The organism is Mycobacterium sp. 4D054 (assembly GCF_052245755.1).
GTDB lineage: Bacteria > Actinomycetota > Actinomycetes > Mycobacteriales > Mycobacteriaceae > Mycobacterium.
In genome coordinates this window covers 1-46,484 of record NZ_JBQQCF010000043.1, presented here as the reverse complement: position 1 = coordinate 46,484, position 46,484 = coordinate 1, and the positions used below count along the sequence as shown (strand labels likewise).

The window sequence follows — 46,484 nt, the reverse complement described above, 5'->3', positions numbered from 1 at the left end:
GACCAGCGCGGGGTCCGTTCGTGGGCACGCTGATGATGCAGACGACCGCCGTCCCCGACCCGGGATTTCGACAACTTCAATGACGATCACCCCCGCCGTGGTCGTCACACAGAGGGACGGTCAACACAGCCGTGGCGTTGATCGACTCCATCATCCGCCACTTCCGCAAGCGCACCGCCCAGCACCAGCTCGAACACCGCCTGCTGCTCGAACTCGACGAAGTGTGCAACTCGTGCCCGCTGCCGGCGCTACTGAACTACGTCGGCGAGTCCGCCGGTCTGGGCGTCAACATCATGGCTACCGTGCAGGCCTCCAGCCACTTCGATGTCGTGTACGGCCCGAGATACGCCGACGCGCTGCGCGACATCTTCCCAGGCACCGTGGTGATGTACGGCGCCCACGAGCGTCAGCTGCTCGAACAGGCTTCGCACTGGCAGGGCCTGGGAACGCGGCGCACCGAGTCCTACGAGCCCAACGGCGGAAGTCGTTCGCAGTCATCACAACTGGGCTCAATCATCGACTGGCAGGAGCTGCTCCCCCAAAGCCTCGAAGAAGCCCAGCTCCTTTTGCGCGGCACCGCCGGGCGCCGAGTCCAGATCCCCGACTGGAGCGTGTTCCTCGAAATCTACGACGGAGCGATCGAGACCCGCCGCCGTCGCCAGCAGACGTCGAAGGCGTCGGCATAGGGAGCGATGAGAGTCGCACGCCGCCAGCGACTGTGCCGCCCTGTATTTTCATCGTTCAGGTGGCTGGAGGGGCAGCCTTTGTGAAGAGGGGTGTCCGCGGTGAGCTCAGGTGGTCCCAGTTCATCTCCGCGTGACGCCTCGCAGAAATTCGTTGTGAGCCTTTTGCTTGGCCTGCTCATAGCGCTGCTTACTTGGAAGCTGACGACGGAATGGGTGTGGCAACTCGACGTCGCCGCTGCCCTGTCACTGGCGTTAGCCGGATTCGGGTTGGTCTTGGCGGCCTACCAGGCGTGGGGACCGTCCATTCACCCGGCGACGTTCAGCCGCCGCGCAGCCAGCGTCAGCTGCATCATCCTTATAGCCGTGATCGCAACCGTCTGGACCTGGCCGTCGATTTTGGACCTGCTCGATCGCGGCGGCGACGAACAGGCAGGAGTCGAACCCCTTCCAGCCACGTGCATCGAGCCTCCCTACGAGGCCAACGACTGGGGACCGGACCGCCCCCTCGTACCGCTAGGCGAAAGCAGCGTTCCCGCGTTCAACAACGGTATTAGTGAGGACGGGAGGGACTACCGAATGTGGATGGTCTCCGCCCGTGACGCCATCTATCAGGACAGCCCAAAACCAAACGGTGGCTATGAACGCTCCATCGAAGTCAACCCGCAAAGCTCGTACCGAATTCGATTCATCTTCTGGAACAACACCGACGTCCCCGGCTTGCAGATCAACAATGTCCGAGCATCCCTGCGACTGCCGCAGTGTCCTTCGACGGACATTCGCTTGGTCGGCCGGGTTACGGGTGACAACGCGGTGCCCAACAGCATCTGGGGAACCGCTCGATTCCACTCTCCGCAACCCTTCAGGCTGGAGTTCGCGCCCGACGCAGGCCCCGGTCACAGGGCCGTAGTCTGCTGGCCGTCCCAAGCCGCCTGCAATCCGAACGGGCAGGGGTACATTCCGCTGGATCCCCACCAGCTGCTCGCGCCGGGAGGCTTGCCGATTCCCGGCGGCACGCTCTATCCCGGTCCCCACTCCTTCACCTTCATCATGGTCTATGTCCGCCCCGTGTTCGGCTAACGCGCTCGATCAGGACTTCGGAGTGGCGACGTAAGCCGCTAGGAGTGCGACGACCACCAGGCGTAGAGCCCTTCCAGGGTGGCGCCAGGCGTTTCGGCTCGAACAATACTGAGCAGCAGTTCGTCGTCCTCGGTCCAGACCACGACGGGCTGATTGGCCTGAAGCCCGCAGAAGACCGTGCCCCGCTCCACTGTGGGGGTGTCGTTGCGCCGCCATGGTCCCGGCGACTGAATGTTGGGCGGACAGATCCGGGGAGTGGAACGATTCACCGTGTCGGTGAAAGAGGCCTGCAGGGCGGCGGAATCTCCGCTGAGCGTGTAGGTCGACGACGTAGGGCCGCCAGGGTCGGTGTTGGGGCCACAGGCCATGGCGGCGGTCACGTCTGCGTCGGTCGGTTCAGGTGCGCAACTGCCGGGCGGATAGCCCGCCGGTATCAGCTCAGCAAGCGCCGCCGCCGCAGCGGTGGCGGACGTCGTGGCCGTGGTCGGCGGCGCCGGGGACGTCGCCTCGGTCGAATCCGATCCCGACCACCGCGCGATGAGGATCGACCACAGCACAGCGGCGACCGTCACGACCACGGCGACGATTGACCACAGGATGACGAGCGGTCGCTGCACCCGAGGCTTCCGTGGCGTTGGCGTTACGCGTATTGCTGCGTCGAAGCTTCTCGTCAGTTCAGGTCTGTTGGGCTGCAATGGATTCGACGGTGAGGCGGCCCGGGCCGCCGGCAACACGGGGCGCTGGGTGAGCGAGCCCGCTGCCGCCGCCGCGGCCGCGACGAATTCGCGCGCCGAGCTGAAACGGTCGGCCGGATTCTTGGCCAGCGCCCGCGCCATGACCACATCCAGTTGGCGCGTTGCGTCGGGTAGGTGGTCGGAAAGTCGGGGTGGAGGCTGGTGCAGGTGGGCGAGTGCGAGGGCGGTGGTTCCCTCAGCGGTGTAAAACGGCTGCTTGCCGGTCAGCAGTCGGAACAGTGTGCAGGCCAGTGAGTAAATGTCGGCTCGGCCGTCGATCGCGTCGCCGGTGATGACTTCAGGAGCGGCATAGGCCAGTGTCACCGCCAGCGTCGAGTCGTCGCTGGCATCGTCTGGGCCACCTGCTGCTCTCGCCACCCCGAAATCGCTGAGCAGTACCTGCTCGGCTTCGGGTGACCCGTGAGCGAGCAGCACGTTCCCCGGTTTGACGTCGTGATGGACGACGTTGCGCTGGTGGGCGTAGTCCAGTGCCTTGGCGACCTCACCGGCGATGCGGACAGCGCGTGCAGCGGTCATGGTCCCGGCCTGCAGCGCTGCCTCCGCATCGGTGCCGGCGACGTACTGCATCGCGATCCACAACTGGCCGTTCTCGGCTTCGCCGCGGTTATGGATCGACACGATGTTCGGGTGATCCAGCAGCGAGGCGATATCGGCTTCGCGCACGAACCGCTCACGGAAGGCCTCGTCGCCGGAGAGGTCGGCGCTGAGCACCTTGAGCGCGTCGCGCCGCGGCAAGGTCGGATTCTTCGCCACGTACACCGTTCCCGTGGCGCCGGTGGCCAGGATCTGCTCAATCCGATACCCCGCCACCAGGGAGCCCACCGCGAACATAGACACAGCATCGCCTACTGATGGGGTGGCCCGGCCGGTGAGGCGGGGCGTGTCCGGTGCTGCCTTCCCAATCATCTGTGGCCCTCAGCGCCTTCTGTGAGGCCCGAACAGTGCGTGCAAGCGTGCTCGCGCCCACCGTTTGTGCGCGTCGGAGGCCTCGCTTGACCGGTCAGGTTCGAATATCACGTGTGCTGACTGAACCAGCTCGCCGTCGCGGCCGGTGGTCAGCGATTCGGCGACGCGGTGCCCCTGGGCGGTCAGTGAATCGACGAGCTGTTCATGCAGCCGATCGGCAGCGAAGTCCCACCAGTCGTCGACTGCGGCCAAGACTCTGCTGTGTTCCGGCGAGGTGGGCCGCGCCGGTGGCGGGCTGTCTGTCTCCGGCATCCATTTGCCGATGTCTGTCAGCCAGGACTGCCACTGGTGGGTCAGCTCCACCAAGGCCTGGTCGAGGCCAGGTTGGTTCCCCACATGGTGAAGCGCCTGGACGAAGGCTGCGCCGGGTAGGCCGTCGACATCGGGTCCGGCCTGGGCGCACGTGCGGGCGAAAGCGGCCACCGCGCGGGTCACGGCGAGCTGGGCGTTGAAATCGGCGCGCAATGACTCCACCGGTGCGCCGGCGTGACGCTCGGCGGCTTCGCCGACCTCCCGGTGCAGCTGCTCACTAATGACCGTCCACTGTTGGTAGGCGTCCTCGACGGCCCTCAGCGCGGCAACTTCCGCATCGCGTGCCACGGTTACCCTTGCTCGCGGGTCTGGATTCCTGCACTGATGAGGACCTCGCGCAGAGCGTCGGTCATATCGGCCTCCACGACGGTCCGCAGCAGGTCCGAGTCAGCGGTAGCCAAGTCGATCGACGGGTCGGAAACGATCCGCGCCTTCATCCTCTCCACCGCCTCGGACACCACGTTGCGCACGTAGCGGCCGTTGCCCGCGATGTCGACGAGCATTTCCGCCGGGTTCTCGGGATTATTGGTCGAGGTTGAGGTGAGCCAGCTCGTGTACCGGTCAAAGGTGGCGGCTGCGCCGGGATGCACCAGTACCCGGAAGTTCTCGGCGAACATCGCCGCGATCTGGCCCAACTCCTCAGCGCTGTAGGAGCTGAACTCCAGTTGGGTGGGAAACCGCGACCGCAGACCGGGGTTGGCTGAGAGCAGCCGGTTCATACCGTTGGCGTAGCCGGCCAGGGCGATCATGGTGTCGTCGCGGTGGTCCTCGGCGAACTTCATGATGATGTCGAGTGCGATACGCCCGAAATCGCGCTCGTTGTCGGCTTTGTACAGGTCAGGAGCCTCATCGACGAACAAGACGCGACCCTTGGCCTTCTCCAAATACTGGCGGGTCTTGACCTCGGTTTCGCCGATGACGCCGCCAACGAGGTCCGGACGGGAGACTTCGATGAAGTCTGGAGAGTCCAGGATGCCCAGGCCGAAATACATCTCACCCATTACCCGCGCGATAGATGTCTTGGCCGTTCCCGGGGGACCGACGAGGGTCATGTGCAGCGCGTTGCGCTGCCCGACTCCCTCGCCGCGCGCGGCCATCGCCCGGTCGTAGATCTGCACGTTCTTAAGCTTGTAGACGTGGGCCTTCACCTTGCCCAGGCCGATGAAGGACTGTAGGTCCCGCTCGGCCTTCTCAAGGACGGCTTCAGCAGCCTGAGCCTGCTCGGCTTGACGCAGTTCCTCGGTGGTCGGCCCGGACTCCGGATCCCAGCGGCTGGTCCGGGCAGTGATGGCCTGCGCGGTGGTGGTCCTGGGGCCGAAGGTGGGGTCGGCCAGAGCCGAGGAGGCCTCGGGGAGAATGCGCCCGCCGACGCTGGCCCTGCCGAACTCGACGCGGGCGTCGTCCTCCCGGCCCAACAGGCGCAGCGCGAAGCCGCGGTAGAGGGCCGCCAGGGCTGCGGCGTGCGGGCTGACTTGATCGGCGGTGACGCCTTTGAGCACGACTAGGCCGGCGTCGAACTCGCCGAGACTGACGTGAGCGAGTCCGGCCATCAGGTCGGTGGCGGCGTCCACGGCCCTCAGGGTCCCGGCGACTGGCCGGTCGGCCCAGTCCAGAACGTCGGTCCAGCGCTGGGTGACGTAGTGCAAGGTGGTGCCCAGGCAGCGCCAGATGGGCGTCTGCGTGGGTTCGCGGGCGGTGTCGTAGGACTCCAGCAGCTTCTCGGCGGCGTCGTAGTCCTTCTCGCTCAGCAGCGCCGCGATGTAGGCCAGGGTGATCGTCGCCGCGGTGTAGGGGAACACCTCGATGAAGCCCGGCGAGGGCACCGAGGCCTCCAGAGCAGTGTCCTGCAGACCCAGGCGGCGCGTCTCGCGGTGCACGGTTGCGCTGGTTTCGTGTGCGTGGCGCAGTGTCTGGCTGGAGTGATCGCCGGTGGCGATGAGCCCCAGCCAGGCGTCGCACATCCCGGGGTCCATGCTGACCGCCTGGCGGAACCGCTCCCGCGCGGTGGCGGGGTCTGCTGGATTGCCGAGCAGGCCCAAGGCATCGAATCCGGCGTCGAGGAAGTCGCGCGCAGTGCTCATCGTCTATGACCCAATCTCTCGGGGTGGTCGCGGCGGTCGGGCGGCGCGAGGCGCCGCGGTGTCGTTCTGGCGGCGCTCGTCGATGTCTATTGTCCCTGCTGGGGCACCGTTGCCGCGCGGAGGTTGAGAGCCCGCATCTGCGGGCCGTCCGGGTGCGTGCGCCGTGCTGCGACTGGCCAGGGTCGGCGCCTGTGCGGGTTCACGGGCAGGCGCGGCGCCGCCTGCGGTGTCCGGGCGTGGCTGGCGCAGCGGGGCCGGTGAAGCCTCACCCCTCGCCCCCTGGGCGGCGGGGGACGCCGAGTTCCTGGTGTTCTTCGCGCTCTTGAGCACGTGCCCGGCGGTGCTTGCGACACCGGCCGCCTTGGCCGCGGCCGCGACGGGGACGGCCACCTCGGGGGCGGCGACCTTCACCGCGCTCACCGCGGCGGTCGCGGCCGCCGATTTCGCAGCAGACTTCGCCGGCGACGCGTCGTTGCCGGTTCCGGCTCCGCTACCGTTGACAACGGTGCGCGCCGTGCTCGACGATCGCGGCTTGAACCACTCCATGCCGGGTGTGCGCCGCGCTGACGAGGAGCCGGCGCCATCGTCTTGGCCGCCTGCGGTGTCGTTACCGCCGCCCCGTCCTAGACGCGCACTCGCGGATTGCGCCTTGTCGCGGTACGACCCCGCTTCGTTGCGGACGGCGCCGGCGCCGGCATGCCACGCGCCGGTGACCTGACGGCCGATGGTGCCCATGCTGTCGGCGTGGAAGGAGCGGTCGACGAACCGGAAACCCAGCCAGAGAACGCCGGCGGCCACGGCCATGATGAGCACCCGAGGAATCGCTGTCGCCGTGGACGCGCCGAAGGCGTCCGTGGTCAGCACCCAGGTAATGCCGATCGCGGAAACGGCAAGGTAGACCTCGAACACCATCAGTTGGATCACATGCATGAAAAGCTCTGTGCCGCAGTGCTTGGCGAACGCCAGCGCCCGTCCGAAACCCAGCATGCCGATGAGGAAGGACGGCCCGACCAGGATGCCGAAGTACAGCGATTTGATGCCGACCAGCATGGCCGACAGGCCGACGTAGAAGTAGAAGAAGGCCACCACGATCGCGACCAGGACCAGCAGGAGGCCAATGGTGGCGTCCGAGCCCCCGAGGCGCTGGGCATAGGCCAGAGCCTGGGGAGCGCCGCAGTTGGCCATGGCGTGCGCCGGGCCGGGACCATCAACGCCTCCCGCACTGGTGATGGCGGAGTTCCATGCCTGCCGGCATCCGCCGACGTCATCGACGACCATGCCGAAGTTGAGGACCTGCAGCGGATGGCGCACGCCCGCCGTCACGACGTTGGCCATCAGGGCATCCAGCTTGGAGTCCAGCGAGGTGCCGGACGCGAATGGTGCTCCGGTGGCGGCCTGGGCGATCTCCAGCCCGGTGCCGCGTCCTAGTGCCAGCAGACCGTGCTCGCTGTACAGGTCGCCGATGGGGTCGGAGAACACTGTGGCCAGCAATACCGTCAGGACAAGGGCGGTGCCAAGCATGGCCCAGCCCCGGCCGGGGTGGCCACGCAGGATGTGGTAGCCCGAGACGGTGACGCAGACCGTAATCGCGATGGGGGCCAGCATCATTGAGCTGACCAGCGAGGCGACCGCGTTGTACAGCGGCAGGCCGAAGGTTGCGATGGCGACGAGCCAGCCGGTGGAGAGCGCGAAGCGCAGAAACCACAGCGCAGCGGCCATGATGAAGATGAACGTCCCGGCGATCATGCCCAGCCACCATGCCGCCGTCGCGTTGTCGACCGCGCGTTCCATCGCCGCGGCCATCCACGGCATCCAGGTGCTCGGATCGATCATCGAGATGTCTTGACCGTTGTTGGTCGCGGCCTCCCGCGACGACACCATCGACAGGAAGTAGAACGCGATCGGCACACCGTCGTTGTCGCGCAGTCCGGTCCAGCCCAGCGCTGCGGAGCCGCCCGCAGCGACGGCATTCGGCGCGCACAGCAGGGCAACGAACGACAGCGTGTAGGTCAGCGTCATCGTCACGAGGGTGCGTCGTGCGCGCGGGTGGTCAGCCAACCACAGGGTCAGCGCGCCGGAGGTCATGCGAAAACCTCTTGAGGCGGGGTGCTGTCGACGTCGGCGGCCAACTGCGTGGTGGGAGCACCCAGGAAGCGGCAGCGGGCCCGCCGGCCGCGCTCATCAACGATGAACCCCTCCCCCATTCGTGAGGGGTGAACTTTGCCGAATGCTTCGTCGTCGCTGTCCTCGTCGTCGGCCGACTCGGCCGGGCTCGTGTCCTCGTAGTAGGACTGCACCACTTCGGGGTACAGCTCGGGATCGACCCCTGCCCACTCCAACGTCTTGGTCGCCAATTCCTCGTTGCGGATTGCGAACAGCCATTTTTGGGTGATGAACTTATCCCCCATCCGGGCGAAATCCCGGTAGTCCTGGGAAATCAGCCAAATGCCGGTCGCATGCTTGCGGCCCTGGCGGGTGATGCGGTGGGCGGTGCGTGCGCCCGCGGGATAGGCCATCAGCTCGGCAGCCTCCTCGAAAATCATCGTGGAGAACTGCTCACGGTGCAGAAACTGGTGACGCTGCACGGTGTCGATGATCAGGCCATAAATTGCCATCCCCGCGCGAGCACTCTTGGGCAGCTTGTCGTACAGATGCGGGTTGAGAATGTCGTCGGCATCGGGCAAACCGAGTCGGTTGGTCAGCCAGATCGTGGCCAGTGACTCTGACGGTGAGTACGGCGGCAATGTCTCGTCGAAGATGGCCCGGGCGGCTTGCTGGGTGGACCAGGCCTCCAGGCGCGCGAGCAGCATGTCGTTGTTGGCGTCGGGCTGAGCTCGCAGGTAGCCGATGAGTGAGCGCATGGAGTGAATGCCGTTGGCTTCACGCATCTGTGGGCTTACCAGCAGCGTAAACCGATTCTCCATGTCGCTGTCGGCGGGAACTCCGATCATCGGGAGGATGTGGTTGGCGGCGACGTCGCCGGCCTCCTGGAAGGCGAACATACGCAGAGGGTCGAGGCTGAACCGGGAATCGCCCAGATCGATAATTGTCGTGTGGGTGACGTTGCGGAACGCCTGCCCCCATTCCCCGTGGGTGCCCGGGTCGAACACGTCGACCTTGCCGCCGCGCAGGACTACCTCAATCCCAGAAAGCTTGGCGCGGTTGGACTTCCCCGCGCCAGGGTCTCCGATGACGATCAGTCCGGTGTTCTTGTGGCGGCGGGCACAGCCCTCCGGATCGTGCAGGATCAGGCTGCGCCGCAGGGTGTTCTGATTCTCGGCCAGCGGTGTCCCGCGGGAGTCACCCACCCGCGTCGAGATCAGCGGTGTGAACCGGCCCCACAAGTGCGCCGAGGTCGGATCGCGGAACTCGTCAAGGTGTGCGTGCTTCTCACTACCCGGATTGAAAGCCGACCACAGTTTGGACTGCGCGCCGCGCCACCGACTGACCGCAATCTCGGCCTGGTCGAGTTCGTGGCGGACCTGTTTCACCGCATCCTCGCACATCTCCAAGGTTGGAGCGCCCACGGCGATCAGAGTGGCCACGTCCAGCTCCCGCTCGCTGGGATTAGCCTTGATCTGCGCGTTGTACTCGCGCGTGTTGGCCAGCTTGATGTCGAGTTCGTCGTCCTCTTCGATCATCCGGCCACGTTGGCGCATCTGGTCTTTGATGTTCTTGGCCGCGCGCGCGTTGAGCGCTTCGGCGCGGTCGGGGCTGCGCACGGTGACGTGCTGCATCCAGTCGATGGCGGCTTCGGTGTCGACGTTATCGAGGGCATACAGATACGCCGCCTTGGTGAACCGCAGGCCGGTGTCGGGGAAGTGCGTGACCGGCAGCAGGGCCTGATAGCTCCACGGCCCGTCCGGGTGGTCCGCGTCATAGAGGCGCACGATGGGTCGCATCGTCGGCCACCAGGAGGAGCGCACAGCGTTGGCGCCCTCGTCGACGCCAGGGCGTAGGAAGTCAGCGGCGGTGAGCCGGTCTGGGCCGGCCGAGGCCGGCGGCATCGGATCGCGCAGCGTCCCGCGAAAGACGTTGTGTCGGTGCTGCCACAGGATCTGCAGTGGACTTGCCGGTCGGACGCTGAACTGTTGGGGCAGCGAGGCGACCACCTCGGCGGCCAGGCGCGCGTAGGCGGCGACCGAGGTGTCCGAATCGACGTCGCGACCGACTACCCAGTCCTTGGCCTTCGTGGCAGCTCCGGCTGCGGTGCGACCGCCTTTGCCGCTATCGACCGGGAAGGTCAGCCAGCCGCGACGTCGCTCTTCCAGGAACACCGGTGCGCCAGCGGGTGCGGCGGCGGGGTTGAAGGTGGGCTCCCACAGTCGGCAGTGCTCTACCCAGCCAGGTTGGTGGCTGTGGTTGCCAACGATGTTGCGCATCAGGCGGTTTGGATCGGTGGTGTCCAACAGTCCGGACAGTGACCACCCCGAGGGCAGTGCGCGGGCCAGATTGCGGTAGAACCGGCTGCCCCGTTCGTGGGTGCGCAGCGGTCGCAGGACCAGCGGCAGCCCGTCGATGAGGTAGTCGGCATAGACTCCGCCGCGGGTGAAGCGCAGGTTGCCGATTACGGCCAGCGGCGGATCGAAGAGATGATCGACGCGCGGATCAGCGTTGCGTGCCATGACCGCTCCTGGTCGCCGGGCGCGCTGCGCATCCGTTCTTGGGCAGAATTGACGCCAACGCGAAGCTGGCGCGCGCGGCCAGCGACGGTCGCCGCTTGGGCAGCACCATCCGCAGGATCACCGTCACGACGACAGCTGCCACGGCAGCGATGCCGAGGACGCTGAACCCGGCGCCTTCGTGGGTGCGGAACCACCACAGCGCGGGCAGCATGATCATGCCAATCGCAACGAGTTCGGCACTGCGGTACGGGCCGCCAGGCAGGCGGTTCCCGGTCGAGGACTCCCCGGCGTAGATCGGGACATCGCGGATGCCGGTGAAGACCTTCGCCGGCTCCCCGGTGGGTACCTCGTTGTTGGGCATGGTCAGCTCTCTTCGTGGTGGCTGATGAGGATGGGTTGGTTATTCGCGTCGTCGATCAGCCCGGTGGTGCCGTAGATGAGCGCGGCGATGACGAGGAAGCCAAGCAGCGACGCGGCCAGCTCAGACATTCGATGCGTCATTGTCCGTAGACGGAGACGATGCCGCGCTGTTCCAGCTCTTGGTTGCCTGACTGTTGGAAGCCGGCGACGTTGGCAATGATCAGCGACAAGATGATGCCGCCGACCACGGCGCCGATGGCCGATCCGATTCCCTGCTTGAAACCGTTGCGCAGGCCGACCGCGATGCCCAGCGCCATGGCGGCCAGACCGCCGACGACGACTACGATCGAGAAGATCTCTTGGGACATGCCCACGATCCCCTGTGCCGCCAAAACCGTTGTGTTCGATGCGATATCCATCGGTGTTCCCTTTCAGTGTGATGGTGGATGGACCGAGCTGGCGGCGGGGTGCTGCCGCAGCTACGACGGGGTATTCACCGCGTGCCCACGGCGACGGGGGTGGGCGGGGCATCAGGGTCGAGCGCCGGAACCACGTCAATGGCCGCGACCGACCAGGCGCCGCCGGTGGCGCGCAGGGTGAGCGGATACTCCAGCGGGGTGGAGGTGTAGTCGGCTGCTCGCGCGCTGACCGTCACCCAGACCCGCAGCTCGCCGCCTTCGGCCGGGGCCTCCGGGACCGGGTTTTGCGCTCGGATCGAGGTCACCGCGGCGGTGGAGTAGGCGCGCAGCGGACCTAGCCCCGAGTCCACGGTGACGAATCGTTCGATCCCGTTCGCGTCGGTGAGGTAGCACGTGACAAATCCGCTGATCACCGCTGCCAGAACGGCATCGTTGGTGATGGTCACCGGATAGTCCAGCGACACGTCGACCCCGGGTGGTGGCGGGTCGCGGCGTGCCGGTTTGGCCATCGCCCGGGGCGCAGCACCGTTGTAGACACTGACCGGGAGCTGGTAGTAGCTGCGCACCGGAGGCGCGTTGGTATAGGACTGCTCGGTCACGGACACGATGACGCCGTACGTCGCGACGCCAGGCGTCGTTTGGCCGATTAAGGTCGCAGATGCAGCCTGCGCCGAAACGATCAGCGGGGAGGTCGTAGGCAGCGACATATCGGTGCTGTCGGGGAAGCAGCGCGCCACCTCACCGGCCCGACTGCTGCTTGCTGTCAGAAGCACTGTCACGCAGTCGATTGCGTAACTCTCCACCAGGGCGGTCTCGTTGCCCACCGAGCGCGCGGTCACTGCCACCGGGGTCTCGTCTTGCGGGAACACCCACCGCCACAGCGTGGACGCTCCGCTGATGACCGAGCAGACCACGAGGATCGTCACGATGACCTTGGCGCTGCCCTGGCCGGTCGTGGTGAGCCGTCGCCGCCAGGTGTTGGTCAGCTGCATGTCAAACCGCCTTGTGTCCAATGATTTTGATGCTCGACACGGCGAAGGTGCCGTCAGCCGGATCCCGCGGAGTCGATCCACCGGGGAACACGGGGACTGGTGTCGGCGCGGCACCCTGGTTGCCGCCGAGAATGTCGCCCAGGATCGACGGGCCGGCGCTAGGTGGCGGTGCGGCCGGCGAGTTGGTTGGTGCGATCGCGGGCGGGCGGCTGGTTTCTTGGATGATCAGCGTGATCTTCGAGGCCAGCACGCCGGGGCGGATGGATTCCACGGCTTCGCCACGGACATTGCCGGTGTTCTGGTTCTTCACCGTGCGGTCGGTGTCGTTGAACTGCCACTGCACACGGGTGACCACGCGATGCTGCAGCCACGGGTCCGGCTGATCCGGGCTGACCTCGGTCTTGTTGACTGCGCCCGGCACGATGGACACCGCGGTGATGACGAAGGTGCGGCCCAGGTCGATCTCCAGGACCTGACCGTCAACCGACCGCACACAGACCCACGGAGTCGTGGAGCTGGGGTCGGCCACCGACTGCGCTGACGTCGATCCCGGTGGGCAGTCCGAAGAAGCCGTAAAGGGAAGCGGCCCATCGGTGTTCGGGGGCGGGCTGGGTGGTGCCACCTCGACCACACGGGGCGCTACCGGAGCGGATGCTGGCTTGGATGGTTCCGCGCTCGGAGAATTGGCCATAGTGACGACGAGGGTGATGATTGTGCCCAGGACGGCCGCAGCGCCGAGCGCGGCGACTACCCACGGGGTGTATCGACGCGGCGACGAGTCCTGGGGGGCAATGGCGGCGGCGTCAGAGGATGGGCTGTCTAGATCCACCACCGACCCGCCGGCGTCGAATGACCCGCCGACATCGAAGGGTGAGCCGAGCAGTACGGGCCCGTCGCCGTCGTAGTCGTAATCATCCTCGGCATAGCCCAGCGGTGATTCCTCGCCGTCGCCGTCGTCATCGAATTCTGCGGACTGTCGCTCGGACGCGAAGCCATCGGCCGGGTCGGGCTGCGGTTCCTCGTCGGCCGAGGGGGGCGCCGATCGAGAACCGTTGTCGGCGCCGAAGGTGCCATCGCGGTCATCGTCATCGTGAACAGTGACCGCCCCGATGTTCTTCAGCCACTCGTCGTTGTCGATACCGCGCGTCATGGCCGCCGGCCCCGGACGGCGCGAGACGGGCGGTTTCCTGCGCGAGCACGCCGCACGTGCGTCGCCGCTGCGTGAGTCATGGCCGGAGCGACGTCGAGGTCCTCCGTCTCGGGCGGCCCCCACCGCAGATGCAGCCCCTCTGCGGGATCGATCTCAGCGCGCGGTAGCGCCGCAGCGGTAGGAGCTGGCTGCGTGGGAACCGCGGGGTACGGCGCCCACTGCGCAGCGGGAGCGCCTCGGCTGCGCCCACGCCGGCGGAGCACATGCAGCACCAAGGCGGCGAGCGCCACCACCGCCAGGACCGGGGCTAGCTGGACAAGTATCTGGACCAGCACGGCGACGACGACGGTCAGACCGACCGCCACCCCCGCCGCCACCATCAGCACGATCTTCACGTCAAGCCTCCCTCGAATAGGCTAATGCTCAACTACGTAATCGCACCGTATGCATTAAGGGGCAAATGTGTCCACACTCATGGACGACTAATGGCGAAATATGATTCTGTTAGCGCATGGAGGCACCAGAACAGGGCATCGAGCGGCTGCACCACTTTGTCACCGAGCGGCGACGCGCACTCGGCATCAGCCGCGCGCAGATGTTCGCCCGCGGCGGGCCGTCACCCTCGACGATGAATAAAGCCCTCACCGGGGACCGGGGGTTATCTCGATCCACCCTGGAGCGCATCGACCGCGCGCTCGGATGGGCGCCGGGCTCGGCCGAGACTGTGATGAGCGGCGGTGCCCCCACTTCGCGCATCCCGGCGCCCAGTGACGCGGCATGCCCTGCGCATGAGCACGTGGTCACAGTCCTGGAAAGCATCCGGACCCAGCTGCACACCGCCGAGCAGCTCGTTGAGGATCTGCTTGGGTCCGGCCATGCCCGCTGAGGTGTTCGACGAGGAGCGCCGCGCCTGGATCGCCGCGCGCGCTGGTATCTGGATGTTCCAGAAGCGCCGCGCCGAACTGCTCGGCAAACGCATCCGTGCCCGGAGCCGCGCCAAAGTGGGTGCCCGACCCGACCCGCACGACGATCAGGTGACTCCGCCGCTGATCTTCCGCACGTCCTCCACCACGACCGGTGCCCTCGAAACCGGTGTTGTCGCCGTCCTGGCCGCGGCCGCACCGATCGGCTGGCCGGCCGGCCGGATGCTCTACAGCCTGATCATCGGACTGATCCCCGAGCGTCTGCAGGCGTATCCGATTGCGGCGCTGCTCTGGGCTGCCATCATCAGCGGCGCACCCTTGCCGCTGCTATATGACCCCAATCCCTCGCTGACCAGCACGCTACTCATTCCGTGGCTGCTCGCTCAGATCCCCGCCACCTTCGCCGCCGCCGCCGCCTACGGAGTCCTCGAAGGATGGTTAGCCATCGACGGCTCCAGCGACTGGTGGCCGCTGACGCCCGCCCAACGCGACGTCGACGACACCCTGATACTCGGCCCAGCGCCCGTGTCGATGCCCACGTTGCTCGATCCCGCCCCGTCTACGGGGACCCGTTCATCAGACGCCCTCCCCGTCCCCCGCCGAAGGCCGGCACCTGTCAACTGGACCCGGCTTGTCATCCCCGCGTCCCTCGCCGGCGCGGGCACCTGCTGGTACCTGGTCGCCGTCGCCAGCGCGCTGATGACGGTCCCGGCCGGGCTGCTGGGCGGCTAGGTACTCCCGGCTTCCGCATCAGGGGCTGACCTGTCCGTGCGTCGCCATACTCGGCTGTCCAGCACGAATACCCTGGCGGGCATGAGGTCGTGGGATTTCTGGACGGAGCGCACGGTGCGTGGCTCTGACCCGTGGGGCGGCGATGAGCGCACTGAGCGGGTGCTCGATGAGCAACTGCTGAAATCCGTCACGCAGGGTCCGCTCGCCGATCGCACCGACATCGAGGTGGCGGTGGCCCTGGCCCGCTTCGCTCACGAAGAGTTCGAGGGCTATGGCACCGGAGGTGCCGACATCACCCAGGACGAGTCGGTATTGGTCTTTCGAGCGCTCAAGGCCGTGTTGACTCGCTTGGGCATCACGACGTTCGATCCCCCGTTCAGAGACTTCACCACTTTCTACAAACACTGGCGATCCGAGGGCGCGAGCGGACCCGGCGGCTGGCAGGCCCGCCGCGACATCCTCGACAAGTACTTCGAGCCGCTTCAAACACTGCTCGACGAGCGAGAAGCAGGCTCAATAGCCTCCACCCTCGCCACCGCCATCTCGCCCCGCAAAGTCACAGGATGGCCGCGCGTCGACGAGGAGGTCTCCGAGCTGCGCCGCCACTTTGAATCGGCGTCAACACAGCAGGACTACTCCAACGTGGGAAATGACTGCGTGGCCATCCTGGAAGCGCTGTCGGCCGCCGTCTATGACCACTCAAAGCACCAGCGCGGCGACGACGCCGAGCCGCCCGTTGCGAACACGAAAATCAGACTCGAACGCTACGTCGAAGTCGAACTCGCGGGAGCGGAGAACGCGGAACTGCGCAAGCTCGCACGGGCGACCATCGAACTGGCCCAAGCGGTCAAGCACCGCCGCGCCACGGTGTCGAGGATCGAGGCCGGGATTGCCGCGGACGCAGTAATCCTCCTAGCCAACATGCTTCGCCGCATCCAGCCCTAATCTGAGTCAAGGTGGTCAGACCTTGACCTACCTATGGGCGGTGACCTTCTGGCTCGTCGAGGAGAAGTGGCTGGGCAACTTGGGTCGGCTGTTGCTGCATCTGCTGGGTGATCTGTACAGGTTCTCGGTCGAGCGCTTGAGTGATCTGTGTCGCCCGCTGCTGCATTTGCTGCATGGTCTGGATCAACTTTCTTCGCTTCGCATGCGGGTCGCTGTTGCCTTCCGACATGGCTCATTTCCTTATACTGCGTGCGCGCATCGCTGGTTTGCTCCAACACTGCGCATCCCGCGGACGGGAAGGGCAGTAGCGTGACCGGTCGCCATCATCATCAGTTCAGGAACGTCTGCTCGTTGCGGAAGGTCACCGCGTCGAGGCGAGCGGTGAAGCGCTGGGTCTCGATCCGGATTCGTCCGTTGCGCTGAGTGATTCGCACGTCGGGCTCGACCGAGCGGGGTCCCGCGCCGACGCTGATGCTGACGAGAGCGCCGGGGTAGGGATTGGCGGACCCGTTGTGCACCACCACTGTTGGGGGTCGCGGCGGCTGAGCGCGCAGATCGGTGGTGTTCCAGATCCGTGACGACGCCGCTGCCATGGCCCACCGGCGTCGCGGGTCATACACGGCGACCACTTCACCGCTGGCCGAGGCGCGGCGAATGAGCTGCCGGACAGCGAAATCGTCGTCGGAATCGATGACGATGCGGGTGGGCCCAGCCGGGTCGCGCAGCGGCATGAGTAGCAGCGCATCGTCGACCTTGCCCAGCATGACGCCCGACGAGCCGATGGCCACGGCTGCGTCGAGATCAGAGGTCAGCGTTCGCGCCGGCATTCCGTTGATCCGGTCGGATCCGGGCAGCAGCGCAGACAGCGCCCACCACTGGCGACCTGTGTAGCGGTTGAGGATGACCGCCGGCGGGGTGAGCAGCGGCTGCGCCGTGGTGAACCGCACCGTGGCCGACACGGTGATCCCCTCGCTCGAGCGGCGCAAGTGCAGTGCGAGCAGCGTGTGCTCTGAGGCGATTGCCCACATGTCGTCGAGGCGTTCAGCCGTGAGGTCATCTGAGCTGAGGTAGTAGCTGGTGACGTGGGCCCCACGGTGGGTGAGGTCCTTCCAGCCCTCGCGGAAGGTGCTCTCGATGTCTTCCTTGCTGCCGCCGTGCATGTCCAGAACCGCCTGGCGCATGTCGGCGGCCGTCATTGGTTCGGCGCGGCAACCGCTTTGGCGCAGCGCACGTGTGATGCGACGGGTGACTGCGGCGACGGCGCCAGCGGCATCGGTGCGCCACATCAGCCCGGCCGTGGTGTCTGGAGCACGGGTATCCATGCGGATCATCAGCATGGTGCTGCGCTGCCCGGCTGCGGGTCGGTCGGCCAAGAGCTGGGCGTAGAACTGGCCATAGTTGTCACTGGCTGTGCGGCGGCCCTGGGCGATGACGTCGATGTCCACACCAAGCCCAAACCGTTGCATCTGCTCCGCAATCACGCTCAGCGGCAACGTGTTCGGGGTCTCAGCTCCTTGTGGACGCAGCAGCGTGGGGATGTAGGGCCGACCCCACACGTTGACCATTGTGATCAGGGTGTGCTCGTCGACGTGCACGCCGAGGGGCTGCCCGTCGCTGTCGACGTCGACGTACTCGCCGGTTTCGACACGGTGTTCCTTGTGGCGGAGCCGCCCGACGGATCGTGTGAGCCACTGCCAGGGTGTCAGCCGCGCCACTTTCACCATCAGCAGCAGTGCGCCGAGGACCGCGCCGCCGGCTGCACCGGCCCACCAGGGCCCGCCGAAGGCGATGGCGATGGCGGTGCCGAGAACGGCGAGGATTTCGGTGGGCAGTGCCGCGCGCAGATCGGCGCGCGCGCTCCAGGTGCGTTCCTTCATCGTTGCTGCTTCCTTCGCCAGACTGTTGTCCCCCAGAGCACTGCGCCAACCAGCACCACGCCAGCCCCGATCTGGGCGGCCAGCATGCGTGCCGGTCGCGGATCCGGCGGTGGTGGGGGTGGCGGAACGTGCAAGGGCGCTTCGGTGGGTGTCGGTGCCTTGGCCGGAGCCGGCGGCACGTCCCAGGTCAGTGCAGCGAGCGGGTCGACGACGCCGTAGCCAATCACGTTGTCGCGCCCGCCCGCAGGTGCGTGCGCGGTGGCGGTGAGTCGGTGAATGACTTCGGCCGCGGGCAGTTGCGGGAACTTGGCCCGGACCAGTGCTGCCACTCCAGAGACATAGGCGGCTGAGAACGAGGAGCCGATGATGGGTTTGAACTTGTCCTCGTCGATCGAGGCGTTGATGACGTTGCCTGAGGTGGACAGGCCCACGATGTCAGAGCCCGGCGCGGCAAGGTCGACCCACGGTCCATGCAGCGACGCGGCTTGGCCCATCAGCGGTGTGCCGAAGTTGTCGGTGGCCGACACCGCCAACACGTAGTCGTCGAACCAGGCCGGTGAGGCGATGGTCAGCACTTCATCCCAGCCGGATGCGCCGGTCGGTGGTGGCGGATTCTGCGTGCATCCCTGTGTGCCCGCGTTGCCGGCGGCCGCGACGATCACTGCATCGCGGTCGACTGCTGCATAGCGAAGCGCCGCGCCAAGGACTGCTTGGTCGGTCGGTTTGGTTACCGGGATGCAGGACACCAGCGAGATGTTGATGACTCGTGCGCCGAGGTTGGCGGCATGCACGATCGCTCGCGCCAGCGTGTTGATGTCGCCGGTCCTGCGGACCTGTTCTTGGTCCTGATCGATGCGGGGGTCTTTCAACCCGAAGTTCTGTGAGCTTTGACGGATCGCCAGAATCACTGCGTCTGGGGCGATTCCGACCAGGCCATCGGGGCCACCAGTCGGGGGTGGCACTTGTGGATGGGGAAGTTGCGGCGCTTGGGCGACACTGCCGCCGGGTCCCCACGCCGGAGGTGGTCCGGGCGGCCCCGGGGGCGGAGGCGGGGGTTCTGCCGGTGGCGGCGGGGGTGGCGGCTCGGTGGTGGTCTTGGTGATGGTGATAGTGGGCGGTGGCGGTGGCGGTGGAATTGGTTGTGGCGCAGGGGCTGCGGGCGGTGGCGGTGCCACCTGCGCGCCCGCGGGACGCACTGGTAGCGGGGCGCCCGAAGGCGCCGCGCCGATCAAAGATGCGACCAGAGTCCCGTGTCCGTCACAATCTGAGAGCCCATCACCGTACTGCGCCAACACGTAATCGCCGCCTGCCACCAGGTGAGGCAGGCGCGGAGAGGGCGCCACCCCGGTATCGATGACGGCGACGACGACCCCGGCGCCGGTCGACTCTTGCCACGCCGCCGGCATGTCCAGCAGGGCCAGGGCCGCGGGCAGCTCGCGCAGATCGCTACCCGGAATGACACCGGTCAGCGTGCACGCGCGCGTCTGCTTCATCGGCCAGTCCGGGGCTGGGGCGGGATCCGGCGGTGGCGGGCCGGGCGGCACCACCGGTGGGGTGATCGCCCAGCTGGCTCCCATGCTGGTGGCGGCGAGCAGCGCAACCGTGCCCACCAGCCCCGCACCGGTACGCGCCCGGGCGGCAAAAGGCTTGCGGCTCATATCCCGTGCCTGACCGCGTTTCGGATTACCGGATACAGATTGAGCAGCCACAGCGCCCAGGGCAGCAGCGCCAGCAACAGGACGTACTCGATCATTTCAACGAACCGCCGCATCGGGGCGGTGTATTCGCGGAAGGGCACCACAAGCGCGGAGAGCAGTCCCAGCACGGCGAGGCCGAGGGTCACCGCAACGCAGATCATGGCCACTTTCAAGCTGGTGGAATCGCTGGCGGCGTAGCGGCCGATGGCCGCCGCGGCTGCCCCCATGCCGGCAATCATCAACGTGACGGATTGGTAGCGGTCCACGAACGAGCGTGAGCGAAGCACCAGGATCACACAGACCGCCCCCACGAACGCGGTGTAGCGCCATCCGCCGGGCTGGCCAGGTACCACGGCGTAGCGGGCGGCGACGATGGTCACCACGGCGAGCCCGATCATCATGCCGGTCAGGGTGTTGTTACCGCGCATCACCCATGCTCGGACCTGCTCGGCGGTGGCCACCCCGGTCGGGCCGACTGGAGACACGGTGTCGGCGGGCTGGCCGGGTAGCCGCTCGAAGACGCCGCGATTGGTCACGGAGGGAAACAGCGGTGTCGGCACGCCGGAGGCGGCGACGGCGGTGCTGGTCGCCCAGGTCACGGCGATAATGACGCCGATCATGGCGATGACGGCGACCCGTTCTGGGCGGACCTCCCAGGTCGAGGCCGCGACGATCGACGCCGCGAAGGCGAACGCACTGACGGTCAGAATCGCGGCGATGGCCACGATGTGGCGCCCCCAGATCGTGGCGAGCACGATGACGCCGACGATGACTGCAACAAGCGGTGCGGCGAGGTGCCACAGGCCTGGTGCGCCCGGCAGGGACATGGCCGCGGCGGCCGCCGCGGGAATGAGCGCGACCCAGGACAGTGCGTGACCGGTTGCGCGGCGCTCACGGCCGGCCACAGTGCTGGGATCTGCCTTGGACAGTCCGCGGGCTGCCGCGACGAGCGCCACCAGCATCGCCCAGGCCGAGGCTGCGCCGATCCAGCCGTACGAGGCGTCGGTGCCCCCGATGCTCCACCACCAGTTGACGAGGATGAGGCAGGCCCATCCCACGACGCCGGCGGCGAGCCAGCTGGCGACTTTGCGGCCGATGTCGGGTGTCAGGGTGGCCAGCAGTTGATTGGCGGCTTGTGCGATGGCGGTCGAGACCATTTCCGTCACCGGTTCGTAGGTCTCGGCCGAGGCCGCCGGCAGCAGCCACAACTGCTCCCCGTCGAGCACCCCACACTCATCCAGCGTCTTCTGCGGGTCCAGCGGTTGTGCGTCCGCGCGGCACAGCCGGTAGCTCTGCTCAGGATTCAGCAGCGGCCGGCCCCGTTCGCGCAGAACCTCATTGACGCGGGCCACCAGGTCCTCGGTGACCGCGATCAGCGCCACCCCGGCGGGCAGGGAGTAGTCGATCTCGAAGTCCTCGCCCACCAGGAGCGCGACCCGGCACAGCGCCGGGGTGGACGGCTCGGCGGGGTTCACTTCCCGTCCTCACTGCTGTTGAAGCCCGAGGCTAGCCGAGCGGTGATTTCCAGGTAGCGCCGCCGTGTCTCCGGGCGCAGCTCGTTGATGTCAATCACCCCAGCAGAGGCGATATGCGGGTCGAACGGGACGACGAAGACGCGTTGCGGGCTGACCCAGCGAGAGAACTTCTCCACCAGCGACTCAACCAGCTTGCGGTGAGCCTTGCCTGTCTCGCCCCGCACATCGTTGATGACGACGACGGTGCGCTGCAGCAGCCGGTGATAACCAGCCTCGTAGGCCCAGTCCATCAGCTCGGCAGCACCTTTGGCACCGTCCGGAGCTGTCGAAGCCACCATGATCAAGGCATCGGCGCGACTCATCAGGCCCGGGATGACCTGATGGTCGACGTCGGTGCCGGAATCGCTGATCAGATCAGCACGCTGTAGAAACGCTGCAGCACCGCGTGAGTGTCGGTGTACACCTGGGCGGTCAGTGGCTGACGATCGCTTTGGTATCGATTGCCCAGGACGTCGAGCCCGGCAGCCTCGTTCATCCCGACGTGGGATCGAATATCGCTGTAACCATTTAGGTTTCGATCCGACAGCACGTCTTTATAGGAGTTCGTGGCTTTGGGGTCGATCCGGTCGGCCAGGTTGGAGGCGCGATCGGGGTTGGCGTCGATGGCGATCACTTTGTCTTTGCGCAGCGAGGCGAAGGTCGACCCAATCGACGCGGTAGTCGTGGTCTTGCCCACGCCGCCCTTGCCGCCCAGCACCACGATGGAGTAGGTGCCGCGCAGGTGGCCGGCGACTGTCGCGTTGAGGTTGCGCAGCAGCTGCTCATCCGGTGACTCGCCGGTGTTGATGAGCTTGAACGTGCCGTAGTAGAGCCACTTTCGCCATCCGCGTGACGAGGGGATCTTGCGTGGAGTGTTGAGTTCGGACGCGGAAATTTGCTCGCTGCGCAGCTCGGCGCCCCCGGACCCGGTGTTGTGGGACCAGTCCCATTCGGGCGGGCGCGGCCCGCTGGGCGCTACGGGTTCACTCGGCGGCGACTCCGGCCCCCGCGCCGACCAGCCCGGCGGTGGCTGGGTGGGTCGCTGTCCCCCGCCTGACTGGGGGGCACCGCCCTGAGCGGGCCATCCGGGAGGCGGTGGCGGTGTTGCGTTGGATCCCAACGCGTTTCGCAGCATGTCGCGAGATAGGAACTGTGTGCGTTCCTCCGGCGCGACCGGCCGAGGAGCCGGCCGTCCCGGGGGTTCTGCTTCCTGGCGTGGTACGTCATTGCCGAAGGCTGACGGTTGTCCACCCGGGCGTGGGCTCCACGGCGGCACCGCAGGTCCCTGGTCGGGGTGCTGCGGACCTTCGGCCCCCGGCAGCCTGGGCGTCGCGTTCACGTGAGCTGTTGGCTCATCGCCCGCTGTCGGGAATTTGGCTGCGGGAGTGTGTATCTCACCCTGGAGGGGTCTGGGTTCGAGGCTCTGGTTGGGGCCTTCGAGCGACTGAGGCGGCCAGGGCATGGCGGGGTAACCCGGTGGGGGCGCCGCGGCATCACCGCGCGGCGCGTTGTTCGGCGGCGGGGTCTGGCCCGTCGTCGGTGGCTGTTGGCCCCCTCCCCCGCCGCTGTCGCCGGGTGGGTCGATGTGGTGCCGGCCGCCGGCAGGGTCGCCCTCGGGCTCGTTTGCAGCAAATGGTGGCTGGGGATAGCTGGGGGCGGCTGGTGGCGTTTCGTCGCCCGTGCTTGCGGCCCCTGGTGCACTCCCGCGCGTGTCGTCGTCATCGCCGCGCCCCGTGTTGTTCAGTGCGTCGAAGAACTGTTGATCTCTGGACTCGGTCATGTAGCCCCGCCCTCCTGCCGATTTCCACCGGGGAGCGCTGAAGGCTCCTCGAATCGGTGAATATCACCGTCGCAGAAAGACTACCAACCACACATTTCAGGCGTCCACGACGTTAGGCACATCAGTGTGCGTGAAATGTCTGAATTCTTTGATGCTGGTCCCAGCCGGCACCGCTGGGCAGCTCCTTCAGCACGTCGCTGACCGCGCGGTTGACCCGAGCCGCGGTGCCGGGGAACAGCATTGTCCAGCGCTGCTGGTCGTCGGTGGTGCTGGAGGAGATGACGACCCGGCCCATCAGGGAATCGACAACCATGGCCCCCGTAGCGGCAAACTCGGGCCCATCTACTGAGTATTGAGTGGCGCCGATGGCTGCGCGAACGGCCCCGGTGTCGGACACTGCGACGATAACGCGAGCTTGGCGTGCTGTCAGGCCTAGCTTGAGCAGTTCCCCAATGACGTCGTAACCTTGCGGGTCCGCTTGCCAGCTGCCCAGGACCGACTCCAGGCGTTCGGCCTCGATGTTGACACCTTCGAATTCGGCCGGAATTTCTTCCCCGAGCAGGTCGTTGACGGCCTCGAAAACCGTAGTGTCACCGTCGAGGGGACTGATGGTCACTTCGTCGAGCGGTTCCTCACCGCTTCGCCACACGCGCGCTGCGACAACCCATTTACCGTCGCGGCGACACAGAACCGCTGTGCGATCGGCAGATTGGTGCGCGTTCCATGCGCGGATTGCCGCTGCGACGGCGAGGGGCTCTTTGAGCGGATCCGCCGGCGGCATGAAAATTTCGGGGGGGCCTGTGAGGCGCTCGGGTCGTTCGTCCGGCCGAGTCACTCTGATTGAGACGTCGATATCGCAACGGCCCAGTGTCCAAAGCCATTCCTGCACATCAGGGTCCAGTGTTCGACCCTGGCATACCCCCGCCTCCTCCAGTACCTGCAGGCCGGGGTGGGAGGCCAGCATGGCCTCGGTGTCGCCCACGGGCCGCACGCGCAGCGCCGCAGGCAGTCTGGTGACGCCAGAGAGCGCAGCTGTCAGCCACAGTCCTTCGGAGGTGGTCGACAGCTGCGCTCCCATGGGTCAGTCCTTACTCAGATGCCGACGAAGCGGGCAGCGTTGGCCGCGTCACCCATATCGGTGTTCTGCACCGCGCCGCCCTGGGCGCCGCCGTGCCGCTGGATGGTCTCGAAGACCTGCTGGTAGGCCTGCGTGATCGAGCGCTGAGCCTCGGCGTAGGCGTTGGCACCCTTGTCGCTCCAGAAGTCTTGCGTCTGGGCGAGAACCTGCAGTGCCTGCTCCTGAAGACCGTTCAGATGCGAGACCAAGCCAGCCTGGGCGGCTACGTGGTCCATCATCTTCGCCTGGTCGTACCGCATACCCATCTCCATGTGGGTTCTCCTTCGAAAGTTGTTGTCGGGTAGGTGGGTTACGCCTGGGTAGCGACGCTGGACAGCTTGGCCTGGTTCTCGGCCTCCACGCGGTCGTACTCGTTGGCGCCGGTCTGCATGGCCTGGATCACCTGATCGAAGCGGGCCGAGACGTTGCGGCCGGTGGTGGCCACTTCCTCGGTGGTCTTCATCGAGGCCACGGAGGCGATGCCGACGAAGGCGCTCCCGCCGAGGTCCTGGTTCATCGTCATGTAGCGGCCCAGGGCGTTGAGTGTCTGGTTCTTGATTTCGTCGAGCTGGCTGGCCGAGTTGCGCAGCTTGGTTGAGTCAGTCTGGAACATGTCCACTTCCTTTCGGTTCCCGTGAGGGATATGTGTGCTGGTTGGTCGTCATGTGTTGCGCCGGTTGCCGCCGAGCGATCACCCTCCCCCGTCTGTGTAGACCACGCCATTGGCGGTCAGGATGGGGATAGCGTCCGCGTCGTCGAGGACCACCGATAAGGAGGTGTCGTCCTCGCTGCGGCTCGCGCCTTGATCGCGGCGCTGCCCTGCCTGGGCCGCGCCCATCGGCATCATTCCGGGCATGCCGGAGCCCATCGGGCCCGTAGCCATGCCCGGCATGCCTGCGCGTACGGCCGCCGAGGGCTTGTTCTGGCCGGCCGCGCTCGACCCGTCCGCGGCTGCGGCTGGGCCCCACCACGCCGAGGGCATCCCGATTGGGCCACTACCCATGCCGGCGCCGGCGGGTTTGGTCAGCGCGGCCGTCACCGGGCCGCCGCCGGATCCGAAGCCACCGCTGACGCCGTTCATCGACGCAGCGAGGTTGGCGCCAGGAGCGTTGGCCGATAGTCCGCCGAACGGCCCGCCGCCCATGCCGCCCATCATGCTGCTGAGCTGGCTGCCCATCTGCATGGGCGCTTGAGCCAGCTGGGAAAGCGGCTGAGTCATTCCTTGGGCCATGGAGGGCAACGAGCTGGCCATGCCCATCATCGATTGGCTGCTACCGAGCAGGTCGCTTCCGCCCGGCTGAGCGAGCTGCGGGGTTCCAGTGGTGCCAACATCGCCCTCACCGCCTGACTGGCCGGCGCTGGTGGCCGCCGACAGTGCGGCCGGGGCCGCCGAAGAGACGGCTTGACCCGCAGCCTGTAGCGGGGCGCTGAGTCCCTGCATGGACGCTTGGACACCGGTTTGGACTCCTTGAGCGCCCATGCTGGCCGCCCCTGCAGCCAACGCGGCCGGATTGCCCCCGGCGGGCAGCGGTGGGCGCAGCGGGACGCTGAGGCCAGAGGTGATGCTGGCCGCGGCGCTGGAGTAGCCGGTCATCGCTGTCGCGTTTTGCGCCCAGTATTCGCCGTACTCCGCATCCGTTTCGAGAATGGCGGGCGTGTTGTTCCCAATGATATTGGTGGCGTGCAGAGCCATGCACCGAGCCCGGTTCGCCACAACAACGGGGTACGGAATCGTCCCGGCCACCGCTGCGCTGTGAGCGGCCGCAGCCGCGCCGATCAGCGTGCTTGCCTTCTCGGCGTGAGCGCCCGCCTCGATCTGCCACTCCGACTTGGGAACTGCAGCGGCCATCATGGACGTGCCGCCCTTGCCCCACCAGCTGCCGGTAGCAGTCGTCGCCGCAGTGGCCATCATCTGGGCGCCCTGCTGCATGTGGGTGACCCCCGCAGCTTGGTAGCCGGCCACGACCGACGACATGGCCGCAGCGCCGGGTCCAGTGGTGAGCCGGATGGCGTTGGTCTCGGGAGTTAAGCCCCAGTATTGGACGGGCATGTTCTCAGAGCAGCAGCGAGGCCTGGTTGACGGCCTCAGTCGCCACCGACATCACTCCGGAGATGCCGACGTCGCCAGCGAACATTCCCCGGTCCGCGACGCTCACTCCCGTCTGGGCGAGGAACTGCGCGTTGTGCGTCTGGATCGCGGTAGCCAGGAGCGCGGAGACCTCCTCGCTTCCCATCGGGACAACGGCAGTCATAGCCGGTGCCGAACCAGCAAGCACGCCGGCGGTGGTCGCCGTTCCGGCCGCCTCAGCTACGGATTGAGCAGCAACTCCAACAGGGTCTACGAAGAATGTCACGATTAGCCTCCCCTAAGGCGCCGGGTACTTGATAGGCCGAGAGTAGAGCGGTTCTGCAGCGCCTGCCACCAGCGCAGCCACATTCGTGGCAGAATCTGTCTTTATTCTTCGGTTGTCTGCTCTACGCTCGGACATTTCGTCACTCCCTCATTGTCCCAGCTACCAGAGCATGGTCAGAACACTTATTTATCGAGTGCGTGCGGCCAGCTGAGCTGCGGATTCCGCAATATCCCCGATGACCTGCAGTCGCTTGCTCAGCGTGTCCGCGGCCGCGGACCCAGCCCTCGCCTCCTGGGCGATCTGCGTTAGCTGTTCCACCAGCACCTTCGTGGTTCCGCTCAGCGGATACTCTGTGCCGTTGCGCAACGTAGGCTCCGCCCCGTCGAGCACCGTGGCGAAGCTGCCCGGGGTCCACCCAAGGGCGGCTTCTATCCGCCCTCGCGTGACTTCGCGGCCGGGAATCTTGCCGCGGTTGATCAGGTCGGTGATCGTGGAACGGCCCACCCGGGCGATCTTGGCCAGGTCCATTTTGGACAGGCCCAAGTCCAGCCTTGCTGCGTCGACGGCTGCGCCGAGCCGATGTCCCGGATCACTCAAGGGGTAGCACCTTCGCGATCTGCGCGGGCGCCGCCAGGCGGTCGGTCACGTAGATTCCTCGGCCCGCCGGCTGCCTGGCTGCGCGAACGCCTCTGATCAGCTCGCCTTCCATGCGGTGGCCGTCCATGACGATCAGGGGGGCGGTTTGCGCGATGAGCCGTCCCGCCAGCGGAGAGGACATCGCGGGCCCCCACGGGAAGCGCCGGCCGATGATCAGGTGTAGGCCGACCTCGCGAGCGCGGTCGATGTACTTGGTCAGACCCTCGGTCGCCGGGCCCTTACCGTCCGCGCGGAACATGTTGGCCCCAGCGCTCCATCCCGCCACGATCTGTTCGTCGTCGACGAGGACGAAGATCTCCGGTCCCGACCAGGAGCGCGTGGCCTGAGCAAGTTCTTCCTGGCCGGCGCGGCCGCGCGGCATGCGCGGGGCAAGGAGCGAGTCGATATGGCGGGTCATCGCCCGCACATCGTCCTCGTAGTAGGTGTAGCCCTCGGACTCCACACCGTCCTCGCCGATGTAGCGGCCCAGGTGCGGCCCTTGCACCACCCGGACGAGCGAGTTGCCCGGGTCGATGACATAGATCTGAGCTTCCTCGGGTCGGTATGACCGCATGATTGCCCGCGCGACGGCGGCCACGGAGTTCGATACGCCGCACTCCGGGTTGCCGATGAAGAGCAGGTGGGGGCTGCGGTTGAAGTCGGCTTCGGCCGCCACCAGGCCCACCTCGGAAATGCCGAAGGGCACCACGCCGCGCTTGGGCTCACGCTGGGCGGCGAAGACCTCCTCGAGGCTGACCGTGCTCGGCAGCATGCGGACCTGTGCGACCTGATCTACACCGGTGAGCTTCGTAATAACCTCGGCGGCCTCGCGCGGGCCGATCGTCCTTCCCTCCGGTGTGGACAGGATGGGCAGCCCGGCCTGGAAGTGATAGCCGGCCATCGACGTGCCTCGGCCGCTGATGGTCTCGGTTCGCGTCTCAGCGGTCTCGTCACTGGGATCACCGAGCAGTTCACGCTTACCGAACGGCACCTTCTTGGCGACATCACGGTTGTTCTTCGACGGATCGTCTTGGCTACCCAGCGCCAATTCGACGTTGAGGGTGAACGTGTTGGACATCCAGGAGGGGAAGCCGCCCGCGATCCAGCCCGCGGCGGCGATGATCGCGCGGACCCCGAGGCTGTTGCCGCGTTCCATGATCACGCCGAGGTCGGCCATCATGTCCTCGCCAAACGTGGTCCGGAACTGCTGCCAGCCATCGATGACCAGGAACACCTCACCGAAGGCGTCATCGGGGACCGGGCCGGCCTCGCCACCGAACTTGCGCGCGCGGAAGCTTTCAATGCTCAAGCCGAGCCGGCTGAACGCCTCTTCGCGCTCCTCCACGAGCAATTTCATTTCCGCGATGGTGCGCTGCACCCGCTCGCGGTCACCCGCCCGGGCGAACGAGCTCACATGCGGAAGCGCCTCGACGTCGTTGAGACCTGGGCCGCCCATGGCCACCACCACGAACTGCACCCGCTTCGGGTGATACATCATGGCCGCGCCCGTGATCATTGTCGTCAAAGCGGTGGTCTTACCAGAACTCTGCTGGCCGATGACGGCGCAGTTGCCCGCGGAGAAGTCCAGGGCGTACACGCGTTGCGCGTGCTGGAAAGGCCGGTCCTCGATCCCAATCGGGAACAACAGTCCGGGGGTGTGTCCGTAGTCCTGATACCAGGGCTTGCGCCGCAAGCGGCGCACCAGCTCCTCGACGGGCACCGGCTCCAGCGGCGGCAGCCACATCTGGTGGACCGGCACTCTGGTCTGCTCGCGCAGCGACCTGATGGAGGCCTCAAGCTCGCGGATCGGTTGCCCGTCTGCGCCGAGTACGGTGTCGGTCGATTCCACAGGAGCGGCGGAGAGCTTGGGCGCGGACGCGATCGCGGCCATAGGTGCAGCGGTGAAGACCTCGGGGGCCATGTACCCGGCTTGGGTGCGCACCGCTTCGGCGGCCACCCGGCGCGGCGGATGGTAGACCTTGCGCGCGAACGCGGATTGGAACCGCACCAGTCGATCGCGGCCCTGCACGCGCAACAGGCCCGCACCAGCAGGCTTTTCGGGAAGGTGCTTGGCTTCGTCGGTGCCGATGATGGCCATCGACTCGCCGGCGTCGAGGGTCCGCAGACCCACGCGGATCGGGATGTTGGCCATGATGCCTGACTGCATTTCATGCCCGAGCCGCTGCGAACCCAAGATCATCTTCACGTTCAAGGCGCGGCCCTGGCGGCCGATCTCGTCGATGATCTTCTTCGAGTCGGGCGCTTCGATGAACATCTGGGTGAACTCGTCGATGACGATGATCAGCGCGGGCAGCGGCTCCAGGCGCTGGCCCAGGTGGATACGGCGATACTCATACTCGGCGACCTCGCTGATTCCTGCGCGGTCGAGCAACGACTTGCGGCGCTCCAGTTCGCCGTTGATGACGTCGCCCATACGCTCGATCCACAACGAGTCGTCCTTCAAGTTGCCCATGGCGGCAACGACATTCGGCAGTCCAGCGACCATGTTGGCCGTCGTCTTGCCTTTGAAGTCGAAGAACGCGAACACCAGCGTCTCCGGAGAATGCGTCAGCGCCGCCGACAGGATCAAAGTCGTGAGGAACGACGACTTACCCGAGCCAGTCGTGCCGGCGATCACCATGTGGTGGCCCATACCACCTTCGTGGGTCTCTTTGAAGTCGATGTGGACTGGCGCCCCAGTCGGATCGACACCGATCGGGAACTGCAACCACTTTGCGCCCCAGGCATTGTCTTCAAAGGGAGGACCTTGCAACGTGGGAGCCCACAGCTTTTCCACGTCGAGGTTGCCGGGGTCGTCAATGCCAAGGACCTTGTAGAGGTCGGCGTCGACCGAGGTGTCGTCGATCAGGCTGCGAGAGCGTTCGCCCTCCACGCGGTACCGGGCCATCTTGCGTGCCAGCACTCGGGCGCTGGCCAGGTCCATCGAGTCGGGGCGGCAGAACCATTGACCGCGGTGCGTGACCTCGGACTCCGACACCCAGAACGTATTGGCCTCTTCGAAGCCGAGGCCGCGGCCAGGCTCGTCGGACAAGGCCAGGAAGGTCACCCCTGCAACACCGCCAGCGCGGGTCAGCGTTTCCCAGTGGCGGTCATCGCCGCGGCGGCGGCGGTCGTCAATCACCAGCCAGTGCGGCGTGGTGGTGGCGTTCGTGCGGAAGGCGTCGCGGCCGTGCAGCTCCGTGCCGACCGCCGCGTCCATCTGCTCGCCGGTTGTCCAGACCATCCGGGTCGGACCGCCGCGGTCGCGCAGCGTGGGGTGCGCGCAGTGCGGCAGCCACTTGCACCACTCCCAGCGGGCGATGTCGTCGGTGACGATCATGATTTTGAAGTCCCGCGGTGAATGCGCCACAGCGGCTTGGCAGATCAGCGCCCGGGCCAGCCCGTACACCGCGTCCATGCCGTCACGTCCGATGAGAGCCATACCGGCAATGTTGCGCAGCAGCAGCGGCTTCGGCGCGTTCTGCAGCTTGCTTTGGGTCTGCAGGAACGCCGAGGAGGCGTCGTAGGTGACCGGCTCGTAATCCTCGCGGCGGCCCAGCTCGTTGGTCTCCAGCTCCTTGACGACCTTCGAGGTACCCAGACCCACCCGCACCTGGCTGTAAAATACCTTCAGCACTGGATCATTGGGCGTGCGGCACCACATCCGGGCCGACCCGACGAGACCTGACAGTAGTGCTGGCTCGGGATGGAGATACTCGAACTGCGCGTGCTGGGCGCGGGCGGCGTCTTGTACCTTGTCCCGCGTCTCATCGAGGGTCATCGCATAGTCGCGCAGTGCCTGCTCCATCTGCGGCCCCGACAGCTGCTTATCGCCGCCGCCACCGCGATTGGAGAACATGTAGGACCCCATCGACACGATCATCATGATGGGGAACAGCAGGGTCATCATGCCCATCGTTCCGCTGCGCAGACCAGGCTGAGACAGCATCAATGCCATGATCCCGAGGAACGCGACGCCCATGACAACAGGCAGGATGATCGCGGCCTTGCTGCGTGGAATCGGCCTAGGGGCCTCCAGCGGTTCGGGCACCGTTTCGCGGCCGCCCATCGTCGGTGGGATCTTCACCGAGCCCTGACGGGGCTTCACTGTTGCCATGCGGTCTACCGTCCTTGCTCGGTGATCGGGGCCGCGGAGCCGGCCAACGTGTCGTGCATCGTCATCGCCGCCTGCTTCGACAGCTCCGGGCCTGCGGGCCACACACGAAGCAGTGGCCACGGCGCCAAACGCGGCGCGACACTCTTAAGCCCCAGCGATTGCAGTGCTTCATCGTCAAACGGCACGCCGTAGCGCGCGCCGGATTCACTGATCAGCCAAAGGGTTTCCCGACGAGCGGACTCAGCGCTCGAACCCGTCGTCGAGACCCACGTTGCCGGATTGTCAGCGAGCAGAACCTGGTCGGCCAGCGTGCCTTGGTCCGCAGTGCTGACGACCAGAGGAACCAGATGCGCTTCCTGCTCAGCCGTCACCGGCAATGCTCGGCCGACCAGAAGTCGTTGCCGGGCTTGCCGATCCGTGGCTCCGCGGTCCCACGCCACGCACAGCACCGGGTCGGCGCGCCAGTCCACAACTTTGAGTGGCTCTGCGGGATACCCGGTCACGTCGAGCACGTCCCGCACGGGGACATCGCCCAAGACGTCCGGGGAGATGCGGGGAGGTTGCGAGACGCCGAATGAATCGCGCTGCCGCAGCATAGCCGCGACCACAGAGGTCACCGGCTGCACACCATTGCCGAGTACCACGTAAAACTGGTCTTGACCCGAGGCCACGTCCTGAGACACCACGACCGCGCCGTTCACCAACGGTGTTGGTGTACCCAGGTTGACCGTGCTGGGCTGGCCCGCCCCCGGCACGCCCGGGACGACCAGGGGCCTACCGGCAGGCAAAGCGTCCACCATGGCCTGAGAGAGAACAACCGGGGCACCGGCTTCCTCCAAACCCAACGGCTCCACTACTGCCCTGTCGGAAAGGTCGACCGGCATCCGCACGCCATTGGTGATGACATACGCCTGCTCGTTGAAGATTCCAAGAACCGCAGTGTCAGCGGAGACCTCGCGGGCGCGGTCGCCCAGCGTGAGGTCACCATTTATCCCAGTGATTACCGGACGCCCGCTCATCGTCTCAGACGCCGTGTCGCACACTGCCCACCGCGACACCTCAGGGGTGAGCACCTTGGGCGGCTCGGTGGGAGCGCCTTCGATGCCGACCAGCGGCCCCCGCGGCCACTTGGCGAGGTCGTCGGGACTGACGAACGTCGGCTCGGACGGTTGTCCGGCGATCAGCCATGCCGACACCAGATTCAGCGCCGGGTGAAGCCGACCGTCCACTGACACGAAGACCGTGCCGAGTTTGCGGTCGGCCACGATTTTGGAGTCGTTCACCAAGCCCGCGGGCCGTAGCCAGCCCACCACGAGCGCCCCCACCATCACCAGGACAGCGAGCAGCGCCGAAATCATCAGCATCAATCGCTGCGTGCGCATACGGTCGGTTTGCATACGCACCGACCGGCGCTGAAATGCAAATCCCAGCCGCCGGCGCAGGAAGTAATGCCCTCGCACCTGTGTCTTGGAAGCCAGATTCATCGGCACCCTAAAACCGTACCGTGCAAAACAACGAGTCAGCCACCACCGCAGCCAAATTGACTGCGAACGAGTTTCGGCGAGGTTGCTGGGCTGGCGTCAAGTCGACGCCTGCACGGGCTGGGCGGGTTCACCCAGCGTGCACGAGGTCCTCTTCGACGCTGGCCAATGACTCAACGATCAGATCGCGGATATGGACGTTACCGGCGGCCGCAGCTGCGTAACACATGTCGGGCAGCGGCAGCGGGCGTGTAGCCCATCCGCCAATTAGCTCGGCGGTGCGTGCCACCATCCAGTGCGCGCGATAACGAGCAAGTTCTTCAATAGTCTCGCTCGGATCGGCCTGACCAACGAAACCCGGCCGGAAAATTGACGTCACAGTATTGAAGTCCTTGGCTGCCGCGTCGTACTCAGCCCACTGCTGTGGGCTTGGATCCTGATCTCCGCCGCGTGTCAGCCAGATCTGACGGACCGCGTTGGGGATCCCGCCTTCGACCGCGACACCCTGGGTAGTGGCCGTGTTCATCAGCAGGGCGCTGGCCGCAGCCACGATCCTGTCCTGGAGCAGGGGGTCAGCGTCCATCACCCGCAGCAGCCGCGGGTACACATCAGGCCACAGCGCCGCCAGGCGGTGCTCGTGCATCCCGTCCATTCCGGGCGCAGCGGTCTGCTGGCCCGGTTGAAGCAGCGGGTTCGTCTGTCGCGTGCACGACGGCGGATGCTCAACACCGGCATCGCGCAACGCCGTTAACGGCCCTGTCGTCGCAGCCGCCACCAGGCGCCAACCCATTTCAGCGCGCAGCTGCGCGTATTCGATGAGCACTCGCGCCGGGTCAGCCCAACCGAACCACAGCTGCCGAAAGTGGTCGTCCACCAAAGGATCCGTTGCCAGTACGCGTGCCGAGCGAGGCACGTAGACACCAGCGGGAATGTAGCTGGCCCCATCATTAGACGTGACAACAGTTTCAGTGCCGCTTGGAGAGCGGAATACGCCCACCGCCCACTCGATCGGGTAACCAACCGCCTGAGCAGCGTGCTGCAACTTCCACGCCAACTCCTTGGCGGCCGCCGCATCGGCCGACTCCCGCCGCTCCCGGGCCGCAGCGGACTGGCCCGCGGCAACCACACTCGCCGGGATCAGCGTCGCACCACCTCCGGCGCCTGCTGGCGGCGGCGACGTGGCAGGCGCATTGCCGCCCGCGGCGAGCGTGCCCGCGGGGACCGTCGCCGGAGGCGGCGGCGCAGCGCCGGCCGGTGGACCCATCGACCCAGGCGGCAGCATCATCGGGGCGCCACCACCAGTACCCATTCCTGCCCCGGTCGGAGCGGCGGCAGCTGAAGCGGGGGGAGCGACCATGCCCGGCTGAGCCGAGGCCGGTGACACGCCACCGCCGGGAGCAGCCGAAACCGGTGCCACCGGTGCCGCGTGTCCCCCTCCAGTCAGCGCCGGCGACGGACTCGGAGGAGCTGGCGGCGTGGACGGCATCCCACCACCGATGCTCGCCCCTGTCGACATTCCCTGGGTAAACGCCGCGGCCGGTGAACCAGCGCCGGTGCTCGCGCCTGGAACCCCTCCACCGGGCAAGCCGCTTCCGGCGCCCGGGACCTGACCCATACCGCTACTCAAGGGGTTCGAGCCCATGCCCGGCATTCCACCGCCCCCAAGCCCGCCCGGCATCTTCGGCATACCGCCCCCGGAACCAAGGCCGCCCGAGCCAAGCCCACCACCGCCGCCAGTGCCCATGCCGCCCATCGACGGCATACCACCAAGTGACGAGGCCGATTGCCGGGGCGATGTCACACCCGGAGTCGCTTGGGTTACCGGGCCGGTCGCTGTCGCAATCCCGGTGTCGCCCGCACCCTGGCCTGCCTGGGTGGCAGGTTTGATGCCTGCCTGTGTCGACGGTGCGCCGCTGGCGTCCTTGGCCGCTTCCGGCGCCGACTTCTCTTCGCCGAGTTCGGGTTTCGAAGTCCGCTTGTATGGATCGTCTTCCTGCGCGATGCCAGGGGAGGTCTCATGATCGACGGGTTGAATGCTAGGGCTCGCCGCGATGTCACCGTAGCGAGTGAGAAGGTCAAGAGCACGGGTGTTTTCAGCGGTCGCCTTGAACGATGTATGCAGCGCCATCGCCGCTTCCACGCCCCACCCAGTCTGGGTCCGGGCCTGGGCGTGGTAAGTAGCTACCAGGGTTTCGCGCTCGCCCGGGAGCTTGGCAGCGTTGATCGCAGTATCCGCATCACGGACCAGCTGGTCTTGCCCCGCGGCGGTTTCGCGCAGCACGACGGCAATTCCGTTGCACTTCTTCGCAACACCTGCGTGCCACTCACTGATGGTCTTGGCTTCCTCAGCCAGCATTGCTCCAGCCTGATGTGCGCTATCGAATCCCGTGGAGTCGGCCGCGTCGCGGAATGCGGCATTATCCTGCACGATCTGCTGGTGGATACCGTCCCACGCCGTCGCTCCCGCCTTGTAGGACTGCTCCTGGGCGTCCCAGTGCGCGGCGTCCGGCGGAACCATGTCCGGCGTAACGATCAGCGGGCCATACGATCCCGCCCCTCCCCCTGTCGATGGCATTAGCGCAACCCGCACGCAGGCGCGATCACATCCACAAGGTCATTCCCTCGCTGCTGGACTCTCTCCGCCTCGCCCCAGTCACGCTGATTCATGGCGTGCATCGCGTCGACACTAGCCCTGATCCACTGGTCAATTGGGTCCGAAATGGCCCGTGGCGTTGCGGGAGCCACGTTCGCCCGTAGATGCGTGATTGCGGCCATGCCGGTTCTCTTCTCCATGGCTAGCGCAGCCGCACTTGCAGGTGCTTGTGAGTTGGGTTCTGCGGCAAGCACCGCTGCGCTTTCTCTGCTTGCTCGCGCTGTTGAACGTGCAGCCGTATCCCATGCCATGCAGGCGCTTGTCTTCGCCATTTGGATCTCCGCACCGCTGGGCTCAGCCGGCGGTGGTGCCACCACATTGACAGTGTGCTGAGCAGGTGTGATCGGGCTGCCGAGCACGACCGCCGTTCCTACTGTCGAGGCGGCGGCAATGGCAAATGCGCTTGCAGCGGCGACGATTCCGGCGCGGCGTGGTCGCGGTGTCAGTTGAGCTGGTGGCCCACCCGCGTTTTGGGGGGGAGGTGCGGGTGGACCACCGGGTTGGGGGTGCTGGTGGGTCGCGTAAGTGGTCATACCGCCACGGTCCCGCCGCTGGGGATGAGGGTGAGCGACTGACGGTTCTCGTTCTCGATCGTTTCCATCGACGTGACGGACTCAACCTTGCGCTGATAGATGCCCGCGATCCGCCGTCCACCGCCAGCGTTGAGGCCCTGGCGAATTGCTTCATCCTCGGCAATGGTCTCTGTCAGCGGCGCCCACATCGGCCGAGCGGCGCAGGCAGCGGCAGCGCCGGATGACGCTGCGCCAGAGGGCGCTTGGGCCACAGTCTCGGCGACCAAGGCAGGGGCCGACGCGTTCGCGGCTTGAGCCTCGACCGGCTTGAGGTTGAAGGGCTTGGTAACTGCAGGCATTAAGTTGTCCCTTCTACTTCTGGCAGGCCGCGTGGACTTTGTCCATCGCGGTCTGGCCCTGCTGTGCGGGTAGGTTGCGGTCCTGGCCGCTGGTATCGGCGGCCAGCACGGCAAGCGTGGCGTCGATGTAGTCACCCATCGGGTCGGCAATTTCGCGTGGCGTGGCAGGCGGGGTGTGCAGCCGCAGGTACTCCATCTCCACCAGGACCACGGCCTGCTCATTGGCGAGTGCGGCTTTGTATTCCGGGCTGTCCCGGTTGGGAAGCGCCGCTACGAGGGGCACGGAGGCCTCGTAGACGGCGGCAACCACCGACTTGGCTGCCGCGCACGCCTCGTCGCGGGCAGCGCTGACTTCCTCGGCGCTGTAAACAGGTGCGGAGGGCGTGACTGTTGTGGTGACCGGCGCTGGGTCGGGGCGCGTCCAGGCAAGAGCGCCCATCACGACCGCCGCGAGCGCGAGTGCGACTGCGCCACCCGAGAGTCCCCACACCAACTTGGACGTACGTGGACGTGGCGGGGCGGCCGGTGGCGGGAACGGGGCCGCGTGCGGTGGATGAGGGGGTAGCACTCCGGTCGGGGTGCCCGGCGGGAATCCGCCCATGGGTGGCTGCCCTGGTCCGCGCGGGGGTGCCCACGGCGAGCCGGGACCCGCAGCAGCGGGTCCGACCTGCGGTGACGTGCCCTCACTCATGCATCAACCGTAACGCCGATAGGCAACATGTGGCTACCAGCACGGCCCGATCCGCCATATCCAGCCCGCTTCGGCTCTGCATCACTGGAGATTGTCGAGCAGCTGGGCGGCCTCTCGGGCTGCCTCTTCTGCGTTCTGCTCGATGACGTCACGCTCGGCGTAGGCGTCGGCGACCGCGGCCTGCAATGTTGTGCTGATGGCCCGCTCGAGTCCCTCGTTCGTGTAGCGGGTCGTGCATCCAGGGGCCAGCGACAGCGACACCAGTCGCCCGTGGTGATTGACCGACAGCTGGACATCGCCATCGGCGCTCTCCATGTGCACGTCGATGCTGGCCCACTTCTTGCGCAGATCCCGCAGGGTCTGTTGCACCCGCTCGATGCGCGCAACGTTGCGGGCAACCAGCTCGGCGTCCGATTCGTAGGCGGTCGGGCGGGCACCGTTGACCGGTGCGGTCGCCGGGCGTGGGGCGGATCCGTGCGCTGCGGTCATTTCGCATCCCCTTCGGGGTCGGGTGGCATCGTGACGCGGCGACGCGGACGCCCGGGCGCAGCCTGGTCGGTGGGTCCGGCTTTGCTCGCGGCGGCGTTGTCCACGCTGACGGTTTGGCGGCGCTCGACCTCGCCTTTGACTGGTTCCCCGTTCGGAATGGAGGGGATTACCACGGTCTTGTCCGGTGGCGGCTTCGCCCGGTCGCCACCTGCGCCGCCACCGGCGCCCATGCCCCCCATCATCGGCGGCATCATTCCCATACCGCCCATTCCGGCGCCGGCGGGTGCGGGTGAGCCGGGTGGGACCGCTCCACTGGTGGCTGGCAGCGACGGTGCTCCTCCGGTGGGCGCTGAAGCGGCGGCCAGTGCGCCTCCGCCAGGGGGCAGGGAGGTGTCGAGTCCGGCTGGCTCCATACCGCCACCACCGCCACCACCGCCGCTGCCGAGGCCGCCGCCGCCGAAGTCGGACAGGCCCGCGTCGTCGAGCGGAGTGTCGTCGAGGCCGAGGTCAGGCTCCTCCTGCAGGCTCGACGCAGCACCTTGCATGACCTGCTGAGCGGCCCCCATCAGCTGCTGCGGGACGCTAGTTACTGCACCCATGGCGCCACCGAGAGCACCCGCGAGCATGGAGGGAACCATCGCCGCCATCGGCAGCATCTGCTGCATCGAGTCACCGCCCATCGCTGACGTGCCCTCGCCGCCGGCCAGCAGAGGATCCGCGGCAGGATCGGCCAGCGGGTCGGCCAAGGGGTCGCTGGCCCCGGTCGCGCCAGCCGCGGCGCCGGTATCTGACGACGCAGCTGTATCGGACTGATCTTCGCTGTCGCTGGGCTTGCGCTCTCCTGGCTGTCCGGACCCCTCGCTGGGTGCGCTGGCCCCGTCGTTCACGATGTCGGTGACCGGCGGTGGCGGCGGCGGGGCCTGGGGCAGCTCCGAGAGGTGGTAGGACACCCCTGCCGTGGTGGCTGTGGTGTCGAGCTGCTGCAGGTGGCTGCTATACCGCGCGAACTGGTCAGCACCCATCAGGCCGCTGGTCTGCATCATCAGCATCTGCGCGCGGGTCATGTTCTGCCGCGTGTCGGCGAATGCCTGGGTGCGCGGGGTTTCTTGCTGGGTGCGGTCGAAGCGGCCACCGTGATCTTGTGCGGCTTGGGCCACTGTGGCGGAGTGGGATGCCATCTGATCGGCCCAGGACGCGAATTTGTTCAGCGAGGCTGCCAGCTTCGGTCCGGTCCGCCCGGTGATGCCAGCCGCCACGGCGCTCTCGGCGTTACGGGCGGCGACGGCGCACGCTTCGAAGGCACCCTGGTAGGCCTGACATGCGGTGTGAAAGGTAACGCCGGTGCTGCTGCTGCCCGCCTCGATCAGCCCCGCGGTCGCCTCTCCGGGACGCGGAGCCATCGGGGAGATTGGCGTGTCAGGAGCTACCGCGTTGGTCTTGACTGCCGCTTGGGTCGCCGGTCCGCCTACCGGTGCCGCGGGTGCGCCTCCCAACGCCAGTGATGCGGCATTGGAGGCTTCGATTTCGGCCATGTTCGTGCTCGCCGCGGCCACGGCTTGGGCGGCGGCGGTGAGGACTGCGGCGCCATCCAATGCCCGACTGGACAGCACTCCCCCATGCTCGGAGAGCCGGGCCGCGGCCGTGGTCGACACTTCGTCTGGCGCGAGCGGGGCGTGAACGGGGGGCACGGCGGCCAGCGCGGCCAGGCTGCCGGCGGCCGAGGTCATCGTCGCGGCGACAGTGGCCATACCGCCGAAGTCGACATCAACGACTGGCCCCCCACTGCTTGGCATGTCTTCCCCCTTAAAAGTCGATGGTCTTCGCGAACGCGGCCACCTGTTCCTCGGTGGGCAAAAACGAGCCCACGTTCTCCACGCGGTTGCCTTCCATTTCCAGCCGCAGCGCCAGCTGTGATCGCAGGTAGGCCAGGGTATTCAGTCGGATGATCCGCGCCGCCAGCTCTTCGTCGGCGAGGTCCATCGCCTCGGGCTCCAATTGCACCCCGACCGACGCCCCCTGACGGTCGACAGAGACGATGATGGACTCGTCGTGGCTGGTGGCCTCGAAGGCTTCCACCGTTGTCTGCTGCGCCGACTCAAACACCAGCCCCCCTTAAGTATCGGACGGGCTGATCGTCACGCTCGCCCGGTTCTCAGCCTCGACTCGCTCGTACTCAGCGGCCGAGGTCAGCAGGGCGTCACGCATCTGCTCATGTCGAGCCTGCTCACTGGCCAGCGCGGCGTCGCGCTTGGCCGCGACCTCGCTAACCGACGCCTTGACCTGGTGATACAGCGGACCCAAGGTTTGCGCCTCGGTCGTCATCCGCTCGTTGTCGGCGCGTGCGGCCACGATCTGATCAATCGCCTGCGCATGCACCTCAGCGCGACGACGCAGCTCAGAGGGATCGACCTGTACTACCACACCCATAATTTAACCCCGTTCGTCTGTACGTGCGGACACCTAATTGGCCCCCGCCAGCACGGTTGCTGCCGGAGCTGCGGGGGCTGCCTGGACCTGCGGACGCGCCCAGCCCAGGAAATTCGGGCCGGTGGGCATCTCCTCGACAGGTGTGACCTGTCCGTTCAACCAGACCTTGCCATTGCCCAGCGCCATCACCCGGTGATCAGTGAACTGGGCGTAATCCATCATTTTCAGTTGGCTGGGCGAGACCGGCTCGTTGACCGGGGCGCCAGGGGGCAGCACCGTGATCTGGGCCTGCCCGGCCGCGTCGTCGAGGCTGGCACCGTCGAGGACCAGGCGGCCGGCATGAGCCAGCTGCGGGCTCTCTGCAGTGACCGTCGACCCGTCCGGCAGCTTCACCGACACATCGGGGCCAGGCTGGGCAGCAGGAGGAACCTGGCCGGTCTCAGCGGCTACCGGCTGAGGCTGTGCGCCGTCAGCAGGCTTGGCCGCCGCGGGCTCGGACTCCGGCGCCTCCGTCTTGCTCTCGTCGGCAGCGGCGGCCTCGTCGGTCTTCTCGTCCTCGGGGCTGTCCTGCTCAGGACCGTCCGGCTTGGCCGCCAGCGGATCATCCTTGAGCGTCTCGGCAGGGTCTTCCGGCGGGCGCGCGGACGCAGCTTCCTTGATCGCGCCGCCGATCGCACCGCCCAGATCTCCTAGTCCACCTCCCCCACCAAGGCCGCCCATTCCCGGCATCATCGAGCCTATCGCGCCCGGAAGGCCAGACAGGGCACCCATCGCCGGGCCGGCCAGCCCACCAAGGCCCGCCATCAACGGGTCAGAGGCCAGCCCGTTCAGCAGAGGGTCGCTGGCCAGGGGGTCGCCCGCCCCGGTACCAGCGTCGACTGGCGCCGGGGCCGGTGCACCGCCCGACGATCCGGTTGTGTCGCTACCGTTTTGGCCGTTGCCCCCGGCCGCAGCCGGGTCCGCGGGTGAACCAGTACCAGAGCCGGCCGAGTCCTTCACCGCGTCATAGCGCTGCGAAAGCGCGTCGAGCACTTCAGCTTTGGATTCGGCGTCCATGCCGGAGGACTTGACGATGCCCAGGATTTCCTGGGTCTTGCTCTGCAGAAAGTCGTTGAGCTGCTGCTGACCGGCCGGAGTGTCCAAAGTCGGTCCCAGCTTGTGGATTTGGTCGACCAGTGCGGCCTGCAGCGCCTGCAGCTGCGCCTTGCCCTCATCGGAACCGGTTTTGGCACCCAGCACCGCGTCGACAAGTTCCTCGTCGGCCTCGGCCAGTGCGGTCGTGTTCTTGGCCAGCGCGTCATCGACACGCTGAGAAGCCTCAGCCGCGCGACCCGAGAAGCCATCATCAGCCGGCGCTGGAGCCTGGCCTGGCGCGGCCGGGGCGTCGACACTGGCCGGCACTGTCGCCGGGGGCGCGCCCGGAGGGTCGACCAACTTCGCCCCGTCGAACAGCGTCGGATTGTCCAGCCGCAGCGCGCCCAGGTACTTGTCATCGATCGTGGTGGGCAGATCGCGGTTGCTCAGCCACTCTTCCGGGTGATGTTTCGCCCGTTGGTACATGTCGTTGAGTGCAGCGAAGTCGGAGTCGTTGAGGGTTCCGCGCCAGTCGGGCTTGAACCGCATGATGTGGTCGACTGCCGCCACGACCTCGGCCGCGGTGGCCATTAGCGACCCCCTGCCTCAGCGCCTCCGCAGCACGAGACGGTTCTGTCTGCCACCGGAACCTGCGCGCTGAGCGGTGTGCCAGACAACTGATCCGCTGCGTCGGCAAGCACCGCAGCCAGCAGATGCGCCACGAAGGAGTTCATGAGTCGGACGATAGAAGTGCAGGTGCTGACGGGTCCACCACCACAGGCACATTCGCCGTGAATCTCGATGCCGACACCTCAAGATCACGATTCGGACTCCAATCCCCGGCGTGTCGGTGGCTTTTCTGAAAGAGGGTGCGTAAGGATCAGCTCTGCCCGAACCCCGCCACGATCTGGTGGTGACCAGCGTGTCTCGGCGGTTAATCCGCCACTTGCGTGCGAAACTTCGTCAAGTACCACACGCATCAGGAGCCGCAGAGGTCACAAGATCGACGCCGGTCAGGGGACCAGCGACAAGCGCGAAACGACCGTGAGAGGAGCAACGCAGTGACCGCACAACAGGCGGCTACACCCCGCGGCCGCCCGCACCTCGGTCCGCGAGTGGTCGTCACTGCCACCTTCTGGCCGAACCTAGAACGCCTGGTGGACCAGACGCGCGGTTGTCTCGACCGGTCACCATTTCTGGCCGACCTCCTGGCGTGGCACGTCGACCGACCTGACCTTGTTCGACACCACCAGCTGATCCTGACCCTCCGCGTCGGCACCGACGTTCACGCACTGACACGACCCAACACCGCAACGAGACATTGCACAGTACGAGTCCACCCAGCCGTCGCTGGCGAGCTCGTCGCGCGAGCACAGGACGCTGGACTCCCCCGCTCGGTGTACAACGCCGGTGCCATAGCCGAGATCCTCGGGGCTGCCCTACCCCTACCAGCGATTCAGGAGGGTTTGCCCTTGGCGATGTGACGACGCCGGTGGTGCCGTGAGGAACCACTGCCAACATCCCACATCTGAATAGGCGAAAGCGCCGATAAAACGACTTTGCCCCCCGGCTGCAACCGGAGGGCGGGTCGGGCGCGAACGCCACATTCCCCGAAGGGAACTGTCGTGGAAGACAGGTCTCACGGTAGCGCATGCGTTGGCACTGGTCCAGACTTGCGCACCGCGTTTCTCCATATGTCCACCCCGAATGTGGACAATTCGCCCCGTGCATATCGCGGCTGCAGTACCGCCGTGCGTCGCCGCGGCACGATCCGCACCACTCCGGTGGCGGACGTCTTGGCTATCCGTCGTGGTCGCCGTATGGCCGGGCGCGATCTGCCCTCTCCCGCCCAGTTCGTCAACCTCGAACTCGAGTCGGACGCCCATGCCGGCGTCGCGTGCTGGAGCGGAGGCCCTACACGTTGGGCGCAGGTCACGGTGGCGTGCGCCTACGACCAGCGGTACCCGCAGATCCGGGCACAGATGACGGCGCCGGTCTCCAAGCGAGCCGTGGTAACCATCGCCGCGGAAATGGCGCGCTTCGCTGACCGCAGCACCGGACGAAACTGCCGACCGAGTGTGGCGACTCTCGCGACGCGGACGGGGTTCTCGGAACGCACTGTTCAGCGCGCGCGGGAGTGCTTACGTCTGCTCGGCGTGGCCACCGAGGTGGTCCGCGGCCGCCAGCGGACGTTCGTGGAGCGGATGGCGTCCTGGCGGATGGGTGACCAATCCCGCGGGTGGGCCTCAGTCTGGGCGCTGCACGACAACCAGCAGGTCACCCGGGTTATCCACATACTGACACCCCATCTGGAACGGTCCCCACTTAAGACAGCTATCTCACCTTTAAGAAGACTGGTTACTACCCACGCGGGCGCCGGAGGCGCCCGACAAGGCGTCGCTACGCGCCGCCGAAGCATCGACAAGGACGGGCAGCGCCTGGCGCGAACGTGGCGCGAGCATCCCAAGGCTCCACCGTGGTCACGCAAGTACGGTACCGGCGCCTGGGCAGCGGTTCTGGCCGCGCCGGCCCGTGCCGGATGGACCGCCGAGGACCTGAACGCGGCTGTGTCGGACTGGCTGATCGGTGGCCACCGGATTTCTGATGCACCCCCTCGGCCGATCGGGCTGATCGGAGCCATCCTGGCGGCGTACACGGCGCACAACGAGCTGTCGGTGCGGCCTATGGCCTACGCGGAAGCAGCCGCTGCTGCTGAGGCCGCTCAGCGCGCGGAACAGGCACTCCAGCGCGAAGCTGAGCGCCAGGAGCACGCCCGTGGAAGGGAAATCGGACGGGAAGCACTGCATGGCCCTGGACGTGCTGAGGTCGCCGCAGTGTTGGCGGCAATAACCCGGCGGCGGGGCCGATGATGAATCTTCGGCGGCTGGCTCCCCCAAGAGATTGTTGGGCGGAGCCGGGGCCGGCGACGTCGTTTAGCGACGGCCGAACCGAACAACAGTTTCAGTTGAAGGCATTTCGCCGACTAGTTGCTTTGTCTGATGAGGTCCGTGACACGCCAGACTGACGTTGTGGGCGGTCTTGTCCCCTTACGAGAGGTGGTGCCAGTGAGGAAGTACTCGCGTGACGATCAGCGTGCGATGGCGACATGGGCACTTGATTGCGCCGAGCGCGTGTTGCCGACCTTCGAGGCGGTTGATCGCATCGACCTGCGTCCCCGGCGGGCAATCGAGACCGGGCGTGAGTGGGTCAGCACTGGTCAGTTCAGCATGGCCGTTATCCGTAAGGCATCGCTGGACGCCCATTCGGCCGCCAAAGCGATCACGGATCCAGCTGCTATCGCCGCTGCTCACGCCGCCGGCCAGGCCGTCGCCACTGTCCACGTGCCACAACACGCATACGGGGGTGCCTATTACGCACTCCGCGCTATCGCCGCACGATCCCTGGAGGCTGTCGACGACGTGTACGAGGAGCGCCACTGGCAGGCCGCCCAGCTCCCGGATCATCTGCGCGCAGAAATCATGGACCGCATCGTGGTCGAAGAGGGCCGGCGGGGCCTTCGGGTATCAGTTCGCAAGGGCGCCGGTTTCTGACCCGCTTGGACGGCAGAGTCATGAGGAACAGCACACTTGGGACGACGGGTCACTCATCGTTCCCGGTGCTACTGACGACCGCTCGGAAACGTCACCAGAAATCGGGGACCGAGCAGCCCCCGGTCATAGGGTGCTGTCGCCGAGCACACTTTTCGCGGCGTCTCGGATTCTTGCCACCGTGTCGTGCCGCAGGTCGAGCCGCTGGCCGATCTGACGCAGCGCAAGGGGCGGTTGAGTGTCGTGGAGAAGCCGCAGGGCGTCCGCGATCTTAGCTGTGGGATACGAGGTCATTTGCCCGCGTTCGTGAATTGCTGCGGCCACGGCTTCCCATCGTTCAAGGCGGTCAGCCGCTAGGGCCAGGGCGTGTTCCTGTCGCTGGGCAGTCTCGTCGGGCCGCTCGTAGGGCGTGAATCGCCACAAAATAGAAAGCCCGTGCGTCACGAGAACCAGCGCCAATGGCGGAACGCAGGCGACCGCCGCGGCACCCCACGATCCCAATGGCTGCTCGGGCAGCCGGCCGTTGGGCAGCATTGCGTGTACAGCATTCCCCGTCACGCTGACTGCTGCGCCCACCGCCAGTAGCGCCCAGAAGTACCGGCGGGGTCCGCGCTGTTCGGGGTAGGCAGAAAACGCCACCAGCGCCATCGTCGCAAGCACGATCGTCCCGTCAATGATGACCGGCCACAGCCACGCGAACTTGTCCGGCCACACCGTGCGAGCCGCGAGATCAGCCAGCGATGAGAATGAAAGCGCGAAGCTGAAAACTGCAACTAGGACGGTGATTCCGACCGCCGCGGCGCGGGTTATACGGACGAGCGATAGCTTCGACGCTTGATGGGAGTGCCTCGCAATGGCAGATAAGGCTGATTGCTCCTCGTTGAGCGCTGAAGGTCTGGTGCCGTCTACAAGACCGTTGGTGCGATCAGGACGGGGTTCACCCTCCTGTAGCGAGCCGCGCGCGGCGTCACTAAGCAATGCCGTCATCAAATGTCCGCCTTCGTTGCTGGGCCGTCACAGCGCAGCATTCCCGACCGACTTTCGCGCTGTCCACGACTACGGGCACATTCGGGCCGGATCGCCGTACAGAGCGTGCACGCGCTTGGACGGCCCCAGCCGACGACTCAGGCCTGCAGGGATCAGTCGAGGCTCTAGGACACCTTCAACGGGCGCGGCAGCGCATCGTCCTGCTTACAGAACGCATGCGCTCGGGCGATGAGGTCCTCCACCGCCGGCGCCAGCAGCTCGGCAACCTTGACCCCACGGGACTCGGCGTACCGAGTCAATGCTGAATGATCTTCCTCGCTGACACGCTTGGCCACGAGTTTGGATGAAGCGCGGGTCTCCCGGTGGCGCCAGTTGCGCCGTCGACCAGCCGTGTCTTCGCTCGCACTGATGTCCGCCACCAGACCGCTCCGATCAGCTCGTTGGGAAGGCTGCTCTAAGCTCTGACCAGCCATTACGGGATCTGTGTAACAGGATATCAGTAACAAGAACTGTGTAACACGATTCCTGTAATAGAATGTCAGGCGTGTCCTATGCGCAATCGGCGGGAGTGCAGAAGCTCTCCTCGGTTGTCTTTGGGCAGAAACACCGGCTGGCCACGATGGCCGCCATTGCCCAGGGTGACGGCCTCGTCAACCCCAGCGACTTAGCCGCCGAGTTGAACTTTCCTGCGCAGAGCGCACTGCAAACCCCGTTGAAGGACCTCGCTGAGGCCGGCCTCATCACGCGACAAGACGGCATGGGCCGCGTCTACTACCGCAGAAACCCGCATCCAATCTGGGACGCTGCAATCGAGCTGCTACATCAAGCGCTGGCCGCGGACGTCACCGCCGCGGACGTCACACCCCGGGCGTAACGGCCGACCCGAGGGATGCCGCGGGGCAACCTTCAGCGCGTCGTTCTGACGCACAGCGGCCTAAGAGAGCGTAGGCGGTCCACCATGGCGGGCCAGCGCAAATGAGCTAGCGCCACACCCTTCGATCACGCTTTTGCGCTGCGCCCTCGGTCAAGTCCAGGGACGTGGTGTACGACGTCGTCGTGTGATTCTTCGAGGTGATGGTTCAGGTGGTCAGTGCCGCGGGGGTGGCCTCCTGTTCGGTCGGGGTGTCGTTGACGGTGCGTGATTTGCT

Annotated in this window: 43 protein-coding genes; 8 read left to right on the top strand and 35 right to left on the bottom strand. The window is 66.6% G+C overall.

From position 1 onward, the window contains the following. Window positions 1–131 precede the first annotated feature (131 nt). Window positions 132–686, top strand: a complete 555-nt coding sequence (locus ACTWP6_RS24090; RefSeq protein ID WP_443188996.1) for a TraM recognition domain-containing protein — start codon at window positions 132–134, stop codon at window positions 684–686. A gap of 153 nt (window positions 687–839) precedes the next feature. Beyond that, window positions 840–1,763, top strand: coding sequence for a hypothetical protein (locus tag ACTWP6_RS24085; protein WP_443188995.1), 924 nt, complete (start codon window positions 840–842; stop codon window positions 1,761–1,763). A gap of 38 nt (window positions 1,764–1,801) precedes the next feature. Here the strand turns inward: ACTWP6_RS24085 and ACTWP6_RS24080 are convergent, their stop codons facing one another. The 11 genes from ACTWP6_RS24080 to ACTWP6_RS24030 form a co-directional block, all read right to left on the bottom strand. Continuing rightward, complete coding sequence (locus tag ACTWP6_RS24080; protein ID WP_443188994.1) at window positions 1,802–3,349, bottom strand: serine/threonine-protein kinase; 1,548 nt, start codon at window positions 3,347–3,349, stop codon at window positions 1,802–1,804. Window positions 3,350–3,433: 84 nt separating this feature from the next. Next, window positions 3,434–4,084: a hypothetical protein gene (locus ACTWP6_RS24075; RefSeq protein ID WP_112744677.1), complete on the bottom strand. Its 651-nt coding sequence runs from the start codon at window positions 4,082–4,084 to the stop codon at window positions 3,434–3,436. A 2-nt stretch (window positions 4,085–4,086) separates the two neighbouring features. Beyond that, on the bottom strand, window positions 4,087–5,877 hold the full coding sequence (locus tag ACTWP6_RS24070) for an AAA family ATPase (RefSeq protein WP_443188993.1): 1,791 nt from the start codon (window positions 5,875–5,877) through the stop codon (window positions 4,087–4,089). A 3-nt stretch (window positions 5,878–5,880) separates the two neighbouring features. Beyond that, window positions 5,881–7,962 carry a hypothetical protein gene (locus ACTWP6_RS24065; RefSeq protein ID WP_443188992.1) on the bottom strand — a complete coding sequence of 694 codons (2,082 nt, stop codon included), beginning with the start codon at window positions 7,960–7,962 and terminating at the stop codon, window positions 5,881–5,883. After that, on the bottom strand, window positions 7,959–10,502 hold the full coding sequence (locus ACTWP6_RS24060; RefSeq protein WP_443188991.1) for an ATP-binding protein: 2,544 nt from the start codon (window positions 10,500–10,502) through the stop codon (window positions 7,959–7,961). Before ACTWP6_RS24060 ends, ACTWP6_RS24065 begins: the two co-directional genes overlap by 4 nt. Continuing rightward, window positions 10,486–10,863, bottom strand: coding sequence for a hypothetical protein (locus ACTWP6_RS24055; protein ID WP_443188990.1), 378 nt, complete (start codon window positions 10,861–10,863; stop codon window positions 10,486–10,488). The genes ACTWP6_RS24060 and ACTWP6_RS24055 overlap by 17 nt, the downstream gene beginning before the upstream one ends. A gap of 2 nt (window positions 10,864–10,865) precedes the next feature. Continuing rightward, window positions 10,866–10,991 (bottom strand): hypothetical protein, encoded by a 126-nt coding sequence (locus ACTWP6_RS24050; RefSeq protein WP_443188989.1) that lies wholly within the window; start codon window positions 10,989–10,991, stop codon window positions 10,866–10,868. A gap of 8 nt (window positions 10,992–10,999) precedes the next feature. Continuing rightward, window positions 11,000–11,281, bottom strand: a complete 282-nt coding sequence (locus tag ACTWP6_RS24045; protein WP_443188988.1) for a hypothetical protein — start codon at window positions 11,279–11,281, stop codon at window positions 11,000–11,002. 74 nt (window positions 11,282–11,355) lie between these two features. Beyond that, the gene (locus tag ACTWP6_RS24040) at window positions 11,356–12,273 is read right to left on the bottom strand and encodes a conjugal transfer protein (RefSeq protein WP_443188987.1); all 918 of its coding nucleotides are present in this window, start codon (window positions 12,271–12,273) and stop codon (window positions 11,356–11,358) included. Between the two features lies 1 nt (window position 12,274). Continuing rightward, a complete protein-coding gene (locus tag ACTWP6_RS24035; RefSeq protein ID WP_443188986.1) occupies window positions 12,275–13,423 on the bottom strand; it encodes a hypothetical protein in 1,149 nt (382 codons plus the stop codon). Next, a complete protein-coding gene (locus ACTWP6_RS24030) occupies window positions 13,420–13,818 on the bottom strand; it encodes a hypothetical protein (RefSeq protein WP_443188985.1) in 399 nt (132 codons plus the stop codon). Before ACTWP6_RS24030 ends, ACTWP6_RS24035 begins: the two co-directional genes overlap by 4 nt. 116 nt (window positions 13,819–13,934) lie before the next feature. On the opposite strand from ACTWP6_RS24030, the gene ACTWP6_RS24025 reads away from it, so the two are divergent. The 3 genes from ACTWP6_RS24025 to ACTWP6_RS24015 all read left to right on the top strand — a co-directional run bounded on the left by ACTWP6_RS24025 (window position 13,935) and on the right by ACTWP6_RS24015 (window position 16,023). Next, entirely contained in the window at window positions 13,935–14,309 is a 375-nt protein-coding gene (locus ACTWP6_RS24025) for a helix-turn-helix domain-containing protein (protein WP_094295600.1), read from the top strand. After that, a complete protein-coding gene (locus ACTWP6_RS24020; protein ID WP_112744742.1) occupies window positions 14,299–15,078 on the top strand; it encodes a hypothetical protein in 780 nt (259 codons plus the stop codon). The genes ACTWP6_RS24025 and ACTWP6_RS24020 overlap by 11 nt, the downstream gene beginning before the upstream one ends. 81 nt (window positions 15,079–15,159) lie before the next feature. Next, entirely contained in the window at window positions 15,160–16,023 is an 864-nt protein-coding gene (locus ACTWP6_RS24015) for a hypothetical protein (protein WP_146764798.1), read from the top strand. 31 nt (window positions 16,024–16,054) lie between these two features. Here ACTWP6_RS24015 and ACTWP6_RS24010 read toward each other — a convergent pair whose 3' ends face one another. The 22 genes from ACTWP6_RS24010 to ACTWP6_RS23905 form a co-directional block, all read right to left on the bottom strand. Further along, window positions 16,055–16,252: a hypothetical protein gene (locus ACTWP6_RS24010; RefSeq protein ID WP_112744744.1), complete on the bottom strand. Its 198-nt coding sequence runs from the start codon at window positions 16,250–16,252 to the stop codon at window positions 16,055–16,057. 100 nt (window positions 16,253–16,352) lie between these two features. Then, on the bottom strand, window positions 16,353–17,900 hold the full coding sequence (gene eccE / locus ACTWP6_RS24005; protein ID WP_443188984.1) for a type VII secretion protein EccE: 1,548 nt from the start codon (window positions 17,898–17,900) through the stop codon (window positions 16,353–16,355). Further along, window positions 17,897–19,558 (bottom strand): type VII secretion-associated serine protease mycosin, encoded by a 1,662-nt coding sequence (gene mycP, locus ACTWP6_RS24000; protein ID WP_443188983.1) that lies wholly within the window; start codon window positions 19,556–19,558, stop codon window positions 17,897–17,899. The genes eccE and mycP overlap by 4 nt, the downstream gene beginning before the upstream one ends. Continuing rightward, window positions 19,555–21,072: a type VII secretion integral membrane protein EccD gene (gene eccD, locus ACTWP6_RS23995; protein WP_443188982.1), complete on the bottom strand. Its 1,518-nt coding sequence runs from the start codon at window positions 21,070–21,072 to the stop codon at window positions 19,555–19,557. Before eccD ends, mycP begins: the two co-directional genes overlap by 4 nt. After that, window positions 21,069–21,434, bottom strand: a complete 366-nt coding sequence (locus ACTWP6_RS23990) for a MinD/ParA family ATP-binding protein (protein ID WP_443188981.1) — start codon at window positions 21,432–21,434, stop codon at window positions 21,069–21,071. Before ACTWP6_RS23990 ends, eccD begins: the two co-directional genes overlap by 4 nt. A gap of 47 nt (window positions 21,435–21,481) precedes the next feature. Beyond that, window positions 21,482–22,246, bottom strand: coding sequence for a MinD/ParA family ATP-binding protein (locus ACTWP6_RS23985; RefSeq protein ID WP_443188980.1), 765 nt, complete (start codon window positions 22,244–22,246; stop codon window positions 21,482–21,484). Window positions 22,247–23,012: 766 nt separating this feature from the next. Beyond that, window positions 23,013–23,969, bottom strand: coding sequence for an ESX secretion-associated protein EspG (locus tag ACTWP6_RS23980; RefSeq protein WP_443188979.1), 957 nt, complete (start codon window positions 23,967–23,969; stop codon window positions 23,013–23,015). Window positions 23,970–23,983: 14 nt separating this feature from the next. Then, complete coding sequence (locus ACTWP6_RS23975) at window positions 23,984–24,280, bottom strand: hypothetical protein (protein ID WP_443188978.1); 297 nt, start codon at window positions 24,278–24,280, stop codon at window positions 23,984–23,986. 38 nt (window positions 24,281–24,318) lie between these two features. Beyond that, on the bottom strand, window positions 24,319–24,621 hold the full coding sequence (locus ACTWP6_RS23970) for a hypothetical protein (protein WP_094295095.1): 303 nt from the start codon (window positions 24,619–24,621) through the stop codon (window positions 24,319–24,321). A 78-nt stretch (window positions 24,622–24,699) separates the two neighbouring features. Then, window positions 24,700–26,058, bottom strand: a complete 1,359-nt coding sequence (locus ACTWP6_RS23965; RefSeq protein WP_443188977.1) for a PPE family protein — start codon at window positions 26,056–26,058, stop codon at window positions 24,700–24,702. 4 nt (window positions 26,059–26,062) lie between these two features. Next, on the bottom strand, window positions 26,063–26,362 hold the full coding sequence (locus tag ACTWP6_RS23960) for a PE domain-containing protein (protein WP_443188976.1): 300 nt from the start codon (window positions 26,360–26,362) through the stop codon (window positions 26,063–26,065). A 186-nt stretch (window positions 26,363–26,548) separates the two neighbouring features. Beyond that, window positions 26,549–26,959 carry a helix-turn-helix domain-containing protein gene (locus ACTWP6_RS23955; protein ID WP_241479848.1) on the bottom strand — a complete coding sequence of 137 codons (411 nt, stop codon included), beginning with the start codon at window positions 26,957–26,959 and terminating at the stop codon, window positions 26,549–26,551. Then, on the bottom strand, window positions 26,952–31,115 hold the full coding sequence (eccCa, locus tag ACTWP6_RS23950; protein ID WP_443188975.1) for a type VII secretion protein EccCa: 4,164 nt from the start codon (window positions 31,113–31,115) through the stop codon (window positions 26,952–26,954). The genes ACTWP6_RS23955 and eccCa overlap by 8 nt, the downstream gene beginning before the upstream one ends. A 5-nt stretch (window positions 31,116–31,120) precedes the next feature. Beyond that, complete coding sequence (gene eccB, locus ACTWP6_RS23945; RefSeq protein WP_443188997.1) at window positions 31,121–32,599, bottom strand: type VII secretion protein EccB; 1,479 nt, start codon at window positions 32,597–32,599, stop codon at window positions 31,121–31,123. Window positions 32,600–32,726: 127 nt separating this feature from the next. Then, on the bottom strand, window positions 32,727–35,171 hold the full coding sequence (locus tag ACTWP6_RS23940) for a hypothetical protein (RefSeq protein ID WP_112744664.1): 2,445 nt from the start codon (window positions 35,169–35,171) through the stop codon (window positions 32,727–32,729). 607 nt (window positions 35,172–35,778) lie between these two features. Next, window positions 35,779–36,120, bottom strand: a complete 342-nt coding sequence (locus ACTWP6_RS23935; protein ID WP_112744663.1) for a hypothetical protein — start codon at window positions 36,118–36,120, stop codon at window positions 35,779–35,781. Between the two features lie 13 nt (window positions 36,121–36,133). Next, window positions 36,134–36,811, bottom strand: coding sequence for a hypothetical protein (locus tag ACTWP6_RS23930; protein ID WP_443188974.1), 678 nt, complete (start codon window positions 36,809–36,811; stop codon window positions 36,134–36,136). 81 nt (window positions 36,812–36,892) lie between these two features. After that, window positions 36,893–37,300 carry a YbaB/EbfC family nucleoid-associated protein gene (locus tag ACTWP6_RS23925; RefSeq protein WP_443188973.1) on the bottom strand — a complete coding sequence of 136 codons (408 nt, stop codon included), beginning with the start codon at window positions 37,298–37,300 and terminating at the stop codon, window positions 36,893–36,895. Continuing rightward, on the bottom strand, window positions 37,297–39,093 hold the full coding sequence (locus tag ACTWP6_RS23920) for a hypothetical protein (protein ID WP_443188972.1): 1,797 nt from the start codon (window positions 39,091–39,093) through the stop codon (window positions 37,297–37,299). The genes ACTWP6_RS23925 and ACTWP6_RS23920 overlap by 4 nt, the downstream gene beginning before the upstream one ends. A 10-nt stretch (window positions 39,094–39,103) precedes the next feature. Continuing rightward, window positions 39,104–39,376 (bottom strand): DUF2694 domain-containing protein, encoded by a 273-nt coding sequence (locus tag ACTWP6_RS23915; protein WP_443188971.1) that lies wholly within the window; start codon window positions 39,374–39,376, stop codon window positions 39,104–39,106. Window positions 39,377–39,412: 36 nt separating this feature from the next. Beyond that, window positions 39,413–39,727: a type VII secretion target gene (locus ACTWP6_RS23910; protein WP_443188970.1), complete on the bottom strand. Its 315-nt coding sequence runs from the start codon at window positions 39,725–39,727 to the stop codon at window positions 39,413–39,415. Between the two features lie 33 nt (window positions 39,728–39,760). After that, window positions 39,761–41,392 (bottom strand): DUF4226 domain-containing protein, encoded by a 1,632-nt coding sequence (locus ACTWP6_RS23905; RefSeq protein ID WP_443188969.1) that lies wholly within the window; start codon window positions 41,390–41,392, stop codon window positions 39,761–39,763. Window positions 41,393–42,621: 1,229 nt separating this feature from the next. Between ACTWP6_RS23905 and ACTWP6_RS23900 the strand changes: the two genes are divergently transcribed. Together ACTWP6_RS23900 and ACTWP6_RS23895 are read left to right on the top strand one after the other, a co-directional pair. Beyond that, a complete protein-coding gene (locus ACTWP6_RS23900; protein WP_443188968.1) occupies window positions 42,622–43,671 on the top strand; it encodes a helix-turn-helix domain-containing protein in 1,050 nt (349 codons plus the stop codon). Between the two features lie 195 nt (window positions 43,672–43,866). After that, on the top strand, window positions 43,867–44,352 hold the full coding sequence (locus ACTWP6_RS23895) for a putative immunity protein (RefSeq protein WP_443188967.1): 486 nt from the start codon (window positions 43,867–43,869) through the stop codon (window positions 44,350–44,352). Window positions 44,353–44,475: 123 nt separating this feature from the next. On the opposite strand, the gene ACTWP6_RS23890 is transcribed toward ACTWP6_RS23895, so the two are convergent. After that, on the bottom strand, window positions 44,476–45,336 hold the full coding sequence (locus tag ACTWP6_RS23890) for a DUF2637 domain-containing protein (protein WP_443188966.1): 861 nt from the start codon (window positions 45,334–45,336) through the stop codon (window positions 44,476–44,478). A gap of 164 nt (window positions 45,337–45,500) precedes the next feature. Then, the gene (locus ACTWP6_RS23885) at window positions 45,501–45,635 is read right to left on the bottom strand and encodes a hypothetical protein (protein ID WP_443188965.1); all 135 of its coding nucleotides are present in this window, start codon (window positions 45,633–45,635) and stop codon (window positions 45,501–45,503) included. Window positions 45,636–45,871: 236 nt separating this feature from the next. Here ACTWP6_RS23885 and ACTWP6_RS23880 point away from each other — a divergent pair, with 236 nt between their 5' ends. Beyond that, the gene (locus ACTWP6_RS23880; protein ID WP_443188964.1) at window positions 45,872–46,210 is read left to right on the top strand and encodes a helix-turn-helix domain-containing protein; all 339 of its coding nucleotides are present in this window, start codon (window positions 45,872–45,874) and stop codon (window positions 46,208–46,210) included. Window positions 46,211–46,484: the final 274 nt, after the last annotated feature.

Excerpts from the sequence above, each read along its gene's own strand:
- ACTWP6_RS23935 (WP_112744663.1), bottom strand. The coding sequence starts at position 36,120 with ATGCCTGCAGTTACCAAGCCCTTCAACCTCAAGCCGGTCGAGGCTCAA.
- ACTWP6_RS24060 (WP_443188991.1), bottom strand. The coding sequence starts at position 10,502 with ATGGCACGCAACGCTGATCCGCGCGTCGATCATCTCTTCGATCCGCCG.
- eccE (WP_443188984.1), bottom strand. The coding sequence starts at position 17,900 with ATGAAGGAACGCACCTGGAGCGCGCGCGCCGATCTGCGCGCGGCACTG.
- ACTWP6_RS23940 (WP_112744664.1), bottom strand. The coding sequence starts at position 35,171 with ATGCCATCGACAGGGGGAGGGGCGGGATCGTATGGCCCGCTGATCGTT.
- ACTWP6_RS23925 (WP_443188973.1), bottom strand. The coding sequence starts at position 37,300 with ATGACCGCAGCGCACGGATCCGCCCCACGCCCGGCGACCGCACCGGTC.
- eccCa (WP_443188975.1), bottom strand. The coding sequence starts at position 31,115 with ATGGCAACAGTGAAGCCCCGTCAGGGCTCGGTGAAGATCCCACCGACG.
- ACTWP6_RS24035 (WP_443188986.1), bottom strand. The coding sequence starts at position 13,423 with ATGACGCGCGGTATCGACAACGACGAGTGGCTGAAGAACATCGGGGCG.
- ACTWP6_RS23990 (WP_443188981.1), bottom strand. The coding sequence starts at position 21,434 with ATGAGTCGCGCCGATGCCTTGATCATGGTGGCTTCGACAGCTCCGGAC.
- ACTWP6_RS23985 (WP_443188980.1), bottom strand. The coding sequence starts at position 22,246 with ATGCTGCGAAACGCGTTGGGATCCAACGCAACACCGCCACCGCCTCCC.
- ACTWP6_RS23930 (WP_443188974.1), bottom strand. The coding sequence starts at position 36,811 with ATGAGTGAGGGCACGTCACCGCAGGTCGGACCCGCTGCTGCGGGTCCC.
- ACTWP6_RS24080 (WP_443188994.1), bottom strand. The coding sequence starts at position 3,349 with ATGTTCGCGGTGGGCTCCCTGGTGGCGGGGTATCGGATTGAGCAGATC.
- ACTWP6_RS23905 (WP_443188969.1), bottom strand. The coding sequence starts at position 41,392 with ATGGCCACCGCGGCCGAGGTCGTGGCGGCAGTCGACCACATCATGCGG.
- ACTWP6_RS23890 (WP_443188966.1), bottom strand. The coding sequence starts at position 45,336 with ATGACGGCATTGCTTAGTGACGCCGCGCGCGGCTCGCTACAGGAGGGT.
- ACTWP6_RS23970 (WP_094295095.1), bottom strand. The coding sequence starts at position 24,621 with ATGTTCCAGACTGACTCAACCAAGCTGCGCAACTCGGCCAGCCAGCTC.
- ACTWP6_RS23910 (WP_443188970.1), bottom strand. The coding sequence starts at position 39,727 with ATGGGTGTGGTAGTACAGGTCGATCCCTCTGAGCTGCGTCGTCGCGCT.
- ACTWP6_RS24065 (WP_443188992.1), bottom strand. The coding sequence starts at position 7,962 with ATGACCTCCGGCGCGCTGACCCTGTGGTTGGCTGACCACCCGCGCGCA.
- ACTWP6_RS24025 (WP_094295600.1), top strand. The coding sequence starts at position 13,935 with ATGGAGGCACCAGAACAGGGCATCGAGCGGCTGCACCACTTTGTCACC.
- ACTWP6_RS24015 (WP_146764798.1), top strand. The coding sequence starts at position 15,160 with ATGAGGTCGTGGGATTTCTGGACGGAGCGCACGGTGCGTGGCTCTGAC.
- ACTWP6_RS24055 (WP_443188990.1), bottom strand. The coding sequence starts at position 10,863 with ATGCCCAACAACGAGGTACCCACCGGGGAGCCGGCGAAGGTCTTCACC.
- mycP (WP_443188983.1), bottom strand. The coding sequence starts at position 19,558 with ATGAGCCGCAAGCCTTTTGCCGCCCGGGCGCGTACCGGTGCGGGGCTG.
- ACTWP6_RS23965 (WP_443188977.1), bottom strand. The coding sequence starts at position 26,058 with ATGCCCGTCCAATACTGGGGCTTAACTCCCGAGACCAACGCCATCCGG.
- ACTWP6_RS24045 (WP_443188988.1), bottom strand. The coding sequence starts at position 11,281 with ATGGATATCGCATCGAACACAACGGTTTTGGCGGCACAGGGGATCGTG.
- eccB (WP_443188997.1), bottom strand. The coding sequence starts at position 32,599 with ATGAATCTGGCTTCCAAGACACAGGTGCGAGGGCATTACTTCCTGCGC.
- ACTWP6_RS23975 (WP_443188978.1), bottom strand. The coding sequence starts at position 24,280 with ATGGAGATGGGTATGCGGTACGACCAGGCGAAGATGATGGACCACGTA.
- ACTWP6_RS23980 (WP_443188979.1), bottom strand. The coding sequence starts at position 23,969 with ATGGGAGCGCAGCTGTCGACCACCTCCGAAGGACTGTGGCTGACAGCT.
- ACTWP6_RS24050 (WP_443188989.1), bottom strand. The coding sequence starts at position 10,991 with ATGTCTGAGCTGGCCGCGTCGCTGCTTGGCTTCCTCGTCATCGCCGCG.
- ACTWP6_RS24010 (WP_112744744.1), bottom strand. The coding sequence starts at position 16,252 with ATGTCGGAAGGCAACAGCGACCCGCATGCGAAGCGAAGAAAGTTGATC.
- ACTWP6_RS23880 (WP_443188964.1), top strand. The coding sequence starts at position 45,872 with ATGTCAGGCGTGTCCTATGCGCAATCGGCGGGAGTGCAGAAGCTCTCC.
- ACTWP6_RS23900 (WP_443188968.1), top strand. The coding sequence starts at position 42,622 with ATGGCCGGGCGCGATCTGCCCTCTCCCGCCCAGTTCGTCAACCTCGAA.
- ACTWP6_RS24040 (WP_443188987.1), bottom strand. The coding sequence starts at position 12,273 with ATGCAGCTGACCAACACCTGGCGGCGACGGCTCACCACGACCGGCCAG.
- ACTWP6_RS23920 (WP_443188972.1), bottom strand. The coding sequence starts at position 39,093 with ATGCCAAGCAGTGGGGGGCCAGTCGTTGATGTCGACTTCGGCGGTATG.
- ACTWP6_RS24020 (WP_112744742.1), top strand. The coding sequence starts at position 14,299 with ATGCCCGCTGAGGTGTTCGACGAGGAGCGCCGCGCCTGGATCGCCGCG.
- ACTWP6_RS24070 (WP_443188993.1), bottom strand. The coding sequence starts at position 5,877 with ATGAGCACTGCGCGCGACTTCCTCGACGCCGGATTCGATGCCTTGGGC.